This is a genomic window from Streptomyces sp. NPDC045678 (assembly GCF_056432085.1).
The window spans coordinates 1-55,647 of the sequence record NZ_JBWKJS010000006.1 but is presented as its reverse complement, the minus strand read 5'-3'; the positions used below and the strand labels follow the sequence as shown (position 1 = coordinate 55,647).

Genomic DNA, 55,647 nt, shown 5'->3' with positions numbered 1-55,647 from the left:
CATCTCGATCAGTGCGCGCGTCGGGCAGGAGGCCCTGGACATCGAGCGCACGCCGCTCTTCGTCGCCGAGGGCATCTTCGCGGCGGACATCGTGGAGCGGTGCCGGGAGCTCGGTGTGCTGGCCGACGCGATCTGTCTGCGGGGGCGGCCCGCGACCACGTTCCGGCGGCGGCTGCTGCGGGATCTGCGGGAGGGGCGCAAGTCCGTGCCGTTCCTGCTGCGGCGCGGCTGGCGGCTCATGCGGGCGGAGCGCGCCATCGTGGCGCGGCAGACCGCGCTGGGTGCGCACCCCTGCGCGAAGGACGAGGCGTTGGGGCGGGTCGCGGCGGCAGCGGCCGGCCGGTGCGTGCAGGCGCGGGCCCGGGCCTCCTCGTAGCGGAGCCGGAGCAGCCCGGGAAAAGCAGAGGGACCGGAAAGACCCCCCGGCCTTCCGGTCCTCCACTTGTTTCCCCCGTGCGGTCCCCCGTGCAACCGCCGCAACCCCCCGGAGCGACGGTCCCCCGTGTTCCCCCTGCCCCTCAGGCGACCAACTCGCCGAAGGACTCCTCCTCGTCACGGCCGAAGCTGAGGACCTCGTCCTCGCGCAGCCGGCGGAGCGACCGCCAGATGCTGGACTTCACCGTGCCGACGCTGATGTCGAGGATGTCCGCGATCTCGGGGTCCGTACGACCCTCGTAGTAGCGGAGCACGAGCATCGTGCGCTGCAGTTCGGGGAGGCGGGCCAGGGCCTGCCAGAGAACCGCGCGCAGCTCCGTGCCGCGCATCGCGTCCGTGTCGCCCACCGTCTCCGGCAGTTCCTCGGTCGGGTATTCGTTCAGCTTGCGGCGGCGCCACGCGCTGATGTGCAGATTCGTCATGGTGCGGCGGAGGTAGCCCCCGACCGCGGCCTTGTCGCTGATCCGGTCCCACGCCCGGTACGTCGAGAAGAGGGCGCTCTGCAGCAGGTCCTCGGCCTCGAACCGGTCGCCGGTCAGGTGGTAGGCGGTTGCGTACAGGGAGGCGCGGCGTTCCTGTACGTAGGCGGTGAACTCCGCCTCCGACAGTGACTTCCGCTCCCCCGAGCCCTCCCCGTACGCGGCTCCCCCGTGAGCCCTGTCAACCACCGTCATGAACCCGGTGTGCTGACGCCCGGCGCCGCGAGCGCACCCCCGCCCGCTCACGGCACCGGACTTCTCAGACCCCCGTCCGACGTCGTGGAGACGCGTGACAACTGCGCTCGAGCTGGTGCTGTGCAGCGTATTCATCTTGCGCCCCCCGTCGGTGGAGTCCGGCTTCTTCCGTGTGACCAGAACTCTGCCGCAGTGACTTCATGGCGGTGTCCGTCGACTGTCACAGGCCTGTCACAGGGGTCGGGGAGGTCTTCCACCTGTGAAGGTCACGTGTGGGTGCGGGCATCTACCTGCCCATTACGAGCCCGGGGAGGCTCCAGCAGTCGAACTGGGGCCGTGGCATGGGACAGAATGACGTCCGTGCCTTCCCTGTTGCTGATCGAGGACGACGACGCCATCCGGACGGCCCTGGAGCTTTCGCTGACGCGCCAGGGGCATCGGGTGGCCACTGCTGCCACCGGCGAGGACGGTCTGAAGCTGCTCGGCGAGCAGCGGCCCGACCTGATCGTGCTGGATGTGATGCTGCCGGGCATCGACGGCTTCGAGGTGTGCCGTCGCATCCGGCGCACCGACCAGCTGCCGATCATCCTGCTGACCGCGCGCAGCGACGACATCGACGTGGTCGTGGGCCTGGAGTCCGGGGCCGACGACTATGTGGTCAAGCCCGTGCAGGGCCGGGTCCTGGACGCCCGGATCCGGGCCGTGCTGCGGCGCGGTGAGCGCGAGGCGAACGACGCGGCGACGTTCGGTTCGCTGGTCATCGACCGGGCCGCGATGACCGTCACGAAGAACGGCGAGGACCTGCAGCTCACACCCACCGAGTTGCGGCTGCTCCTGGAGCTGAGCCGCAGGCCGGGACAGGCCCTGTCGCGGCAGCAGTTGCTGCGTCTGGTGTGGGAGCACGACTACCTCGGCGACTCGCGGCTCGTGGACGCGTGTGTGCAGCGGCTGCGCGCCAAGGTCGAGGACGTGCCCTCGTCGCCGACCCTGATCCGTACGGTGCGTGGCGTCGGATACCGGCTGGACACGCCTCAGTGACCAAACCGCACGACAAGCTCCGCGGCTGGGCCGCGGCGCGCAAGGCGATACTGGCGGGTCTGCGCTTCACGAGTCTGCGGCTGCGGCTCGTCGTGGTGTTCGGGCTCGTGGCGCTCACCGCGGCGGTCTCCGCGTCCGGCATCGCGTACTGGCTCAACCGCGAGGCGGTCCTGACGCGCGCGCAGGACGCGGCGCTCAAGGACTTCAGGCAGCAGATGCAGAACCGTGCGGGCGCGCTGCCCGCCGACGTCTCGCAGGCCGAACTGCAGGCGACCGCCGAGCAGATGGCGAGCAGCGGCCAGCGCTACAGCGTGCTCCTGGTCGCGGAGAAGAAGGGCGGCGGCCAGCTCGTCGGCTACTCCGACCTGGACGCCTTCACGCTCGCCAAGGTGCCTGCCGCGCTGCAGCAGGCGGTGAACAAGAAGCAGCCGCTGACCTCCGGCAACAAGAGCCCGTACCACCTGTACTGGCAGCGGACCGCCGACCACGGCACCCCGCATCTGGTGGGCGGTGCCAAGGTGATCGGTGGCGGTCCGACCGGTTACCTGCTCAAGTCCCTGGAGCCGGAGGCGAAGGACCTCAGTTCGCTGGGCTGGTCCCTGGCCATCGCCACGGGTCTCGCGCTGATCGGCTCGGCGCTGCTCGCGCAGGCCGCCGCGACGACCGTGCTGAAGCCCGTGCACCGTCTCGGTGTGGCGGCGCGGCGCCTCGGCGAGGGGAAGCTGGAGACGCGGCTGCGGGTGTCGGGCACCGATGAGCTCGCCGACCTGTCCCGCACGTTCAACAGGACCGCCGAGAACCTGGAGAAGAAGGTCGCCGACATGAGCGCCCGCGACGAGGCGTCCCGGCGCTTCGTCGCCGACATGTCGCACGAGCTGCGCACCCCGCTGACCGCGATCACCGCGGTGACGGAGGTCCTGGAGGAGGAGCTCGACGCGGAGACGGGGTCCGTGGACCCGATGATCGAGCCGGCCGTACGCCTCGTGGTGAGCGAGACCCGCCGCCTGAACGACCTCGTGGAGAACCTCATGGAGGTCACCCGCTTCGACGCGGGGACCGCGCGCCTGGTCCTGGACGACGTCGACATCGCCGACCAGATCACCGCGTGCATCGACGCGCGCGCCTGGCTGGACGCGGTCGAGCTGGACGCCGAGCGCGGCATCATGGTCCGCCTCGACCCGCGCCGCCTCGACGTGATCCTGGCGAACCTCATCGGCAACGCCCTCAAGCACGGCGGCTCCCCGGTGGAGGTGTCGGTGCGCCTGGAGGACGCGAAGCTGGTCATCGCCGTACGCGACCATGGTCCCGGTATCCCGGAGGACGTGCTGCCGCACGTCTTCGACCGCTTCTACAAGGCGAGCGCGTCCCGGCCGCGGTCCGAGGGCAGCGGCCTCGGACTGTCCATCGCGCTGGAGAACGCGCACATCCACGGCGGCGAGATCACCGCCGCGAACTCGCCGGAGGGCGGCGCGGTCTTCACGCTGTGGCTGCCGCGCGAGGGTGAGCGGGCCGAGGGCGACCCGGGCGACGAGGACGGGCGTACGGAAGGGGGCCAGGCGTGAACGGGCGTCGTATCCGTGCCGTGGCCGCCGTCGTGGGGCTCGCCGCCGTGCTCGCCGGGTGCGGGATCAGAACGACCGAGGTGCCGACGGACTACGGCGCGGCGCCTTCGCGGGTGCCGTGTGTGATGTCGGGCTCCACCCTCGCGTCGCAGTCGGGCAGCGGGGTGCCGGTGGAGGTCTTCCTGGTGTGCGCGGCGCAGCTGGTGACCGTCGACCGCGATGTGCAGCTGCCCACGGACAAGGCGACCACCGACCGGGTGCGCATCGCGCAGGCCCTCCTCGACGAGCTGGCGACGCCTCCCTCGGACGCGGAGAAGCAGGCGGGCTTCGCCACGGACGTGCGGAGCGGCACCACCGTCTCCGGGCCGCGCAAGGGCGACCCGGCCGAGGCGCTGCGGCTGAGCGCTCCGCCGGAGAACCTGTCGACGTTCGCGCTCGCGCAGATCGTGTGCACGCTGGCCGACAACGCGTCGTCGGGCGACGGCACGGTGGTCATGGGCGGCCCCGGAAACAGCCCCCTGCGGCGCTACGAGTGCACTCCGGAGGTGCGGTCCCGGCCGGGGACCGTGGCGCCGCCTGTGCAAACCGTCGGGTAACCCGCGGACGGGTACGCGGAACCGATCCTGCCGCCCCCGGCGTCTTGGGGGGCGTGCTTCAAGGCTCGGGCGGCCACGGTGCCGCCATCCGCTTCCGTGCGGCGGGGGGACTCCTCCTCGTCGCACATCTTCTGCTCGTCGGGTGGATCACGCTGCGCCCGCTCGACGTCCCCTGGGTGAGCGCCGCGAACATGGAGCCGCTCGCCGGGATCAAGGCGGATCTGGCGCTGGGCGGCATGCAGGCGGCCCGCCGGATCGGCGAGAGTGTGCTGCTGCTCGCCCCGCTCGGTGTGCTGCTTCCGCTGGCCGGCGGCCGGCTCGTGGTCTCGCCGTGGGGTTCGCTGGTGCGCACGGTCGCCGCCGGGGCGATGCTGTCGCTCGGCATCGAGCTGCTGCAGACCGGGGTGCCCGGTCAGGTCGTCGACATCGACTCGCTGCTCCTGAACACCTTCGGGGTGGCGCTCGCGCATGTCGCCGTCGTGCCCGCGGCCAGGGCGCGGCTCCGTCGCGGAGGTGACGGAAAGACGTGCGTGGCCCTCCCCCGGGAGGAGACGTCTCAGGGTCCGACCCCGACGATTCCCAGGGTCGGTATCGCACCGTAGAGCGATGCTTTGACCTGGTTCGTGAACGTACTGTCGAGGTATCGGGGTACACGGAGAAGCCCCGCACCGACGGTTCACGAAGGAGCCCGACATGACCGCCCTTGCCCGCCCCACCCACGGCCGGATGATCGGCGGAGTGTGCGCAGCCCTCGCCAAGCGCTTCGGCACGTCCGCGACGACCATGCGCGTGATCTTCGTGGTCTCGTGCCTGCTGCCCGGCCCGCAGTTCCTGCTCTACATCGCGCTGTGGTTCCTGCTGCCCTCGGAGAGCAAGGCCCGTCAGGCCTGGTGACCGCGGCCACGGCCGGACGACCGCGACACGACGATGGGGCGCCCCTCCGCGGAGGGGCGCCCCATCGGGCGTTCGGACGGGGTCCGGTCAGCCGAGCGGCAGGCCGTTGAGGCCGGTGCCGCCGAGGGGCAGGCCGCCGAGCAGGCCGGAGACCGGCGAGGTCGGGCCGCCCGGCTTGGGGCTCGTGACGTTGCCGAGGACGGGCTCGGTGGCGTTCAGGCCGCTGCCGAGGGCGTTCTGCCCGGCGGAGAGGGACTCGGTGGCGCCGGCGGCCGGGACCACGGAGGAGACGGGACCGAGCGCGGCGGCGGGGTCGGCGGGGGCGGCGTTCGCGGCACCGGCGCCCGCGGCGGCGAAAGCGGCGCCGAGAGCGGCGACACCGAGGGACTTGGCGGCAGACTGCTTCATCTTCAATGCGTCCTTGCGTCTTTGCTTACGGATGTGGGGAGGGGGGTTTGAGCGGTTCAACGACCGTAAGCAGCCCGGATCACGGGGCGGGCGCAAAAAGGAGAGCGGCCGGGGTGTGGGAACCCCGGCCGCTCACGCGTCGTCCGACACGGACGCCATTCCGTCAGCTCTCGACAGAAGCGCTGGTCGAGACGGTCTGGCGGAACAGCCATTCGGACTTCAGCTCGGCATAGCCGGGCTTGATCACGTCATTGATCATGGCCAGCCGTTCGTCGAAAGGAATGAATGCTGATTTCATCGCATTGACTGTGAACCACTGCATGTCGTCGAGCGAGTAGCCGAACGTGCCGACCAGGTGCTCGAATTCGCGGCTCATGCTGGTGCCGGACATCAGGCGGTTGTCGGTGTTCACGGTCGCCCGGAAGTGCAGCTTGCGCAGCAGGCCGATGGGGTGCTCCGCGTAGGAAGTGGCGGCGCCCGTCTGCAGGTTCGAGGTGGGGCAGAGCTCCAGCGGGATGCGCTTGTCCCGTACGTACGACGCGAGGCGGCCGAGCCGGACGGTGCCGTCGTCGGCGATCTCGATGTCGTCGATGATGCGCACGCCGTGGCCGAGGCGGTCGGCGCCGCACCACTGCAGGGCCTGCCAGATCGACGGCAGACCGAAGGCCTCGCCCGCGTGGATCGTGAAGTGGTTGTTCTCGCGCTTCAGGAACTCGAAGGCGTCGAGGTGGCGGGTGGGAGGGAACCCGGCCTCGGCGCCCGCGATGTCGAAGCCGACGACGCCCGAGTCGCGGTAGCGGTTGGCGAGTTCGGCGATCTCCAGGGCGCGGGCGGCGTGCCGCATCGCGGTGAGAAGGGCGCCCACGCGGATGCGGTGGCCGTTCTCCTTCGCGCGGCGCTCGCCCTCGCGGAAGCCCTCGTTGACGGCCTCGACGACCTCTTCGAGGGTGAGGCCCTGCTCCAGGTGCTGCTCGGGGGCGTACCGGATCTCGGCGTAGACGACGCCGTCCTCGGCGAGGTCCTCGGCGCACTCGGCGGCCACGCGCTGGAGGGCGTCCTTCGTCTGCATCACCGCGCAGGTGTGGGCGAAGGTCTCCAGGTACCGCTCCAGGGAGCCGGAGTCGGCCGCCTCGCGGAACCAGATCCCGAGCTTGTCGGGGTCGGTCTCGGGCAGGCCCGCGTACCCGTTCTCGCGGGCGAGGTCGACGATCGTGCCGGGGCGCAGGCCGCCGTCGAGGTGGTCGTGGAGGAGCACCTTGGGGGCGCGGCGGATCTGTTCGGCGCTGGGCGTTTCACGGTCCGTGTGACCGGTCGTGTGTGTCTGGCTCGTCATTTCGGCACTCTAGCGCCTACGCGCGTAGAACTCACTGGTCGATACGTAACAGTGACCCTGCGGACGGGTGGCGTACACCATGGCTTCTGACACTGTTCTGTCATGGCACAGGAAGGGACCGCGGGGCCGGCGGGCGCGGCCAGGCTCGGGCGTGTGATCGGGACGGCACCTTCGTCGGTCGGCGGAGCGGTGCTCCTGCTCCCCGGCGGCGCCGAGACCTCGAGCCGCAAGCCGTCGCCGCTGGCGGGGGCCGGGGTGCGTGCGCTGGGCCGCAGACTGACCCAGGACGGCCGGGAGGCGGGGCTCGTCACGCACGTCGTGCACTACCGCTGCCGGGGGTGGAACGGCACGCAGGCGGAGCTGGCCCGCGACACGACCTGGGCGGTGGACGAAATCGTACGTCTCTACGGCGACGTCCCCGTCTGTCTGGCCGGAGTGGACATGGGCGGCCGGGCGGCGCTCCGCGCGGGCGGGCACGCGGCCGTCAACTCGGTCCTCGCGTTGGCGCCTTGGCTGCCCGAGGACGACGTGGCGGCGCCGCCCGAGCCGGTGAAGCAGCTCGCGGGGCGGCGGGTGCTCATCGTGCACGGCACGAACGACGAGCGGACCGACCCCGAGCTGTCGTTCCGGCTCGCGGAGCGGGCGAAGAAGGCGAACCGGGACGTGTGCCGGTTCGAGGTGCACTCGGACGGGCACCGGCTGCACCAGCATCAGGCCGAAGTCCTCGCGCTGGCATCGGACTTCGTGATGGGGACGTTGTTCGGGGCGGACTTCGCCCGCCCCTTGGAGGACGCGTTGGCGGCTCCGCCGCCGCTGGGGTTGCGTATGCCTCTTGCCTCCGGCTTCGGGCGGTCGTTCAGATGGTGACCCCGCGACGGGGCTTCGCCGATCACGGGCTTCGCCGAGTTCGTCCTCAAACTTCCCCAAGCTCCTGAAGAGCGGGGAGGGACCCCCGGGACGGGCTGATGTCCGTCTGCGGGCCCGACCCCATCTGTGGCAGCAGCCTTCCCTTTCTGCTCAGCAGGAACTCCTTGAACGCCGCCACCGGTGGCGTGTCCGGGTGGCCGTCCAGCCAGGCCACGCCGATCTCGCGCACCGCCCGCTGACCCGTCACCGTCAGCTCCACCACCCCCGGGCGCGGCACCGCAGGCGGCGGGAGCAGGGCCACGCCCAGGCCCGCCGCGACCAGGCCGCGCAGGGTCTCCGCCTCCTCGCCCTCGAAGGCGACGCGGGGCTTGAAGCCCGCTTCGCGGCAGAGGTCGTCCGTGATGCGGCGCAGGCCGTACCCGGGCTCCAGCGTCACGAAGGCCTCCTCGGCGGTCTCGGCGAGGCGGACCCGCTTGCGGGAGGCGAGGCGGTGGTCGTCGGGGACGACCAGGCGCAGGCGCTGCTCGTCGAGGCGGCGGGCGACCAGGTCGGGGGCGTCGGGCACGGGCGAGGTGAGGCAGAGGTCGAGCTCGCCGGCGCGCAGCCGTTCCAGCATCGCCTCGCCGTAGTTCTGGACGAGGCTGAAGCGGATGCGCGGGTGGTCGGCGCGGAAGGCGCGGATCAGGCCCGGTACCGTCTCCGAGCCCATCGTGTGCAGGAAGCCGAAGGCGACCTTGCCGGAGGCCGGGTCGGCGTCGGCGCGCACCGACTCGGCGGCGCGCTCCACCTCGCCGAGGGCCCGCTCGACCGAGGTGAGGAAGGTGCGGCCCGCCGGGGTGAGCGAGACCGTGCGGCCGCGGCGCGCGAACAGGTCGACGCCGAGGTCCCGTTCGAGCCGGACCAGGGCGCGGGAGAGCGTCGACTGAGGGATCCGCAGCTGCTCGGCGGCGCGCGTGACGTGCTCGGTGCGGGCGACGCCGGCGAAGTACGCGAGGCGGGGCGCGAGCAGCGTCACGATGTCCTGCGCGTCACTGTTGTGTGACACGTGCGGCTGTGACCTGCGCTGATGCTGCATGGGAACGATTATGGGGTTTCCATGCATTGGACGCATCAAAAAACCAGTCGTACGTTTCTGGACATGCCTGCTGCCAGTAGCGGGGCGTCCGTCACCCATGCGGTCGCCCCTGCCCCGTCGTCCCCTGCCGCCGATACCCGACTGACTCCGGGCGGACCCGGCTACCGCCGGATGAGCTTCGCGCTCTTCCTCGCCGGCGTCGCCACCTTCGCCCTCCTCTACTCCACGCAGTCCCTCCTCCCCCTCGTCTCCGCCGACTTCGGCGTGAGCGCGAGCACGGCCAGCTGGACGGTGTCGGGGGCCACGGGCGCACTGGCCCTGTTCGTCCTTCCGCTGAGCGCCCTCAGCGAGCGCTACGGGCGGCGCGCGATGATGACCGCCTCGCTGACCGTGGCCGTCGCCGTCGGGCTCCTCGTCCCCTTCTCGCCCTCGGTGGAGGTGCTGATCGCCCTGCGCGCCGTGCAGGGCGCGGCCCTCGCCGGGCTCCCCGCGTCCGCGATGGCGTTCCTCGCCGAGGAGGTGCGGCCCAAGGCTCTGGTCGCCGCGATCGGTCTGTTCGTGGCGGGCAACTCCATCGGCGGGATGAGCGGGCGCATCGTCACCGGCTGGGTCGCGCAGGCCTGGGGCTGGCGCGCGGCCGTCGGCGTGGTCGGTGTCGTCGCCGTGCTGTGCGCGGTCGCCTTCCGCGTACTGCTGCCCGCGCCCCGGCACTTCGCCCCGGGCCCGCTCAGCCCGAGGTCGCTCGCGCGCACGGTGCGCACGCATCTGTCGAACCCGCTCCTGTGCAGGCTGTACGCGATCGGGGCGCTCTTCATGACCGTGTTCGGCGCGGTCTACACGGTGATCGGGTACCGCCTCACCGCGGCGCCGTTCTCGCTGCCGCAGGGTGTCATCGGCTCGATCTTCCTGGTCTACCTCGTCGGCACGGTCTCGTCGGCCGCGGCCGGGCGGCTCGTGGCGCGGCTCGGGCGGCGCGGCGCGCTGTACCTGGCGGTGAGCACGACGGCGGGCGGGCTGCTGCTCTCCCTCTCCCCGTCGCTGGTCCTCGTGCTGCTCGGGCTCGTGCTGATCACGGCGGGGTTCTTCGCGGGGCACGCGGTCGCGTCCTCGTCGGTGAGCCGCACGGCGACGACCGGGCGCGCGCAGGCGTCCGCGCTCTACCAGTCCGCGTACTACCTGGGCTCCAGCGCGGGCGGCACGCTCGGCGCGGTCGCCTTCCACGCGGGCGGCTGGGCCGGGACGGTCGGACTCGGCCTCCTCGCGGTGCTCGGCGTCGTGTCGGTCACGGTGTGGGGGTCGCACGCCGCGCGGGTGAGCGAACGGCGCACCCTCGTCGCCGGCTCCTGCTGAGTCCGACCCGCTCCCGCCGACTCTCGCCTGCTCCTGCCGAATCTCGCCTGTCCTGCCGAATCCGGCCCGCCCCTACTGATTCACCTGCGGGTTTGCCCACTCCGGGGGCCGTTGTCAGTGGGCTGCGGTAGCTTCCGATGTGTTGGGCCCCACATTGGGCCCTCTCGCAACGCAGGGGTGGGTTGGGATGAGCGACATCGCAGGGACGACGGCCGACCTGGACGTCACGCTGGAGAAACACCGGGTCGAACTGACCGGGTACTGCTATCGGATGCTCGGCTCGTCCTTCGAGGCCGAGGACGCCGTGCAGGACACGATGGTGCGGGCCTGGCGCAGCTTCGAGAAGTTCGAGGGCCGCTCCAGCGTCCGGTCCTGGCTGTACCGCATCGCGACGAACGTCTGCCTGGACATGCTGAACGCGGGCAACCGCCGCGCCCGCCCCATGGACCTGACCGCCGCGGCGCCGCTGGCGCAGGCGGCGCTCAACCCGCGCCCGGACAACACCTGGCTCGAGCCGATCCCGGACGCCCGTGTCCTGCCGACCGTCGGCGACCCCGCGGAGGCGGCGGTCGCCAAGGAGTCGGTGCGCCTCGCGTTCGTCGCCGCGCTGCAAAATCTGCCGCCCAAGCAGCGCGCGGTGCTGATCCTGCGCGAGGTCCTCGCCTGGAAGGCCAGCGAGGTCGCCGAGCTGATCGACACCTCCGTCGCCTCGGTGAACAGCGCGCTGCAGCGGGCCCGTGCCACTCTCGCCGAGCGGCCGGAGGACGACACGGCCGTCTCCGACCCGCTCGACGAGGAGCAGCAGAAGCTCCTCGAGCGGTACGTCGCCGCCTTCGAGGGCTACGACATGACGGCGCTGACCGCGCTGCTCGCCGAGGACGCCGTCATGACGATGCCGCCGTTCGACCTGTGGCTGCGCGGCACGGCGGACATCACGGGCTTCATGACCACCATCGGCGCGTCGTGTGCCAACAGCCGCCTGGTCCCGGTGAACGTGAACGGCACGCCGGGCTTCGCGCACTACAAGCCGGACCCCGACAACGGCGGGTTCGCGCCCTGGGCGATCCAGGTCATCGAGATCTCAGAGGGCCGGATCACCGGCTTCCACTGTTTCCTGGACACGCCCCGATGGTTCCCGCTGTTCGGCATGCCCCTCCATCTCGACGACTAGGCCGAGGAGTTCGACGAGGCCCACGAGGCCGAGCAGGGCCAGCAGGGCGGGGGTGGGGTTCCTGAGGCGGATCCGGCCCCCGGCTCTGCGGGCGGCGAGGTGCAGTCGGGCGACGGCGTCCACGGTCGGCAGGTCGGCGGTCGTGACGGCGGCGACGTCGCAGATCACGTCGCCGCCGTCCGGTCCGTGCCGGGCCGCGGCGACGCGCTCGCTCAGGTGCGGTACGTCGGCGGGGCCCAGCGGTCCCGCGATGCGGATGAGGGTTTCTTCGTCAGCAGCCACGCAAGGGTGACTGGGCGGACCGCCCGAACTCATCGGTACCGCGGATCGACGCTGGTCAGACAGGTGCGGCCGCACCCGCCCAGGGCTCCGCCCCGGACCCCGCTCCTCAAACGCCGGAGGGGCTGTTTCCCCCACCCACCCGCCCTCCAACAGCCCGGGCGGGCACCCCGTCCGAGGCCGGGGACACCCCTCCAGGGGCGCGGGGAACTGCGCATCTTTTAGGGGCGCGGGGAACTGCGCGAGCAACCACCGCCCACCCGCAGACGCCCCGCGCCCGGGGCAGACCGTGCTCCTAGCCGATGCGGTCGAGCACGATCGGGGTCGGGGTGAACGCCGTGCCCCGCGGGGCGATGTCGAAGGAGCCGTCCAGGGACTGGAGCGCGTACGCGAAGCGGTCCGGCGTGTCCGTGTGCAGCGTCAGCAACGGCGCCCCCGCCTCGACGGAGTCCCCCGGCTTGGCGTGGAGTTCGACGCCCGCGCCCGCCTGGACCACGTCCTCCTTGCGCGCACGCCCCGCGCCGAGACGCCACGCGGCGACGCCGACGTCGTACGCGTCGAGGCGGGTCAGGACGCCGGAGGAGGGCGCCTTGACCACGTGCGTCTCGCGCGCCACCGGCAGCGCCGCGTCCGGGTCGCCGCCCTGCGCCGCGATCATGCGGCGCCACACGTCCATCGCCGAACCGTCGGCGAGGGCCTTCGCGGGGTCCGCGTCCTTCAGGCCCGCCGCGTCCAGCATCTCCCGGGCCAGCGCGAGGGTGAGCTCGACGACGTCGGCCGGGCCGCCGCCCGCGAGGACCTCCACCGACTCGCGGACCTCGAGCGCGTTGCCGGCCGTCAGACCGAGCGGGGTCGACATGTCCGTGAGGAGCGCCGCCGTGCGGACGCCGCTGTCCGTGCCCAGCTCCACCATCGTGGCGGCCAGCTCGCGCGCGTCGTCCAGGTTCTTCATGAAGGCGCCGGTGCCGACCTTCACGTCGAGGACGAGGGAGCCGGTGCCCTCCGCGATCTTCTTGGACATGATGGAGGAGGCGATCAGCGGGATCGCCTCCACCGTGCCGGTCACGTCCCGGAGGGCGTAGAGCTTCTTGTCGGCCGGGGCCAGGCCGTCGCCCGCCGCGCAGATGACCGAGCCGACGCCGTCGAGGACGTTCAGCATCTCCTCGTTGGAGAGCAGGGCGCGCCAGCCGGGGATGGCCTCCAGCTTGTCGAGCGTGCCGCCGGTGTGGCCGAGGCCGCGGCCCGAGAGCTGCGGGACGGCCGCGCCGCACGCGGCGACCAGCGGGGCGAGCGGCAGCGTGATCTTGTCGCCGACGCCGCCGGTGGAGTGCTTGTCGGCGGTGGGGCGGGAGAGCGAGGAGAAGTCCATGCGCTCGCCGGACGCGATCATCGCGGCGGTCCAGCGGGCGATCTCCTTGCGGTTCATGCCATTCAGGAGGATCGCCATCGCGAGGGACGACATCTGCTCGTCGGCGACCGTGCCGCGTGTGTACGCGTCGATGACCCAGTCGATCTGCTCGTCGCTGAGTTCGCCCCGGTCGCGCTTGGTACGGATGACGGAGATGACGTCCATGGCAGTCCTTCCAGCAGTACAACGGCGTACGTACGTAGATATGCCGCGACTCTACGCGCATAGAGCCGCGAGATGAAGGCGGCCCCGCTCCCGAGATCGTCAAGGGGGCGGGGCCGTCCGTCAGTTGAGGTGCTGCGGTCCGAACGCGTCGGGGAGCATGTCGCCGAGCGTCCGCACGCCCGACGGCGTCTCCATGACGAGTTCGGCGCCGCCGAACTCGTAGAGCAGCTGGCGGCAGCGGCCGCACGGCATCAGGATCTCGCCCTTGCCGTCCACGCACGTGAAGTGCGTCAGGCGGCCGCCGCCGGTCAGCTGGAGCTGCGAGACCAGGCCGCACTCGGCGCACAGGCCGAGGCCGTAGGAGGCGTTCTCCACGTTGCAGCCGGCGACCGTTCTGCCGTCGTCGACCAGGGCCGCGGCGCCGACCGGAAAGCCCGAGTAGGGCGCGTACGCGCGGGACATCGCCTCGCGCGCGGCCTCCCGCAGGGAATCCCAGTCGGTGTCCGCGGCCGTGGTCGTCACTTGCCCTGCCCCTTCCGGTACGGCATTCCGTCCGCCTTCGGCATCCGGAGCCGCTGGGCGGAGAGCGAGAGGACCAGCAGGGTCACCACGTACGGAGTGGCGGTGACGACCTGGTTGGGCACCTCGTCGGTCAAGCCGTACCACAGGAACATCAGCGCGGAGACGGCCGCGGTGATCACCGCGGGGACGTACCGCTTGCGCCAGGCGAGGTAGACCGCGCCGATGACCAGCAGGATCGCGATGAGCAGCAGGAGCGCGTGGACGTTCGTGCCGCCACCCCGGAGCTTCAGGCTGTCGGTGTAACCGAACAGGCCCGCGCCGAGCGCGAGTCCGCCCGGCATCCAGTTGCCGAAGATCATCGCGGCGAGGCCGATGTAGCCGCGGCCGCCGGTCTGGCCCTCCAGGTAGATGTTGGAGGCGACCAGGGAGAGGAACGCGCCGCCGAGTCCGGCGAGGCCGCCGGAGATGACCACGGCCAGGTACTTGTACTTGTAGACGTTGACGCCGAGCGACTCGGCCGCGATCGGGTTCTCGCCGCAGGAGCGCAGCCGCAGGCCGAACGAGGTGCGCCACAGGATCCACCAGCTCAGCGGGACCATGGCGACCGCGATCACGGTCAGCGGGGAGAGGTCGGTGATGAGGCCGCCGACGAGGCCCGCGAGGTCCGAGACCAGGAACCAGTGCTTGTCGTTGAGGTCCTGGAGCCAGTCGGAGAGGCCGGGCACGGAGAAGTTTCCGAGCGACTCGACGGGCGGCGACTGCTTCGACGTACCGCCCTCCTCGCCTTCGAACGCGAAGGTGGCGAGGTAGCGGGTGGCGCCCAGGGCGAGGATGTTGAGGGCCACACCGGAGACGATGTGGTTGACGTTGAACGTGATCGTGACGATCGCGTGCAGCAGCCCGCCGAGCGCGCCGCCGACGATGCCGAAGAGGACGCCCACCCAGGGGCCCCACTGGAAGCCGGCCCAGGCGCCGAACCAGGTGCCGAGGATCAGCATGCCCTCAAGGCCGATGTTGACGACGCCCGCGCGCTCGGCCCAGAGGCCGCCGAGACCGGCGAGGCCGATCGGCACGGCGAGCTTGAGGGCCGTCGACATCTGTCCGGTGGACGTGATGCCGTCGGCGCCGGTGATCATGCGGACCACGGAGGTCAGCACGAGGACGCCCGCGATGATCAGCAGGAGGACGGGGAGCGAGACGCGGCGGCGGCCCGATGCGGGCTGTGCGGCCGGGGCCTTGGCGACGGTTGCCGAGCTCATCGGGCAGCCACCTCCTTCACGGAGTCGTTGTTGCCGTTCGCCCGGGCGGCGGCGGCCAGTTCCTCACCGACGCGGCGCTGCTGGCGGCGCAGACCCCAGCGGCGCACCTCCTCGTAGGAGACGACGACCGCGATCACGATGAGGCCCTGCATGATCACCGCGATCTCCTTGTCGTACGCCTCGGGCTGCGCGTAGTCGAGGGCGGGCGACGCCTTGTCGAGGAAGGCCCAGAGCAGCGACGCGAAGGCGATGCCGACGGGGTTGTTGCGGCCGAGGAGGGCGATGCCGATGGCGGTGAAGCCGAGGCCCGCGGGGAAGGAGAGGCTGTACGTGTGGGTGTCGCCGAGCAGGATCGGCAGGCCCGCGAGGCCCGAGACCGCGCCGGAGATCAGCATCGCGCTGAGCACCATGCGCTTGGCGTTGACACCGCTGGCCGCGGCGGCCGACTCGGAGGCGCCGGTGGCGCGCAGGTCGAAGCCGAACCGGGTGCGGTTGAGGACGAGCCAGTACAGGATGCCCGCGAGCACCGAGATGATCACGAAGCCGTAGATCTCGCCGCCCGCCACCTCGATGCCGGGGAACCAGCCGGACTTCTCCATGACGCCGGTGGTCTGGTTGTTGCCGACCGGGACGCCGAAGTTCTCGGTGAGGGTGAGGTAGGCGATGACGCTCGTCGCGATGGCGTTGAGCATGATCGTGGCGACGACCTCGCTGACACCGCGCGTGGTCTTGAGGACGCCCGCGATGCCGGCCCAGAAGGCGCCGGTGAGCATGGCGACGGCCATGAGCATCGGGATCTGCAGGAAGGACGGCAGCGCGAGGTGCGTGCCGACGACGGCGGTCACCATCGCGGCGAGCCGGTACTGGCCGTCGACCCCGATGTTGAACAGGTTCATGCGGAAGCCGATGGCCACCGCGAGCGCCGCCAGGTAGTACATGCCGGCCTGGTTGAGGATCAGCACCTGGACGTCGGAGAAGGTGGCCTGCTCCAGCATCAGGCTGTACGGCTCGATCGGGCTCTTGCCCGAGGCGAGCAGCACGACCGAGGTCAGCGCCACGGCCGCGATCAGCGCGATGACCGGACCGGCCACCGCGAGGAGCACGCGCTCCTTGTCGAACTTCTTCATCGGGCCTCGTCCTCCGGGGCGTCTTCTTCCACGTGCTCCAAGTGACCCGAGGCGGCACCGGTCATCGCCGAACCGAGCTCCTCCGGGGTGATGGTGGCCGGGTCGGCGTCCGCCACGAGCCGCCCGTTGTAGATCACGCGGAGGGTGTCGGAGAGGCCGATCAGCTCGTCCAGGTCGGCGGAGATGAGGAGCACCGCGAGGCCTTCGCGGCGGGCCTCGCGGATCTGGTCCCAGATCTGCGCCTGCGCGCCGACGTCCACACCGCGGGTGGGGTGGGCGGCGATCAGGAAGCGCGGCTTGTGGCTCATCTCGCGGCCGACGATCAGCTTCTGCTGGTTGCCGCCGGAGAGGGAGGCGGCCGTCACGTCGATGCCGGGCGTACGGACGTCGTACTCCTCGACGATGCGGCGCGTGTCGGCCTGGGCGCTCTTGAGGTCGAGCCAGAAGCCGAGCTTGCTGCCCGCGTTGGGCTTCTCGGTGACGTGGCCGAGGATGCGGTTCTCCCACAGCGGGGACTCCAGGAGGAGTCCGTGGCGGTGGCGGTCCTCGGGGATGTAGCCGATGCCGTCCTCGCGGCGCTTGCGGGTCGCCGTGCCGGTGATGTCCTCTCCGGCCATGCGGATCACGCCGGAGTCGGCGTGCTTGAGGCCGATGAGCGCGTCGATCAGCTCGGTCTGGCCGTTGCCCTCGACGCCCGCGATGCCGAGGACCTCGCCCTCGTGGATCGTGAAGGAGATGTCGTCGAGCAGGGCCCGCTGCGACTCGCCGCCCGCGAGCAGCTTGAGGCTCTCGACCTGGATCATCGGGCGGTCGGTGACCGTCGACTCCGCCGTCTCGGGCGTGGGGAGCTCGCTGCCGACCATCAGCTCGGCGAGCTGGCGGGGCGTCGTCTCGGACGGGATCGCCGTGCCGACGGTCGTGCCGCGCCGGATGACGGTGATGTCGTCGGCGACGGAAAGGACCTCGCCCAGCTTGTGCGAGATGAAGATGACGGAGAGGCCCTCGGACTTGAGCTCGCGCAGGTTGTCGAAGAGCGCGTCGACCTCCTGCGGCACGAGCACGGCCGTCGGCTCGTCGAGGATCAGCGTGGTGGCGCCGCGGTAGAGGACCTTGAGGATCTCCACGCGCTGCCGGTCGGCGACGCCGAGGTCCTCCACGTACGCGTCCGGGCGCACGCCGAGGCCGTACCGCTCGGAGATCTCGGCGATCCGGCGGCGGGCGGCGGCGCCGATGCCGTGCAGCTTCTCGCTGCCGAGGACGATGTTCTCCAGGACGGTGAGCTGGTCGGCGAGCATGAAGTGCTGGTGCACCATGCCGATGCCGCGGGCGATGGCGTCCGCGGGGCTGCCGAAGGCGACCTGCTCGCCGTCGACGGTGATGGTGCCCTCGTCCGGCTTCTGCATGCCGTAGAGGATCTTCATCAGCGTCGACTTGCCCGCGCCGTTCTCGCCGACGAGGGCGTGCACGGTGCCCTTGCGGACGGTCAGGTGGATGTCGTGGTTGGCCACGACACCGGGGAACCGCTTGGTGATGCCGACGAGTTCGACGGCGACGGGCGGAGGGTTGGTGGACGCGTCGATGGCGCACTCTCCTCGGGGGCCTGAAGGAAAGGGGCCGCCTACGCGCGCAGTGCCCCTGCTGGTACTGGGAATCCCCCGGCGCGAAATCCCTTCGCGCCAGGGGGTCTTGAGCTGTTGCTCGCGCGAACGGGGCGCGGGTGAACCATCGTCCCCCACACCCCGTTGCACGTGAATCACGCTGCCGTTACGGCAGTCCGGCCGTTACGGCAGTCGGCAAGGCGGCTGCGCCTTACGGAGCGGTCTTGACCTTGATCTTGCCGCCCTTGATGCCCTCTTCGGCCTTCTTCAGGGCCTCCTGGACATCCTTCATCTTCATGAACTCGGGGTTCGAGTCGGCGAGCGCGACACCGCCGGACTTGAGGTCGGCGCGGACGACGCCGCCCTTGGCGTTGCCGTCCTCGACGGCCTTCGCCAGGTTGTACACCGAGCCCGCGACGTCCTTGGTCGCCGACGTCAGGATGTACTTCTTGTACTTGGCGAGGGCGTCCTGCTTGTACTGGTCGGAGTCGACACCGATCGCCCAGACCTTCTTGGCGGCGGCGGCCTCGATGACACCCTGACCGGAGAGGCCCGCGGCGTGGTAGACCACGTCGGCGCCCTTCTCGATCTGGCCCTGCGCGGCGGTCTTGCCCTTGTCGGGGCTGGAGAAGCCGCCGTCCTCGGCCTTCTCGGTCAGGTACTGCTTGACGACCTTGACCTTGGGGTTGGTGTCCTTGACGCCCTGCGCGAAGCCGGCCTCGAACTTGTGGATCAGCGGGACGTCCACGCCGCCGACGAAGCCGACGGTCTTGGACTTGGTGGCCTTGGCGGCGACGACGCCCGCGAGGTAGGACGCCTCCTGCTCGCTGAAGACCAGGTCGGAGACGTTGTCGGCCTTGACGGTCTCGTCGTCGACGATGCCGAAGGTGGTCTTCGGGAACTTCTCCGCGACCTCCTTGATGGCGGGCGCGTACGCGTAGCCGACGCCGATCACCGGGTTGTAGCCCTGCTTGGCCAGCTGCGTCAGGCGCTGCGTCTTGTCGGCGTCCGACTCGCCGTCGACCGGCTCGACGGCCTTCTCGCCGGTCTTGAACTCCTTGGCGGCCTTCTTCATGCCGACGGTCGCGGCGTCGTTGAAGGACTGGTCGCCGGCGCCGCCGACGTCGTAGGCGATGGCGACGCCCTTGTTCTTGTCGTCCTTGCTCGCGGCGGCGTCGCTGGACGTGCCACCACAGGCGGAGACGGTTACGGCAAGAGCGGCGGTCGCGGCGCCCGCGACAGCTATTCGAGACACCCGGCGCATAGAGACGAACTCCTTAGTACAAGCAAGCACAAGCACGTTCGAGCGCCTCACCCGGCGCTGATTTCGCCGCAGCGTAACGCGCGTAGACCTGACATAAGAACCCTTCTGTCCGGTCCGTTATCGAGCTGTGGCCACCGGGTGTCGGGGGCCCGAACGACGGGTGGGCGCCCCCTTCGTGGGGGGCGCCCAGTCGCCACACGCAGTACTACGTAAAACGTCCCGGACCGTGCGCTACGGAACGATCTTGACCTTGACCTTGCCGCTGACGATGTCCTTCTCGGCCTTCTCCACGGCGGCGACGACGTCCTTCATCGCCGTGTACTTCGGGTTCGAGTCGGAGAACCCGACGCGGCCCGACTTCAGGTCGTACCGCTGCTCGCCCGTCATCGGCTTGCCCTCGACGACCGACTCCGTCAGGTCGTACACCGCGCCGCCGACGTCCTTGAACGCGGAGCCGAGGATGTAGTCCTTGTACTTGGCGAGGGCCTTCTGGTTGTACTGGTCCGAGTCGACGCCGATGGCCCACTTCTTCTGCGAGCCCGCCTCCTGGATGACGCCCTGCCCGGAGAGGCCCGCCGCGTGGTAGATCACGTCTGCGCCGGACTCGATCTGTCCGCTCGCCGCGTTCTGCCCCTTGTCGGGGCTGGAGAATCCACCCTCCTCGGGCTTCTCGGTCAGATACCGCTTCTCGATTTTGATCTTGGGGTCGACGGATTTCACGCCCTGCACGAATCCGGCCTCGAATTTGTGGATGAGCGGAATGTCCACGCCCCCCACGAATCCGACGTGCTTGGCCTTGCTCGCCTTGGCGGCGGCGACGCCCGCCAGATAGGAGCCCTGCTCCTCGTGGAAGACGAGGTCGGCGACGTTGTCGGCCTTCACCGTGTTGTCGTCGATGATCCCGAAGGTGGTCTTGGGGAACTTCTCGGCGGCGGCCTCGACCGCGGGGGCGTAGACGAAGCCGACCCCGATGACCGGGTCGTACCCCTGCTTGGCGAGCTGTTCGAGGCGCTGGATCTTGTCGGCGCTGGACTCGCCGTCACCCGGCTCCATGTCCACGCCACCGATCTTGAACTCGTCGCGGGCCTTCTTGTAACCCGCGTACGCGGCGTCGTTGAAGGACTGGTCGCCCTGTCCGCCGATGTCGTACGCCAGTCCGATGCCCTTGCCCTTGTACGACGAGCCCGCGGAGCCGTTCTCCTTGCCCTCGTCCTCCTGCGAGGCCTCGTTGCTCGTCTTGCCGCAGCCGGCCGCCGCGAGGGCGAGGACGGCGACTGCGGCGGTGATGTGAGTGGCGCGAGATTTCCGGGATGTACGGGATTTACGGGATGTCGAAGAGAGACGACGCACAGGAAGCACCCCTTGATCGCCAACGCGCCGCATACGGCGCTGATTTCGGCGCACATTAACGCGCGTAGAAAGGCGAGGGAACGGTTTTTCGCGGTGCCGTTACCTCTTCGTGCTTTTGGTCCGTACGTCGCCCACGTCGTGCCTCTAGCGCATCGCGTCCAACAGCGCGGCGGCGGTGAACAGTTCGACGCCCGCGGTGATCGCCGTCTCGTCGACGTCGAAGTCGCCCTGGTGGAGATCGCGGACGGTGCGTTCCCCCGGGTGGCGCACGCCGAGCCGGGCCATGGCGCCGGGCACGTGCTCCAGGTACCAGGAGAAGTCCTCGCCGCCGAGGCTCTGCTCGGTGTCCTCGACGGAGTGCGGGCCGCGCCGCTCGATCATCGCGTCGCGCAGCAGGTCGCTGATGGTGGCGTCGTTGACGACGGGCGGCACGCCGCGGATGTAGTTGATCTCGGACTTCGCGCGGTAGAGGTCGGCGACCTCCTGGACGGCGCCGTGCACCAGGTCGGGCGCGTCCCGCCAGGCCCTGAGGTCGAGGCAGCGCACGGTGCCGGAGAGCTCGGCGTGCTGCGGGATGACGTTCGGGGCGTGCCCCGTCTCGATGCGGCCCCAGGTGACGACGAGCCCGGAGCGGGCGTCGGCCCGGCGGGAGACCAGGGCGGGGACGTCGGTGGCGACCTTGGCGGCGGCGGTGACGAGGTCCGTGGTGAGGTGGGGGCGCGCGGTGTGCCCGCCGGGTCCGTCGAGCGAGACCTCCAGGCGGTCGCAGGCGGAGGTGATGGGGCCGTGCCGCAGGCCGATGCGGCCCGCGTCGACCCGGGGGTCGCAGTGCACGGCGATGATCCTGCCGACGCCTTCGAGGGCGCCGGACTCGATGGCGTCGGTGGCGCCGCCGGGCAGGACCTCCTCGGCGGGCTGGAAGATCAACCGGACCGGAAAGGGCAGCTGCCCCTTCTCCGCCAGCTCGGCGAGGACGAGTCCGGCGCCGAGGACGACGGTGGTGTGCACGTCGTGGCCGCAGGCGTGGGCGCGGTCGGGGACGGTCGAGCGGTACGGGACGCCGAGCTTGGTGTCCGGGATGGGCAGCGCGTCGATGTCGGCGCGCAGGGCGAGCACGGGGCGCGCGGAGGTCCGGCCGATGTCACAGATGAGCCCCGTGCCGGAGGCGAGCACACGGGGCTCGAGGCCCGCCTCCTCCAGGCGGGCCTTGAGGGCCGCGGTGGTACGGAACTCCTGGTGGCCGAGCTCGGGGTGCATGTGCAGGTCGCGACGGAAAGCGACCAGTTCGGCACGGAGCGCTTCGGGCAGCGTGCCGGGAAGCGGTGCCGCGGGTGCGGACTCCGCTTCGGACACGCCGTCGGACACCTCTTCGGACACACTGGACATCAGTTGGTTCACCCTCTGAAGGGTAAGGCGATGCAACGGCCAACTAACCCACGATCAACAAAAGTTCAGCCCGATAGGGGAAGAATTACTGGCCTCGTGGCGCATGGCCGCCGATCGGGATGGGTAGATTCTTACGCCGCCTCGGGGGATGCGTAAGTCGTCCGGCGCCTGTAGTGGGCGGGGGCGACCGCTGTCAGCAGGGGCGGCCACGCGATCAGCGGTATACAGCAGAACACGAGTAGGGTGGTTTGCGCTGTTCCGCCCGTCACACCCGTTTCGCTCCCCGGGTCGGCGGCCTGTGCGCAGCAGGCCCGGCCCAGGATTTCGAAGAGCCCGGCCGCGCCGAGCCGGGCCGGCACGACGGCGACGAGCGGCCGGACCCGCCGCCCGCCGAGCACGGGTACCCAGGCGGGGACGACCTCACCCCACTCGCGCACCAGTCCGAGCGTGAGCAGGGCCAGCCCCTCGGACACGAGGCTGAGCATCAGGATGTACACGCCGGGGGCGGCGCGCTACCCGGACGGGGCTCCGCCGGGACGGGTGTCTCCGCGCAGCCGCAGCTCGAACCAGAGCAGCTTGCCGTTCTGGCCGAAGACGTCGTCACCGAGCTGGAGCATCATGCGACGCGGGTGCGCGTCGCCCAGATCATCAACATCCCCGGCCTCCTCCAAACCAGCGCGCACGCACGAGCCCTCTTCGAGCAGACCGTCCCCCAGCTCAAGCCGCACCAGATCGAGCACCGGGTCTCCCACCGGGTGAAGCGCCAGACCGTACTCCACGGCGACCGGCCCACGCCCTATGCGGCGATCATCCACGAGGCGGCACTTCGGATGCGCTTCGGCGACCGGACGACAGCACGGGATCAACTGAGCCACCTCATCGACATGAGCGACCTCGACCACGTCACCCTGACTGTCGTCTCCTTCGAAAGCGCCCCTTTCCACACTTCAGGCCAGGGCATCGACTACTTCTACGGCCCGGTACGGCAACTCGACACAGTCCAGATCGACACTGACCACGGTGGATATCCGCCGTCAAGAACGCACGGCTCTAACTGACGGTTTCAGAATGAAGTCGGTTGGCCAGCCCGGTGGTTCGGGTCCCGGGTCCGGTGTCACTCCGGGACCGTCTGCCTGAGGCCCTCCGCGAGGGAGCTGACGGCCGGCCCGGTGCGTCTGCCCAGCTGGGCTACGACCCCTTCCCGCCGCTCGCCTTCGCGAGTTCGCGGGAGATGGCGTGCTCGTCCTGTCCGCGCACGGCCTGCTCCAGACTGTGGTCGTCGCGCTGCAAGAACCGCTCGCCCTTGGCGAAGTCGTCCTCGCTCAGCACCTGGCCGCACCACTCCCCTCGCCCCGCCACGTGGTCGTCGAACGGCACGGCCGCGCCTTCGCCGAGGACGATCCACTGGTCGGCGTCCCAGCGCAGGGCGAGGACGTAGGTGTGACCGGTCTCCAGCCGGGGCGCCTCCGGGGCGGTGCCCTTGATCCGTTTGCCGTTGCGGTACACCGACCAGCCCGGGGCGGTCATGTCGAACTCGGTGCCCAGCTCATGCCGAGGGGTGGCAGCGGACCACAGCACCTTCTCCTTCCGGAACGTCACCGCCCGGTCGACGGTGTACCGCACCGCCCCCTTGGCGACCACCTGTTTGTTGCTCTCCCGCTCGGAGACCGGCACCGCCACCACCACGTGGTCCGCGCCCGCTTTCCAGTCCGCCGCGGTCCGGGAGGCGTAGGGGTCGTCGGCCGCGCCGCAGCCCACCACAGTACGCAGCCCCTCCCGGCCGATCAGCACACCCGCGGTGATACCGACCGCGGCCAACACAGCCACAGCGGGTCTGCCAGACAACAGGGGACGGACCGTGAACCTCAACTCAAGACTCCCGTTCTCGAACAGCATCGGGCCATTCAGTGCCTACGCATGCATTGACCACATTCCTGACCGGTTGGTTCCGAGCGAGCTGCCACGAGGGGCGACCTGTGCAGACCACCTGACGGCATCGAGCGGGCTCGGCAAGGGCCTTGGCGAACAGCCCGTGTGCGGACCGCAGCAGGGCGGAGCGGCCCCGAGCACGCAGGCGCCGCGTGGTGCGCAGTTGCGCCAAGATGTCGTACACGCCGGACGGCACACACATGCCACTCCCCGTTTCAGCCGCTTCCCGACGGAACCATCCGCCTCCGCGAAAGCGACGACCCGGACGTCACCCTCACCCAGCCAAAGCCGCGGTGCTCGTCGTCGAAGTCGACGTGCAGCCACTCGCAGCGGGCCTCGCGCGCGCCACGACGGCGTCGAGGACGAAGGCGTGCACGCCGCCGTCCCAGGCGACGTTGACGAACCCGACGCGTTCCCCACCCTCGTCCCGCGCACAGACCCACCCGAGGCGGTGCCGGTGCAGCTGCTCACGCCACCCGATGTCCAGCACCGGGTGCCCGAAGCCCTCGGCGTGCAGGGCGTTGACCTCGGGGTCCGCGAAGTCGTCCCGCCATGCGTACGTGATTATCGGGAGATCGACTCCGCCCAGGCCTCGGCCGTGGTGACCTCCGCCCATTGGGGGAACAGTTTTTCCGTGAGGGTGCAATGGACCTCCGGATCCAGGTCCAGACAGGCGTCCGAGAGGATCGTGAAGGGCAGGTCCATGTCGTTCGCGCGGCATGCGGTGTGCAGGACTACGCCGCTGGTGGCGATGCCTGTGAGGATCAGATGGTCTACGTCGTGGGCCCTGAGCACCAGCTCCATGTCGCTGCCCGAGAACGCGCTGGCCCGCCGCTTGGTCACCACGGTCTCGCCGGGCAGGGGCGCCACGTCTGGGTGGATCTCGCTGCCGTGGGCGCCCTCGGTGAACAGGCCCGCCTGCACGACGTTGCGGACGATCGCGGTGGGCAGGGTGGCGTCCGGCACGTCCGGGCGCAACCCCATCACCACGTAGATCACCGGTAGGTCCGCCGTCCGTGCGGCGTCGATCGCCGTGCGCAGCCTCGGCAGATAGCCGGAGCCGTCGTCCGCGAGCTCCACGACGTCCCGCTGGACGTCCATCACCAGGAGTGCGCTGTTCGCCATGCAGCCATCCTTCCCTGGGGGCGGTGACAGCGGTCACAGAAATCCCTTCCTCAAGTGCGTGACCTGAGCCCGGCCCCGCGCCTGAGAGTGGGTGTCCATTCGGAACCACTCCGGGAGCAACGATGCCCGAAGAGATGCGCGGCGGCAGCCAGTCGGCATCATCCACCGTCGCGCGCGAGCTTTCCGCGGCCGCGCTCGATCAGCTGCTTCGCGCCGCTGAGCAGGCAGGTCTGCACCGTGGGCGCATGGCCAGGAAGGCCGGCCCCGAACTGGCCGACGAGATGTGGGGGAACGTCCTCCAGGGCCTGCACTCCAGGCTCGCGAACCACGGGCCCGTGGACGCACTCGACTCCTACCTCAACCGTTGCGTCACCAACCAGCTGAGCAAGTTGCGCACCACGATCGAGGTCCTCGTGGGTGACGATGCACTGGTCGCCCTGCGTGCGCACCAGGGCGACCAACAGGCTGACGAAGCTCTCCGGCTCAACCATGAGTTGATCGAGGTGGTCCAGGGCATCCGCGCGCTGGAGATCCTCACGCCGCGGGAGATGGATGTCTTCGTGCTCGGTCAGATCCTCGGCGAGGACAACAAGGTCATCGCCGAGTGGCTCGATCCGCCGTCCACGGCCCGGGCCGTCGGCACGCTGAAGTGGCGGGCCAACCGGAAGATCAACAGAGCGTGGCGCGGAGGCAGGCTCGCGCACCTCGGATTCGACCCGCCGAAGCAGCAGTGACACTGATGCGGGATGCACTGGAGCGTCCCGCTGCCACACGGTACGGCCACGGCCCGTGTGGGGGCGGGATGAGCTCGCCGCTCACCCATTCAATGTCCCGAGAAAGGCCGTTGCTGATCGGTCTCGTCCGGGGGACGGGGCCGCCACGACATGAAGCGGCGGGGGCGGATCGCCACCTCCCCCGCCGCGAAGGAGCATCAGTGCGAAATTGCATCGTCATCGTATTGGCTGGGTTGTCAGCCACCTGGAACGTGGTCATCTCATGGATCATGAAGGTCGTCACGCCGGATTCCGCCGTGAGCCTGCCCCGCGTCACCCTCGCACCCGAGGCCGATGAAGCACGGCGGGCCGCGTTGCCCGGCCAAGTCGTCCGCCTGTAGTAGCTCTCGACGTTCGGCCCGTCCGGCATGGCTCCGGGGGATCTTTCGCCGTATCGGCCGAGCGTGACGGAAGAAGGGCCCCCGGCGAACGGGGGCCCTTCTTCCATCCGGAAGGAGAATGATGATGGTGAACGGCTTCGTCTCCGAGCTCCTCGCGGCGGGCGTCTCGATGACGTTCGTCTTCCCGCTGTTGCTGATCCTGGCCCTGGTCCTGCTGATCCGGGCCGTCGCCTCGGCTGCGGCCAGAGTCATCGAGTCCCTGCACCCCGGCACCTCCACGGACGCCGTCGCGATGCAGGCCAATCGCATCGCCCATCGACAGTGGAAACTGCGACGGCGCGACGGCAACCGTCGTGACCGTGCGGCACGCCGCACGCTCGTACGGGCCGGTGTGCGGGCCCGCTTCACAGAGCGACGCACTGCGCGCCGTACGGATGGGCCCGTGGTGCTGCCCAGGGTCATCCTGCCCGGTGAGGACCCGATGCGGCTGCCCCCGACCGGCACCTCAACGTCTGGTTTCTGATGCTCCCTTGGGCATACTGGCCGACCATGACGGATGACCTCACCACAGCGACCTGGCAGCCCGGCGCCGCCGGGGTTTTGCGGCTGCCCTCCGGGCGGCTCGTGCGGGGGCGGGGGCTGCGGCATCCGCTGCCCGACGGGGACGTGCCCGAGTTCGGTGTGTATCTGCTCGGGAAGCGACCGCCGGAAGTGGATTGGGAGGCGCGGTGGTTGCCTTGGCCGGACTTTCGGCTGCCCGGTGATCGGGAACTCGCGCGGGACGTGCTGCGCGAGGTGTGGGCGCGGTCGGCGGGCGAGCGCGTCGAGGTCGCCTGCGGGGGCGGGCGTGGGCGGACCGGGACCGCCCTCGCCTGTGTCGCCGTGCTCGACGGGGTGCCGGCGGCCGAGGCCGTGTCGTACGTGCGGGAGCACTACGACCGGCATGCGGTCGAGACTCCCTGGCAGCGGCGGTACGTCCGGAGGTTCACGCCCTAGGCGTCACGCTGGTGCCGTGTGGCGTACTGATGTCAGGCGGTGTACGTCCCGCGCCGTGCCCGTCACGCCGGACAGGAAGCCCTGGGCGCGCGGGGACGCCGTCTCCGTGAGCCAGGCCGGGTCGATGTCGCAGACCGCCACCTTGACCTCCGTGCCCGCGAGGGCCAGGGGCAGGGTGTGGACGACGGTCGAGGGGAAGCTCAGGATCGTACGGCCGATGGGGCCGCGGCGGGCGATGAGTTCCAGGGGCAGGTCCGGGCGGACGACTTGGAGGCCCGTCTCGACCGCGAGCCGGTGGAGTTTCTCCGAGCTCTCGCGGCGGTGGGCGAAGTAGCGGGTCGCGCCGTGGGTGCGGGAGAGGGCGCGGACCGCTTCGACGTAGCGGTCGGGGTCGACCACGCCCGTCTCCACGAGGGACGTGCCGACCAGGTCCGAACCGCGCGTGATGCGGGGTGGGCCGAAGCGCTCCCTGGTCCAGGCGAAGGCGTTGACCGAGACCCGTACGCCGTCCGGCGCGCTGTCGATCGGCATGGCGGAGAAGACCTCCACGGTGCGCGAGCCGCCCGGCGTGAGGCGGCGCCGTGCCGAGGCCGAGACCGGCGCGAAGACCAGGTCGCGGGGGCCCGGCCGGCCGCCCTTGCGGTGCCAGCGCTGGAGGCGCTCGCCGCGGGCCAGCTGGGCGATGAACTCCATCGTGGCCGTGCCGTCGTCGACGACGACCAGGGAGCGGGCCCGGGTGATGGTGAGGAGGAGCTGTACGTAGCGGGAGAACGGGTCGCCGATGACGACCCGGTCGGCCCGCCGCAGGGCGCCCGCGAGGCCGCCCACCGTGTGGAAGGGCGCCGACGCGCCGCCGCGCGCCTCCTCCCAGCGGACCTCGACGCCCTCGTCGCGGGCCAGCTGCGCCATGCGGCGCAACTGGCCGCGCGTCATGGGGTCGTTCGGGGAGAGGACGACGACGGTGAGGCCCCCGGCCGGGCCGGTCGCGGCCGCGGCGTGCGCCCACTCCAGGACGTTCAGCAGCTGGACCGGGCTCTCCACGAAGGCGAGCGTGGAGTCCGCGCCTTCCGGGGCGGCTGTGGTGTCGGCGGCTCGGCCGACCTGGGGGCTCATCGTCGTGTGTCCGTCTCCCGTTAATGCGGGCCGCGTGTTCAGACCGCGACCGGCTCGGCGTCCGCGGCGGTCTCGGCCTCGGCCACGACGCCCGCGACGCGGCGCAGCTTCTTCATCGGGCCGAGCTCGGACTCGTAGACCTTCTTGACGCCGTCGCCGAGGGACGCCTCGATGGTGCGGATGTCGCGGACGAGGCGGGTCAGGCCCTGCGGCTCGACGGAGGCGGCCTGGTCGGAGCCCCACATGGCGCGGTCGAGGGTGATGTGGCGCTCGACGAAGGTGGCGCCGAGGGCGACGGCGGCGAGCGTCGTCTGCAGGCCCGTCTCGTGGCCGGAGTAGCCGATCGGGACGTTCGGGTACTCGGCCTGGAGGGTGTTGATCACGCGGAGGTTGAGCTCCTCCGCCTGCGCCGGGTACGTCGACGTGGCGTGGCACATCAGGATGTTGTCGGAGCCGAGCACCTCCACCGCGTGGCGGATCTGCTTCGGGGTCGACATGCCCGTGGAGAGGATGATCGTGCGGCCCGTGGCGCGCAGGGCGCGGAGCAGCTCGTCGTCGGTGAGCGAGGCGGAGGCGACCTTGTGGGCGGGCAGGTCGAACTTCTCCAGGAAGGCGACGGCCTCGGTGTCCCACGGGGAGGCGAACCAGTCGATGCCGCGCTTGGCGCAGTGCTCGCTGATGGCCTGGTACTCGGACTCGCCGAACTCCACGCGGTGGCGGTAGTCGATGTACGTCATGCGGCCCCAGGGGGTGTCGCGCTCGATGTCCCACTGGTCGCGCGGGGTGCAGATCTCCGGGGTGCGCTTCTGGAACTTCACCGCGTCGCAGCCCGCCTCGGCAGCCACGTCGATCAGCTTGAACGCGTTCTCCAGGTCGCCGTTGTGGTTGATGCCGATCTCGCCGGTGATGTACACGGGCTGACCGGGACCGGCCGTCTTCGAACCGAAGCGGCGGAGGCGGGAGTTGGCGCCGATGGAGGTGATGTTGCTCATGGCAGGAAATTCCTTAACTGTGGAGGGAGTCGAGAGAGGGGCCGAGGATCCAGGTGGCGATCTCTCGGATCGCGCCCTCACCACCGGGGACGGTGGTGACCGCGCGTGCGGCGCCGCGTACGACGTCGTGGGCGCTCGCGACCGCCACGGGCCAGCCCACGAGGGCGAAGCACGGGAGGTCATTGACGTCGTTGCCGACGTAGAGCACGCGCTCGGGAGCGATGCCCTGTTCCTCGCACCACTGCTTCAGTGCGAGGTCTTTCCGGTCGATGCCGTGCAGCACGGGGAGCTTCAGCTTCCTGGCGCGCGCGGCGACGACCGGGTTCTGTTCCGTGGACAGGATCAGCATGTTCAGGCCGCTCCTGCGGAGGGCCGCGATGCCGAGTCCGTCGCCGCGGTGCACGGAGACGAACTCCCGTCCTTCGGAGTCGATCAGCACCCTGTCGTCGGTCTGGGTGCCGTCGAAGTCGAGGACGACCGCGTCGATGTCGGCGGCGGTCGGGAGGGCGGCGTCGCCTTCGGGGAGGTCCGCGTCGAAGAGCGGGGCGAGCGCGCGGGCCCGGGCGAGGTCGTGCGGGTCGTCGACCTCCAGGACGCGGGCCGGGTCGGTGCGGACGGGTTCGGTGCGGCCGAAGAAGCGGTGCTTCTCGGCGCGGAAGCCCGCCGCGTCCATGGCGTAGGCGGCGCCGGTCTCCAGGAGGTCCTGGGGTCGGTCCTGGCGGCGCGGGCGGAACGACTTGTCGTGGTTGACGCCGTAACCGCCGCCGGTCCGCGTGGAGTTGGCGAGCGTGGCGGTGCCGCCCACGGCGCCGGTGCGGCGTGCGTCCAGGGTGCCCTCGTCCGCGGCGTCGTCCGCCGCGTCGCGCCAGATGAACCCGTGGAAGGGCGCCACCGTGACGGCGGTGTCGGCGCCGTGCTCGGCGACCGCGGAGGCCACGCCGTCGACGTCCTCGCGGGTGAGGAAGGGGCTGGTGCACTGCACGAGGAGGACGACGTCCACGGTCGCGCCGTGCAGCGCCTCGTGGGCGTCCATGGCGTGCAGCACGGCGGCCTCGCTGGTCGCGGTGTCCCCGGCGATCGCGGCGGGGCGCAGGACCACTTCGGCGCCGGCGTGCCGGGCGGCCTCGGCGATCACGTGGTCGTCGGTGGAGACGACGACGTCGGTGACGAGCCGGGCGGCCAGGCAGGCGCGGATGGCGCGGGCCACCAGCGGCACGCCGCCGACCGGGGCGAGGTTCTTGGCGGGCACGCCCTTGGAGCCGCCGCGGGCGGGGATGACGGCGAGCACGCGGCGGGCCTGCGTACCTGCTGGGCCGGGGTGGGACATGGGGGCTCCTTGGAAGGGGTGAGGGCTCACAGCTCGCCCATCCGGCGGATGACGGGCGCCACGCGCTGCACTCCGTGGCGGTACGCGCCGCGGGCGGCACGGCGCACGATCTGCCGTACGGGGCCGGGGTCCTTGTCGCCCGTGGGGGCGCCCGGCAGCGGTGCGCCGTCGGGGCCGAGGTGGTGGCGGGCGAGGATGCCGGGCAGGTAGCCGCCGGCCGTGGAGGGGCTGTAGTACGGCGCGAGGGGCGGGAGGCCGCCCGCGGCCGCGGTATCGAGGAGGTCGGCGACCCGCTCCCGGGCCGCGTCGAAGGCGTTCTCGTACGCTCCGTCGGCGGCGACGCCCTGCCGTGCCAGCCACCTCTCGTCGGGCACGGGCAGGTGACCCGCGTCCAGCTGGTCCCAGGAGGCGAGGCATCCGGAGCCGGTGAAGTGGTGGTTGCCGAGCGCCTCGCGCACCCCGAGGTCGGTGAGGACGGCGGTGGGGATGCGGCGGTGCAGGGATTCGAGCGCGGCCGTGGAGCTGACGGTGACCAGGAGGTCGGTGCGGTCGAGGACCTCGCCCATGTGTCCGTACACGAGGCGGCAGTTGGGCGGCAGGCCGTCGTCGAGGCGCTGCGACAGCTTCTGGTAGGGCAGCTCCTCGATGTGCGTGGTGTGCTCGCCGGGCTTGCTGCGCAGTTTGAGCAGGACCTCGCGGTCGGGGTGCCGGCGGGCGTGCTCGGCGAGGCGGCGCAGCAGGTAGGTGCGGTGCGCCGCGGTCTCGGGGACGGAGGGCTGGGCGGCGAAGACGACGGTGTAGGGGTCGCTCCGGTCGCCGGCCTCCCGCTTCTCGTACGGGGCTCCGCCGAGGAACGGCAGCGCGGCCTCCGTCACCGCCGACGCGTCGGCGCCCACTCCTTCGTACACCGCGCGGAAGCGCTCCGCGTCCTGCCGGGAGTTGGCGAGGACGACGTCGGCGCCGTGCCGCAGGAGGAGGCCGTCGGCGAGCTTCTCGTAGACGACGCCGACGTAGCCGGTGACGACGACGGAGCGGCGCGCCGGGCCGCCCGTGAGGCGGGCGTCCTGCGTGACGCGGGCGAGTCCGTGCAGGACCGCCTGGACCGCACCGCCCACCAGGGCGAGCACGATCACGTCGGGTGCGTCCCGCTCCATCTCGCGCAGGAACTCGACGGCGGTGACCTCCCGCAGCGCGTCCGCGCGCACGCCGACTTCCTCGAGCTGCCGGGGGGTGGGAGTGGCCCGGCCGCGGAGCAGGAAGCCGCTGAGCCGACTGTCCGATACGATGCGGTTCGCGGTGAGAGCGCCCCATTTCCATCGCGTATCGGAGTCGGCGAGCACGGCGACCCGCAGCGGGTTTCGATGACTTCCTTGCACGTCCCAGACGCTAGGAAGGCATTTCGATTCGCGGCCCAACTCAGGTGCAACAAACGGTTAACAGCACGCCGACGGTCGGCGAATCGGCCCGGGAAAAGCCGCCTCCGCGGCCCGGTTAACCATTCCGCCACACGTCGTTCACCCGGCATACCGCTGCGGGTCGACCCGAATGACGGGCCGACACCTAACGTCACCCACGTGGTTAAGCTCTCCGTCATCGTGCCGTTCTACAACGTGCAGCAATACGCGCCCGACACTCTGAGGAGTCTGCGTGCGAACGCACGTGACGACTTCGAATTCATTCTCGTCGACGACTGCTCGCGCGACGAGACTCCGGACATCCTGGAGCGTGCGGCGCGCGAGCTTCCCGGCGCCGTCCACCTCCGCCATGAGACGAACGGGGGTCTCGCGACCGCCCGCAACACGGGCCTCGACGCGGCCCGCGGCGAGTACCTGACCTTCCTGGACGGCGACGACTGGCTCGCGCCCGGGTACTTCGCTCAACTCGTCGACGCCATCGAGGGGTTGGGCTGCGACTTCGTGCGCACCGACCATGTGCAGTGCACCGCGCGGGCCCGTACCGTGCACCGTGTCCCGCACGGCAGGCGCGGCGTCGTGATGAACCCGCGCGAGGTGATACTGCCCGCCGACCGCTCGACCTCCGTCGACTACGCGTACGCGTGGGCGGGCATCTACCACCGCCGGCTCGCCGACGCGGGGCTGCTCCACTTCACCGACGGTCTGCGCACCGCCGAGGACAGGCCGTGGATCTGGCGGCTGCACCGCGAGGCGGAATCCTTCGCCGCGGTCGGTCTTCTCGGTGTGTTCTACCGGCGCGGGGTCGCGTCCTCACTGACCCAGATCGGTGACGTACGCCAGCTCGATTTCATCAAGGCATTCGACCAGGTCGTACAGGAAACAGCGGCGGACCGGGACGCGGACGAACTCCTGCCGAAGGCCGTCCGCACGTACTGCGCGATCATCTCCCACCATTTGGGATCCATCGAAAGGTTCGAGCCACCCGTGGCGCGGAAATTGAAGTCAATGAGTGCGGCCGCCCTGAAGCGGATGCCGCAGGGCGTTCTCGACGACGCGCTCGACTCCATGGACCTCCAGCGGGCGACGCGGCTGCGCAGGCTGCGGCGGCGCCCGGTGTCGGCGGAGGTGGCCGCGTAATGGCGTCCTCCCGTACGACGCAGATCTTCCTCGCGTCCACGCTGTACGGCGCCGCGACGCTCGCCGCCGCCCTGGACGCCGACCGCTTCGGACCCGCGGACCGGCGGATCCTCCTGGTCAGCAACAACGCGGCGACGCCCGAGACGACGACGCCCCTCGACGGGATGCCGGGCTTCGAGCGGCTGCGCGGCCGGTTCGACGAGGTGCGCTCCTGGAACGAGGCCGTCTCCCCTTTCCATCCGGGCGGCTGGGCCCCGCGCGGCGACGACGTCGTGCTCTGGGAGCGCTACTTCCGGATGCTGTGGGACCTCGGTGACGACGAGATCGAGCTGGCCGTCGAGTCCATCCAGGTCAACCCGGCGCTCGCGCTCGCGCAGATCTTCACGGGCGTCCCCGTGGACGTCTACGCCGACGGCCTGATGAGCTACGGCCCCACCCGCAACAAGATCGACCCGCTGGTCGGCACCCGCGTGCGGCGCCTGCTCCACCTGGACCTGGTGCCGGGGCTCACCCCGCTCCTGCTCACCGAGTTCGGCGTCGCCCCCGAGGTCGTACCGACCGAGGCGTTCCTGAAGGTCCTCGCCGAACTCGCGGAGGACGAGCAGGAGTTGCCGGAGTTGCCGGAGTTCCCGGAGGGCGAGGCGCCCGTCCTCGTCCTCGGCCAGTACCTCTCCGCGCTCTCCATCCTCACCGCCGAGGAAGAGGAGGAGCTGCACATCCGCATGGTGCGCGGCGCCGCCTCGCTCGGCCACACGCACGTGGTGTTCAAGCCCCACCCCACGGCGCCGGCCCGCTGGTCGCGCGCCCTGGAGAAGGAGGCACGGACGATCGGCGTCGAGCTGACCGTGCTCGACACGCCGGTCCTCGCCGAGGTGCTCTACCAGCGGATGCGGCCCGCGCTCGTCGTCGGCTGCTTCTCCACGGCGCTGCTCACGGCGTCCGCGCTGTACGGCCTGCCCGCCGCCCGCACCGGCACGGAACTCCTCCTGGAGCGTCTCGCGCCCTACCAGAACAGCAACCGCGTCCCCGTCACGATCGTCGACGCGCTGCTGCCCGAGCTCACCGACGGCACGGCGGTCACCGCGCAGGAGGCCGGTCTCGGCACCGGCGAGCTGACGAACCTCCTCAAGGCCGTCGGCTTCGCGATGCAGCCACAGATCTATCCGCGGCTGCGTCCCGAAGCCGAGCGCTACCTCGCCCGGAGCCTGGACGCCACCACCTGGCGCTACTTCAAGCGGCGCCGCCTCACCGCCCTCGCGCTGCCCGGGGCCGTCCCCTCGCAGCTCGCCTTCATCCCGCGCAACGCGGCCGTCCGGCGCGTCGCGCGCCGCGCGCGCTCCGTGCAGCGCTCGCTCAAGCGGACCGCACTCGGATGACCGCTCCCGGACCCACGCTCCCGACGTACATACCGGGCGCGGAACACGGCACGGAACGCGGCGACCATGAGCACGTCTCCCGTACGGTCCCGGCCGCCGGGCCCACCCGCGGCAAGCCGCGGCTGCGCGCCCTCGACGGACTGCGGCTCGTCGCCGCGCTCATGGTCGCCGCGTACCACTACGGCGGCCGCGACGGAGAGATCTCCGAAGCCTGGGGCAGCTCCCCCAAGACGCAGTTCCCGACGGCGAGCGAATGGTTCGCGTACGGCTGTCTCGGCGTGCAGATCTTCTTCGTGATCAGTGGCTTCGTCATCTGCATGAGCGGCTGGGGCAGGCCCATGCGCTCGTTCTTCGCGTCCCGCGCCTCCCGTCTGCTGCCGTCGTACTGGGCGGCGATCGTCCTGGTGACCGCGGTCTTCGCGCTGCCCGCCGTGACGTACGCGGCGGTCTCGCCCAGCGACGCGCTGGTCAACCTCACCATGCTGCAGCAGCCGCTGGGCGTGGACCGGGTGCTCGGTGTGTGCTGGACGCTCTGGGCCGAGCTGCGCTTCTACGCGCTGTTCGCCCTGTGTGTGGTCATGCCGGGCGCGACCCGCGCGCGGGTGGTGCTGTTCTGCGCGGTGTGGACGCTGGCGGCGGCCGTGTCGGAGGCCGCGAACGAGCCGCTCCTCGACCTGGTCCTGATGCCCGAGTACGCCCCCTTCTTCGTCGGCGGCATCGGCATCTACCTGATCCACCGCGACCGCCGCGACCTCACGGCGTGGGGCATCACGGGCGTGAGCTGGCTGATCGGCCAGCACTACGCCGTCGACCGGCTCTGGCACGCGCCGAACCCGGACTTCTTCTCCTACCGCTCCTCCGTCGTGATCATGGCGGTGATCACGGCCGGTTTCGTGGCGGTGCTGCTGATCGCGCTCGGGCACCTGGACTGGGCGAACTGGCGCTGGCTGACCGTGGCCGGCGCGCTGACGTACCCCTTCTACCTGGTGCACGAGCACCTGGGCTGGGTGACGGTCGAGGCGCTGCACCGGCACCTCGGCCTGCCGTCCTACGCGACGTTCGGCCTGACCATCGTCGCCATGCTGATCCTCGCGTGGCTCCTGAACCGTTACGTCGAGGAACGGCTGACGCCGCTGATCCGCAACGGACTCAACCGGAGCCTCGCTCCCGCTGCCCGGAAGTAGCGGGCGTCCCCCCGGAAGTGGCGAGCGTCGCGCCGATCCCCGTCACGATCGCCGCGAGCCCTTCCTCGAAGCCGCGGTCGTGCGAGCGGAACATCACCTCGCCCGCCGCCGCGGCCAGCGGGTACGCGGCGAGGCGCTCGGCGCGCGCCGCGAGGTCGTAGCCGCTCGCGCCGTGGGCGGGCCCGGGGCCCGTCGCCTGCTCCTCGATGACGTACCCGATCGTGTAGTTGTACACGGTGAACCAGGCGCGCGCGGCCGCGTCCGGTGCGAAGCCCGCCCCGGCGAGGACCCGCAGATGGGCCTCCATCGGGGCCGCGTACGACAGGTCCGTGTAGTGCGTACCGCTGAAGACCTTCGCGCCGTCGCGGTGGCGCAGCAGATGCTCGCGCAGGCCCCGCATCGCGGCCGTGAGCGCGACCCGCCAGTCGGCGTCCGGCGTGGACAGGAAGTCCTCGCTCATCCGCCGCATCATCTCGGTCGCCATCTCGTCGAGCAGCGCCTGCTTGTCCTTGAAGTGCCAGTACAGGGCGGGTGCCTTCACGTCGAGGCGCTGGGCGATGGCGCGCAGCGTCAGCCCTTCGAGCCCCGTCTCGTTCAGCAGGTCGAGCGCGGTGCGCGCCACTCGGGTCCGGTCCAGCTTCGTCGTCGCCACCTTGACAATTTAACACCGTTAAGCGCAGGCTTCGGCTCATGGAACTTAACGACGTTAAGGAAACCGGCGTACTCATCGTGGGCGCGGGCCCCACCGGCCTCGCCCTCGCCTGCGATCTGGCACGCCGCGACGTGCCCGCCCTCGTCGTCGAGCGCGCCCCCGCCCTGTTCCCCGGCTCGCGCGGCAAGGGGCTGCAGCCCCGCACCATGGAGGTCTTCGACGACCTCGGCGTCATCGGCGCGGTCCTCGCGTCGGGCGGCCCCATGCCCGTGGGCATGGTGTGGCGGGGCGGGGAACGGCAGGGCGAGTACCGGATGTTCGACGAACCGGAGCCGACGGAGACCGCGCCGTACACCACACCGTGGATGCTCCCCCAGTGGCGCACGCAGGAGATCCTCCTGGCCCGCCTGCGGGAGCTGGGCGGCGACGTGGTGTTCGGCGCGGAGGTCACCGGCTCCGCCCAGGACACCGACGGGGTGACCGACCGCCTCTCGACGGGGACCTCGGTGCGCGCGGCGTACGCCGTGGCGGCGGACGGCGGGCGCTCCTTCCTGCGCCGGGAGCTGGGCATCACCATGTCCGGCGAGAGCGTGGACCCGAACCCCGTCCTGGTGGCGGACGTCCGCATCCCCGCGCTCGACCGCGACAACTGGCACATGTTCCCGGCGGCCGACGACAGCGGCCTGTACACGGCGATCTGCCCGCTGGCCGGCACGCACGACTTCCAGCTGACCGCCCAGTTCCCCGCCGGGACGACGCCCGACCTCTCCCTCCGGGGCGTACGCGACCTCGTCGCCGCCCGGACGCACCTCACCCCGGACGACGTGACCGAACTCCGCTGGTCCTCCGACTTCCGGCCGCGCGCGGCGCTGGCGGACCGCTTCCGCGAGGGCCGCGTCTTCCTTGCCGGGGACGCGGCGCACATCCACTCGCCGGCGGGCGGCCAGGGCCTGAACACGAGCGTCCAGGACGCGTACAACCTGGGCTGGAAGCTCGGCGCGGTGCTCCGGCACGGGGCGCCGGACTCCCTCCTCGACACGTACGAGGAGGAGCGGCTGCCCAACGCCGCGCAGATGCTGGGCCTGTCCACCCGCATCCACCGCGGCGAGGCGCGCCGCGGGGCGGCCACGCGCCAGCTCGGCATCGGCTACCGCGAGAGTTCACTGACGCGGGAGACGCGCGAGGACGTGCCGGGGGACGCGCTGCGGGCGGGCGACCGGGCGCCGGACGGCCCGTACGGGGCGGGAACCCTCTTCGACGCGTTCCGGGGCCCGCACCACACGCTGCTTGCGGTGGGCACGGACACGGAACTCCCGTCACTGGACGAGAAGTTGATCCGCTTCCACTCGATCCCGGCGTACGAGCCGTACGGGAAGGGCTTGTTCCTGGTCCGTCCGGACGGCTACGTCGGCTGGGCCGGGACGGACGCGCGGACCGGCCTCACCGCGTACCTGGCGCGCTGCGGGATCCCGTCGCCCCTCATCCCGTCACCCCTTGACCTCAAGTCTCCTTGAGGTTCTACGTTCAAGGGCATGACAGCATTCGCGTACTCGCACAGTGACCAGGACCTCGCCAACCAGCCCGTCGGCTACTGGAGTTCCGCCGCGGGCGCGGCCGTCGTCCACCACATCCGCACGATGCTCGCCGAGATGGGCCTGACCCAGCCCCAGTGGTGGGTCCTCAGCCAGCTGCTCCAGGCCCCCGAGGGCAGACCCCGGGACGAGGTCGTGGCCGTCCTGAAGGGCTATCTGGAGGTCGGCGAGGGTGCCCTGGTGCACAACATCGACGCCCTGCGCGACCGCGGTCTCGTCAGTGACGTCCCCGGGGACGACCGCATCGCCCTCACCGAAGAGGGCCGCGCCCTCCAGGCCCGCGTGGCCGAGCGCCAGAAGGCCGTCCGCGCACAGATCCACGAGGGCATCACGGACGAGGACTACGTCCGCACGCTGAAGGTCCTCCAGCGCATGATCCACAACGTGGGGGGCTCGGCCTGGCACCACTGACATGGGGGGTTCGGCCGGGCACCACCGAAGTCGCCGCCGCGGTCACACGCTGGAGAGCGACAGCTTCACCGCGAAGCCGAGGAACAGCGCGCCCGCCGCCGACGTGGCCCCGGCCGAGAGGCGCTTGCGGCGGCGGAACGCGGCGGAGAGCCGCGTACCGCTGAAGATCAGGGCGGTGAGGTAGAGGACGCTCGCGATCTGGGCGAAGGCGCCGAGTACGACGAAGGACAGGGCGGGGTAGGCGTAGCCCGGGTCGACGAACTGGACGAAGAAGGCGATGAAGAACAGGATCGCCTTCGGGTTGAGCAGGCTGATCACCAGCGCCCTGCGGAACGGCCGCTCCCCCGCCGCCGCGTCCCCCTGTTCCGGGCCCGCCGCGCTCTCCGCGGTCCGGTCCCGCCGGGCCTGCCACATGCTCCACGCCGCCCGCATCATGCCGACCGCCAGCCACGTCAGATACCCGGCACCGGCGTACTTCACGATCCCGAAGAGCAGCGCGTTGGCCTGCAGCAGCGAGGCGACACCGGCCGCCGACAGCGTCATCAGGACGGCGTCGCCGCACCAGACGCCCGCGGCCGCCGTATAGCCGGTGCGGACGCCGCGGCGGGCGGCGACGGAGAGCACGTACAGCGAGTTCGGCCCCGGCAGCAGAATGATCAGGACGAGACCCGCGAGATAGGTCGGAAGATCGGTGACACCCAGCATGGCCGGAGTGTCGCACGGGTGTGCGGCATGGGGACATCCGTGTCCGCTTGCCGGACACGGGAGGAGAAGTCCGGCCGGTCGGATCCGTCAGAACGCGTCCGTCGGCACGTAGGCCCCCCACACCTCCCGCAGCGCGTCGCACACCTCGCCCACGGTGGCCCGTGCCCGCAGCGCCTCCTTCATGGGATAGAGGACGTTCGCCCCCTCCTTCGTCCCTTCCTTCGTCCCTTCCTTCGCCACCTCCTGGAGTGCCGCGAGTGCCGAGCCCACCGCTGCACCGTCCCGCTCCGCGCGCAGGCGGGCGAGGCGGGCGGCCTGCTGGGTCTCGATCGCGGGATCGACGCGCAGCGGCTCGTACGGTTCCTCTTCGTCGAGGCGGAAGCGGTTGACGCCGACCACGACGCGGTCGCCGCTGTCGGTCTCCTGCGCGATGCGGTAGGCGTTGCGTTCGATCTCGCCCTTCTGGAAGCCCTGCTCGATCGCGTGCACGGCGCCGCCGAGGTCCTCGACGCGCCGCATCAGGTCGAGGGCCGCGCCCTCCACGTCGTCGGTCATCCTCTCCACGACGTACGACCCGGCGAAGGGGTCCACCGTCGCCGTCACGTCCGTCTCGTACGCGAGGACCTGCTGGGTGCGCAGGGCGAGCCGGGCCGACTTGTCGGTGGGGAGCGCGAGCGCCTCGTCGAAGGAGTTGGTGTGCAGCGACTGGGTGCCGCCGAGGACCGCGCCGAGGCCCTGGACGGCGACGCGGACCAGGTTCACCTCGGGCTGCTGGGCGGTGAGCTGGACGCCCGCCGTCTGCGTGTGGAAGCGCAGCATCAGCGACTTGGGGTCGCGCGCGCCGAACTCCTCCCGCATCACGCGGGCCCAGATGCGCCGGGCGGCGCGGAACTTGGCGACCTCTTCCAGGATCGTCGTACGCGCCACGAAGAAGAAGGACAGGCGCGGTGCGAAGTCGTCCACGTCCATGCCGGCCGCGACCGCCGTACGGACGTACTCGATGCCGTCGGCCAGCGTGAACGCGATCTCCTGCGCGGGCGAGGCACCCGCCTCCGCCATGTGGTAGCCGGAGATCGAGATGGTGTTCCACTTCGGCAGCTCGGCGCGGCAGTACCGGAAGGTGTCCGCGACCAGGCGCAGGGACGGCTGGGGCGGGAAGATGTACGTGCCGCGCGCGATGTACTCCTTGAGCACGTCGTTCTGGATCGTGCCGGTCAGCCGGTCGGCGGCGATCCCCTGTTCCTCGGCGACCAGTTGGTAGAGGAGGAGCAGCAGCGCGGCCGGCGCGTTGATCGTCATCGAGGTGGAGACCTCGTCCAGCGGGATCCCGCCGAACAGGACCCGCATGTCGTCGATCGAGTCGACGGCGACGCCCACCTTGCCGACCTCGCCGCTCGCGATCGGGGCGTCGGAGTCGTGCCCCATCTGGGTGGGCAGGTCGAAGGCGACGGACAGGCCGGTGGTGCCGTGTTCGATCAGCTGCCGGTAGCGGGCGTTGGACTCGGCGGCGGTGCCGAAGCCCGCGTACTGGCGCATGGTCCAGGGGCGGCCGGTGTACATCGTGGGGTAGACCCCGCGCGTGAAGGGGTACGCGCCGGGGGCGCCGAGCTTCTCGGCCGGGTCCCAGCCCGCCAGGTCCTCCGGGCCGTACACGGGTTCGACGGGCAGTCCTGATTCCGACGTGTGGGTCATGCGTCCAGCTTGCGCCCGCACCCGCGACGCGTCACTCGCGGCAAACCGGGAAACACTCCAGAAGTGTGGTGCGTGGTGTCCGCGAAGTCGTCTACGAACACGGGGGCGTGATGGGCAGGAGCGCGATATCGGCGGGGGCGGTGGCGGCACTGGTCCTGGTGGCGGGGTGCAAGGCGGTCGCGGTGGACGCGGAAGGGGGGCCGAGCGGTGACGGCGGGAAGCCGGGGAGGACGGCGGTGCCGACGCGGACGCCGGCCGAGGCGCCTCCACGGACCCCGGCGCGGTCGCCCACCAGAACACCCGGAACACCGGCGCGGGATCCCGCGCCGCACACCCCCGCGCCCGCCCCCGAACCGGGGAGGACGCTCATGGAGCGGGGGGACGCGGGCGAACAGGTGCGGGAGCTCCAGGCCAGGCTGCGGCAGATCGCCTGGTTCGGCGAGAGCCCGACCGGGACGTACGGGCCCGTCACCGTCGCCTCCGTCAAGGGCTTCCAGGCCAAACGCGGCCTGGCCACCACGGGCGTCACGGACACCGTCACCTGGCGGAAGCTGCTCGGCATGACGCGCGAACCGACGCGGTCCGAGCTGTACGCGGGCGGTGGCATGCCGCCCGCGAAGCCCGACAAGCGCTGCACGACCGGGCGGGTCCTGTGCATCGCCAAGAGCAGCCGCACCCTGACGTGGATGATCGACGGCAAGGCGATGTCGACGATGGACGTGCGGTTCGGGTCGCAGTACACGCCGACCCGTGAGGGCACGTTCAGCGTCTACTGGAAATCCCGGCACCACGTCTCGACGCTCTACGACACGCCGATGCCGTACGCGATGTTCTTCAGCGGCGGCCAGGCCGTGCACTTCTCGGCGGACTTCGCGGCCAGGGGGTACGCGGGCGGGTCGCACGGCTGCGTGAACGTCAGGGACGAGGGGAAGATCGCGAGCCTGTTCGCGCAGGTGCGGAAGGGCGACCGGGTCGTCATCTACAAGTGACCCCGCCGGATACGGCCGAATACGGCTGATCCCGGCCGATCACGGGAAAAGCGGCGTGGGCGGGATCGGGGGAACGTATCCCGCCCACGCCGGTGGCACGGAGCCGAAGGTACGGGGGGAACCCCCGGCTCGTGCGCGGGCCGATGACCAGTCGGCTCACTTCTTACTGCGTCGAGCCCTCGAAAAACGTCACACCTTTGCCGGAGGGCCCTGGTCAGGCCGCGCGGGAGAAGGTGACGGCAGGCGTCAGGGGGGAGGCGTCGGGAGAAGGCTTCAGGAGAGGTGGGGCAGGGCGCTGCGCGATGCCGTGGGGCCGGGGTACGGGACGGACGGGGAGGTGACTGGCGGCACGTCTCCGCCGTCGCCGCCCGAGCCGCCGTCCTCCTCGCCGCCGTTCCCGGCGTCGCCGTCGTCCCCGCCGTGGCCGCCCTCGCCGCCGCCCTGCCCGCCGCCCTGGTCACCGCCGCCGGGCCGGCCGCCGCCGACGCCACCGCCGCCGAGGACCCGGCCGCAGAACTCCTCCACCCGCTCCGGGCCCTTGGCCGCCTCCTCCAGGCGGCGGCGCTTCTTGCCCTGGAGATCGCCGCTGCGGTAGGCGCGGCAGGCGACGACCACCTTGCGGTACCACGTGCGCGCCTCGTCACGGCGGGGCGGCTTCGGCCTGTCGCCGCTCGGCTGCTGCGGGACGCCGGTGTGCTCGTCGTCCGCCTCGGCCTCCGACGGCGGGCTGCTCACCGGCTCCTGCGACGACGTCGGGGTGTCGTCGGGGGCCGTGGTCTCGTCGGGCGAGAGGTCCTCGGACGGTTCGCGCGGCTCGCCGGGCGGGGAGGGCGGCGACTCCTCCGGGGTGGTGTCGGGCGACGCGGACGCGGCGGGTCCCTGGCTGCTGTGCTCGCCGAACGGCGAGGGCAGCACGCCCGTCCCCGCGGCGACCGCGACGCCGCCCAGCATGCAGCCCGCGAGGGCCGCGGCCACGCCGAAGCGCACGGGTCTTCCCCAGCGGGTGGGGCGCGGACGGTTGCCCGCACTCCCCAGACGTACGGTCTCGCCCGCGGCGGCCTCGTGCGCGGGCGTCGCGTAGGGCGCGGTCCTGGCGCTGCCGCCGCGCACGGCGCCCGCCGCGCCCGCCGCGTCCGCACGCTCCGCGCGCGCGGCACGGAAGGCGGCCAACGCGGCGGCCTCACCCGGGAGTTCACCGGCGACACCGTCGGACGGACCGGACGCGGACGGACCGGACGGCGAAGAGGAAGCCATCCCCTGCTCGCCCGCGCGGTCCAGCGCCGAGAGCGCCCGCGCGAGCCGCTCGGCCCGCGCGTGGGCCTCCGCTTCCGCCTCCGTGCGAGCCTCCGCGCCGGCGGAGGAATCGATGCCTTCGAGGGGCTCCCCGCGCAGCAGACGCTCCGCCGCGTCGCGGTCCAGCCACTTGTGGTGCTCGTCGGCCATCACATGTCCTTCTGCGTCCGCGTACGCGATTGCGTCACACCGGCGGACGTCACCGCGCACCCGCGCGGTTCTCTCTGTGGCGGTACGGCGCCCAGCGCCTCCTTGGGATCGGCCCCCTCGGGACCGAGAAGTTCGGCGAGCCGCTTCAGGCCCCGGTGCGCCGCCGTGCGGACGGCTCCGGGGCGCTTGCCGAGGGTCCGCGCCGCGGTCTTCGCGTCGAGGCCGACGACGACGCGGAGCACGACGGCCTCCGCCTGGTCCTGCGGGAGCTGGGCTATCAGGGCGAGCGCCTCACTGGTGGCGAGGGACTCCAGCGCCTCGCCCGCGGTGTCCGCCTCGCCCGGCTTCCCGGTCAGCTCCGACTCGTCGCCGCCCACGGCGGGACGGCGGCCCCGCATCCGTATGTGATCGAGGGCGCGGTTGCGCGCTATGCGCGCCGCCCAGCCCCGGAACCGGTCCGCGTCACCGCTGAACCGGTCGAGATCGCGCGCTATCTGCAGCCAGGCCTCGGAAGCGACGTCCTCGGCGTCCGGGTCGGCGACCAGCGTGCGTACGTACCCCAACAGCCGCGGGTGCACGGCGCGGTACACAGTCCGGAACGCGGTCTCGTCCCCGTCCTGTGCCGCAAGCACCGCGGCGGTCAGCTCCGCGTCGTCCCCCAGCACTCTCTCAATCCTGCCACTCGGAGATCTGCGCCCGGCCCCGGCGCGAACCAGCACGCTACGGGCTCGGACAGGCCTACGTCCATGTTTGTACAACGTGCAACTAGCGGGTGACAGAACGCGGTGTGACAGAAAACGCACGCGCGGCGCTGAAGAGAGTACGGGCCGCACGCGGTTCGTACCGTGTACCGGCCGGGGCCTCTCCTGTGGGGGGTGGCGGCCCCGGCCGGTTCCGCGGTGGACCTCAACTGCCCAGCGCCCGGACTCCTCCCCCGGCGCCCTCGCCCCTGCTCTTCTCCTCGCCCTTCCCGTCGCCGCGGCCCTTCGCGCCGCCCGGCAGGAGCAGCGCCGCGCCCGCGAGGACGAACAGGCTCAGGGAGACCACGTTCAGGACCTTGTCCACGCCCGTGTACATGTCCAGGTGCTGAAGGTGGTAGATCAGGTGCGGGACGCTGAAGACCAGCCAGGCAAGCCCCGCGAGCTGTACGGCGAGGACGTTCTCCACCCGCAGTGCCGCCACCGCGCTCAGCGCGGCGAGGGCCAGGTACATGGCCCCGACGTCCTTGACCAGATGCTCGTTGAACGGGCCGAGCACGGGCAGCCAGTGATGACCGAAGCCGGGGAACGTGTCGTACCAGTTACGGGGGGCGAAGTAGGCCCACCCGCCCACCGCCGCGCCCGAGACCGCGAGCAGCGCCAGGAGCAGACGTCGAAATGAAGTGCTCATGTCCTAGGGGTCCTCTCGCCGACCGCATCAGATCCAGTGACGCTCAACCGCCCGCACCCCCGCTTCGAACCGGCTCTGTGCGTTGAGCCGTTCCATCAGCTGGGCGACCGTGCGCCGCACCGTCCGGTCGGAGGTCTCCAGGTGCCGCGAGATGGCCCGGTCGGTCAGCCCCTGCATCAGCATGGCGAGGATCTGCCGTTCGGTCTCGGTGGGGTGCAGGTCCTGCGGCGTGACGGGCTCCGCGCGTTCCCACAGCCGGCCGGCCATGGTGCGCAGCGCCGTGACGACGCCGGGGGTGTCGGTGTGCGCCCAGGCGGGGTCCCCGGACGACCTCGTGGTGAGCAGGGCGCCCTCGGTGGTGAGGAGCAGGGCGCCCGGGGGGAGCCTGTCGTGCTCCCTCACCTCGGCGCCGCCCTGCCGCCACCCGGTGTGCGGCGAGTCCGACGACGGGGTGCGCGCCATGGGGAGGACGATCCGCAGCGAGGAGGGCCGTTCGTCGTCGCCCAGGAGCCGCAGGACCGGGTCGTCGAGGAGGGGACGGTTCCAGTAGCAGAAGATGTCCTGCCCGGGTTCTTCGATCAGCCGACGGGCGATCCGCGTCGTGTCGCCCTGGTCCGGCAGGGAATCGAGGATGATTTCTGAGATCTTCACCTTGTGGCCCCTTCGGCCGGTTGCGTTCCCGGACTTGTGCGTGTGCTGGACGGCGGCGGCAGGGCGGTGTCGGCACTCTCCGGATCCGGGGTCGGCACGGCTCCGAGCAGGTGCAGTTCGGCCAGCAGCCCTTCCGGTTCCCCTGGAGAGAGGTTGAGGCGTCCTCCGGAGGACTCGATGAGCTTGCGGGCTATGGACAGGCCGATGCCGCCCGGCTTGGAGGGCGCTCCGCCGGTTCCGCCGCGCGGCGCCTCCGCCGGCTTCCGGCCGGTCAGACCCGGCCCCTGGTCGCGCACTTGGACGGTGAGCAGCTTGTTGTCGGTCAGGACGTTGATCCTGATGACGCTGTTCTCCGGGGAGTACTTGAGCGCGTTGTCGAGCAGGACGTGCAGGGCCTGCTCGACGGCGCCGGAGCGGCTCAGCGCCCAGGCCTGCCGCGGCATGCTCACCTTCAGCTGGACGGAGTTCTGCTCCGCCACGGAGGCCCAGCCGCGGACGCACTCCTCCACCACTTCGCAGACGTTGACCACCTGGGCCGTGTGGTCGGACGGCATGGACCGCGCGTGTTCCAGCATGTCGGTCAGCGTCCGGTGGAGCCGGTCCACGTCGGAGAGGATGCGGGCCTGCCGCTCGACGGCCGAGTCGGGGAGATAGGGCCTCAGGTTCTCCACGCGCAGGCGCAGCGCCACCATCGGGTTGCGCAACTGGTGGGCCACGTCGGCCAGGAAGGTCCGGTGCCGCTCCAGGGTGGACTGGACCGTGCCGGCCAGTTCGTTCGTCCGGTGCCTGAGTTGGTTCAGCTCATGACCGGCGGCGAGCGGTTCGACCCGCGCGTGGAACTCCCCCTGCGACAGGGCGCGCAGCGTCTCGCCCAGTTTCCTGGACGCGGCGTGCGTGCGGTGCCGCACGGCGACGACGGGCAGGACGCACAGCGCCAGGCAGAACGGCCAGGCGACCAGGAGCACCCCCCACACCGTCAGCACGTCGTTCCGCGGGCCGTCGGAGGTCTGTGTGGCCCACAGCACCGAGCGGCCGGACTCCTCCGGCCACCACGTCGCCCACACCGAAGGACCCGAGCCGCGCGCACGCAGCCGTTCCGGCGGTACGACCTCGACGTCAGGCCCCTTCACGGGCCTGGCGAGCCGCTTCTTCAACTCCTTGGTCACCGAGGGTGACTGCGCGGTGGAGCCCAGCACCTTTCCGTCGGGCGTGCGGAGGTGGAGATCGGCGTCGGACTCCGCGCCGAGCTCCTCGAGCCGCTGCCGGATGCGGGCCGCGGGAGCATCTCCTAAGCGCCCCGACAACTCGCCCTGGGCTTTCACCATGACCTGCATCAACCGTGATTCCGCCTCCTGGTCGGCCGCCTTCTCGTACAGAACCCCGGCAAGAGCCAGGGAGAAGGTCATGACCGCGCAGGAGAGCGCGGTGGCCACCGCGACGTGCAAAGTACGTATGTGCACTGAAATTGGCTCTCGGACTCAGTGCTTCGACTCAAAGCTGAAGCCCACGCCTCGATGTGTTCTGATCCATCCGGGATCGCCCAACTTGCGCCGAACGGCGGCTACATGTGTGTCCAAAGTACGTGAGGCGCCGACCCAGGATGTCGACCAGACGGCCTCGGAGAGTTGCTCGCGGGTGAATACACGGCCCGGGGACGCGGAGAGCAGACTCAGCAGCTCGAATTCTTTACGCGTAAGGGGAAGTTCGCGGCCGTCGACCGTCACGGAACGCGACCACTGGTCAATGGTGAGAGGGCCGTGCGAAATATGTGTGCGCGTCTTCACGGCATTGCTCTGTGGTTCATTCTGCGGCAATTGCTGCGGCTCGCTCCGGCGGATGACCGCCGTCATTCGGGCCAGCAACTCCTGTAGGTGGTAAGGCTTGACTATGTAGTCGTCGGCACCGAGACGCAGACAGAGGACTTTGTCCATCTGATCGGAGCGTGCCGTGACGGCGATGAGCGGTACGGAATGGTTGGCGCGCAGGCGCTGACACACTTCGAGGCCGTCGACGTCGGGCAGATTGAGGTCGAGCAGGATGATGTCCCAGTTCGGCACCGCCTCCACCGCTGACCTGCCGTCACTCGCGTGTTCGACGTCCCACCCCCGTTGCTCGAGACTCTCGATCAAGGCCTCGGCGACATGCGGATCGTCTTCAACGAGCAGTGCCTTCACAGCTCCCCCTGGCGGTAAGTGGCATCTTGACGGCGGCGACCTGCTTGTGCCGTCCATCGTTTGAGATCGCGCAGTCATCTTAGGTCGCGGATGGCTGTTCTACAGGCCCGTTTAGGGGAGATCACATTCACTCGGCCACTTACTGTGACGACTTACCGTGACGACTATCCGATGCGGGCGTTGTCCGCCCTCGGGCGTCTACAGCCGATACGTCGGTCCGCCCCGGCGGCGCGGCCGGTGAACCGCTCGCCGCACAGTGCGCATAGTCGCACAACTCACCCTGGCTGATACGGTGTTCACAGGGGGAAGGGATTGCCGCTTCGTCGTCATCGACGCCGGATTATGGGCGCCGAGCCTATAATCGGCGTGATCCTGTGGAGGGGAACGGATGACGGGGAAGGATCCGCGTCGGAACAGAGCGGAAGGGCGGCTGACGCTATGGGTGCTGTGCGGCTTACTGGCCGGGGTGCTCTTCGGTCTGGTCGACCCGGCGAACGCCGCGCGGATGCGTTTTCTGTCGGACGCCTATATATCCCTGATGACGCTTCTGGTCACCCCCATCATCTTCGTGACCGTACTCAGCGGCATCGCTTCGATCGGCAGTAGCCGAGGACTCGGGCAGCTCTCCCTCAAGGCTTTCGTCTACTTCGAGTTGGCGACCACCGTCGCGCTCGTGGGCGGTCTCGTCGTCGGAGACCTGCTGGGTCTGCTCCCGCTGGGGAGCTCCCACCCGATCGACCCGGAAGAGCTGGGACCGCTCCGCCACCAGGCCGAGCTGAACTGGAGCAACGGACTGGGGCTCGACAGTGTCGTCCCGAGCAGCCTAATTTCTGCTTTCCTCCGGGGCAATCCCCTCCATGTGCTCGTCGTGGCCGTTCTCTTCGGCGTGGCCCTCCTGCGGTCCGGTGAGCGCGGCGCTCCGCTGGTCGATCTGGTCGACCGGGTGGGGTACGTGCTCTTCCAGGCGGTGCGGATCCTGGCGGCGGGCGCGCCCCTGGCGGCGTTCGGCGGTGCCGCCTACACCATCAGCAGGTTCGGGCTCGTGCCGCTGCGCGGACTCCTCTTCCTGGTCATCGCCTTCTATCTCGCCTGCGCCGTCGTGCTGTTCGGCGGGCTCGCCCTGGTGGCCCGGCTCAACGGCTTCTCCCTGCTGCGGCTGATCCGGTTCCTCCGCCACGAGCTGCTGATCGTGCTCGGCACCTCGTCGTCGGAGCCCGCGTTCCCGCGCGTACTGCGCAAGCTCGAACTGGCCGGTGTGCCCCGGGAGACCGGGGCGCCCCTGCTGGCGAGCGGCTACTCGCTGCATCTGGTGGGCACGTGTCTCTACTTGACCCTGTCGGCGACGTACATCGCGCAGATGACGGGGGACGGGCTGACCTTCGGTGAGCAGATGGTCTTCCTGGCCCTTGCCCTGGTCGTCTCCAAGACCGCGGTGGGCGTGACGGGTTCGGGACTGCTCACCCTGGTGGCCATCGTGTCCATCACGCACACGCCGTCGCTGGGCGGGATCGCGCTGCTGGTCGGCATCGACCGGGTCATGTCGGAGGCGCGCGCCGTCACCAACCTCGTCTGCAACGCCGTGGCCACCCTGGTGATAGCCAACTGGGTGGGCCAGTTGGACGTCGCCCGGCTCAATCACGTGCTGTCCGCCTCCCGCCCCGCCGACCCCGACCGCTCGGAGGACGACCCCAAGGTCGTCGACATCCGGTTCGTGGACTGAAAAGGCGGCCGCCCGGTGAAGGGCGGCCGCCGGGGGCGGGGAGTGGTGGGGGCGTCAGCGCGCCGGGGCGCTGAAGGCGATGTCGGTTCCCGCGCCCTGCTCGATCGCCCTGGCGCGGAGGAGGTCACAGGTGAACGCGTCCTCGATCGGGACGCCCACGGATTTGAAGAGCGTCGTCTCCCGCCCGGAGCGCCGCCCCGGGTGCCTCCCCGACAGCGGTTCCGACAGCTCGACGAGCGTCGGCGCGGGCGGAAGCACACCCTCCGCGATGGGGATCGCCACGTCACCGGCTTCGCGCAGCACGGCCGCGGCGGACTCGACGAACAGGGTCGAACGGGCGACGAGCCCGGAGGGCAGCTCCCGCCGCCGGCTTCCGTACGCGCCGACCGCGCTGATGTGCACCCCTTCCTTCGCCACGGCCTCGTCGGGGAAGAGCGGATCGGGAGAGGACGTGACCGTGCAGATCACGTCCGCGTCGCGCACCGCGTCCTCGGCCCGGGAACAGACGGTGACGTCGAGGCCGGGGCCGGAGGTGCGGGCCCATTCGGCGAGGCGGTGGGCCCGCCCGGCGTCGCGGCTGTGCAGGCGCACCTCGCGCCAGGCGCGGAGGGGGGCCAGCCCCTCGAGGTGGCTGCGCGCCTGGGCGCCGGCTCCGATGACGGCCAGGGTGGCGGCGTCCTCGCGCGCCAGTACGTCGGTGGCCAGGGAGGTGACCGCCGCCGTGCGGATCTCGGTCAGTGCCTGCGCGTCGACGACTGCGGTGGGGGTTCCGGTCCGCGCGTCGAAGACGGCGACCAAACCCTGCACGGTGGGCAGCCCCAGCACCGGGGCCCGGTCGAACAGCGTGATGAGCTTGACCGCCAGGGTCGACCCGTAGACCGCCGGCATCAGCAGGAGGTCACCGTCCTCGGTGCCGACGGCGCTCCGCGGGAACTCATCGCTTCCGGCACTCTGCCGGGCGAACAGGGTGCCGATGGCGGACGTCAGGTCCGGCACGGGCAGCACGCGCCGCACGGTCTGCGCGTCCAGGAGTCTCAGCACGTGCGGCCTCCTCGGGGAGTCGGGCCGGGGCCCGCGGGGTGTCGGTGGGTGGGGACTGCCTCAGTGGGTGCAGGCCGCACGGAGCGATTCCTCAAGGAGGTCGCAGAGCAGGTCGACCTGGCGGACGGAGAGGCCGGGGTGGCAGGGCAGGTTGACCTGCTCGTGGAACCAGACCCGCTCGGCCGTGGGGCACTCTCCGTAGCGATGACCGCGTGCGCGCCACTCGGGCAGCAGGTGCAGGGGGAAGTAGCGCAGCGGGACCTGGACGCCCCGGTGGTCGAGTTCGTGCAGGAGCCGGTGGCGGTTGATCCCGTCCGTGCCCTCCCGGACGAAGAACGTGAACAGGTGCTGGGAGTGGATGACGCCGTCGGGCGCCTCGGGCGCCTCGACGAGACCGCGGAACCCGCCGAGCGTCTCCCGCAGGCGGGCGGCGATGGCGCGCCGGCGCTCCACCATGCCGGGCAGGGCGCGGAGTTGGCTCGTGCCCATGGCGGCGGCCGCCTCGGGGAGCGTCGCGTTGGTGCCGTGTTTGCGCAGCGCGACGAGGTCGTGGGTGTAGGCGTTGCCGGGGTAGAGGCCGCCGGGCAGGTTCTCCTTGGAGTCGCCGAAGGTGTGGCGCCGGGGCAGGAAGCTGCCGTCGACCTCGTTGCCGCGGAGCCGGTCGACGCGCTCCGCCCACTCCGGGTCGGAGAACGTCAGCATGCCGCCCTCGCCGAGGGTGGTGATGTTCTTGCTCGAGTGGAAGCTGAAGCAGCCGATGTCGGCGAGGGCGCCGGGGCGCGCTCCGTGGTAGACGCTGCCCAGCGCGTGGGCGGAGTCCTCGATGACGAGAGCGTCGTGGGCCCGCGCGATGTCCATGATCTCGTGCATGTCCGCGGGGTGGCCGCCGTAGTGCACCAGGATGACGGCGCGGGTCTTCGGGCCGATCAGCCGTTCCAGGCACCTCGGGTCCATGTTGAGGGTGTCCTGCCTGACGTCGCAGAACGTCACCTCGACGTCGGGGTACTGGAGGAGCGGCTGGATGGACGCCTGGTAGGTCTGCGGGGTGACGATCACCTCGTCGCCGGGGCGCAGGCCGAGCAGGTGGATGGCCAGCTCCAGGGTGACGGTCCCGCTCGTCGTGCTCATCGCGAACGGCGCGCCGACGTAGTCCCGGAAGTTCCGCTCGAACTCCTCCCGGCGGCCCCCGCCCGACAGCGTCTCGCCGGAGCGGAGCACGCGGGTCACCGCCGCGATCTCACGGTCTCCCACGACGCTGCCGACCGGCAGATAGGGGACGACGTACTCCTTGCCGGGCTTGCGGAAGGCACCCAGCTTGGGTATGTCTCCGATGGTCATGGCGTCTCCAAAGGGTGTGGTTGAGCGGGGGTCCGGCCACCTGGGCGGGCCGGGCGCCGCGCAGGACCCGGAGGCCTCGCGGACCGTCAGACGCGGGAGGCGTGGGACGGCCCCGGGCGAGGGGTGGGCGCCGGCGCGCGCAACCGCTCCGCGGTCACGACGAGGGCGGAGCACAGGTCGTGCAGCCGCTGCCGTGCGAGGGCGCCGCGCAGGACCCGTCGGCCGTCCGCGCTCCGTTCGAAGTCGGCGGGTACGGTCGCCAGCTGTTCCGGCAGGGCGATGCCCCGCAGCGCGCGCACCACGGTCCGCAGCGCGTCACAGACCTGCACGGCGGAGAGGTTGGCCCCGTGCGCCACGAGCGCGGTGGGCTTGGCGGCGAGCGGGGAGACGTCCAGGTGGTCCAGGGCGTTCTTCACCACTCCACTGAAGGAGCCGTGGTACATCGGTGACGCGATCACGAACGCGTCGGCCTCGCCCGCCAGTTGAGTGAACTTGCGGGCGTAGGGGTCGGCGTAGGAGTCCGTGTCACCGTGCCGGCTCGGATCGACGATCGGCAGCGGCTGCGACGCGAGGTCCCACACCGAGGGGTCCGCACCGAGGTCGGCCAGCATCCTGCTCGCGGCCTCGACCGTGGCCGTGGTGTGGGATCCGCTGGTGGGACTTCCGCTCACCAGCAGGACCACGGGGCGCTGCGTCTGACTCAACGGTTCAAGCCTTTCCGTGTGCCGCTGGATGGAGTTCCGAGAGACCGGGGCGGCCGGTGCGACGTGGTGAGGATGGCCGAATCACGTCGCGAGCAAAAGATCTGTGGCCACTCACGGACGGCTCGTGTCACAAACCGGCGGCGCGCTCAGAGCTTCGTACGGGACGACGTGCCCACGCCCTTGAGCCACCCCCGGCGCGCGGCGAGGGCCCCTGCCTCGAACCGGCTCTGGGCGTTGAGCTCCTGCATCACCCTGGTGACGGCGCGGCTCACGGTCCGCTTGGAGACCCCGAGCGAGGCGGCGATCTGCTCGTCGGTGTAGCCGCGGGCGAGCAGCAGGAGCACGTCCAGCGCCTGGCGGTCGTCGGGGGCGTGGCCGCAGGAGCGCCGCGGGCTGGCGTTCTCCCACAGGTCGTGGAAGAGGTAGTGGAGCATTCCGGTGGTCTCGGCGCACTCGGACTCCGTGACGGCTCCGTCGACCCCGTTGCCGGAGTCGGCGGACTGGACGACGACCGAGGTCCTGCTGTCCAGCAGGGCGAACGTGACCTGGGTCTTCTCGGTGGTGCGGATCAGGACACCCGATCCGGCCTGCCACGAGAGGTAGGACTCGAGGTGCGGTGAGGACAGCGCCTCCTCGTCCCAGACGGCGCGCACGCGCACCCAGCGCTGCAGCAGGCTCGTCAGGGCCAGCTTGTCCTGGCGGATCGTCAGGGGGCTCAGTGCCTGGGGCCCGTACACGAGGGACACGTCGTGGCGTGCCGAGTCGAGGGCGACGTGGAACGGGAGGCGGGTCCGGGTGCTGATCGGCGGATGAACGGCCTGGGTACGGGGAAGGGCCCGTACGGGGGACATGGCGGTGATGGTCATGGCTGTGCTCCTTACGCTCCACTGCACGGTGAAGAGACAAGAGGCCTGCGTGGCACGTGAAGTGCCGCCGCCCGATGAGGGATTGGGCGAGCACTCAGGCTAGGAGCACTGAGTTAAATCGATGCACGTGCATGTATGAGGAACGTCAGGTCTGTGTGAGTTCTTGTCCACGATCACGACCGGCCCCTCCCCCGGCGGACCTCCGGGGTGACCCGTCGATCTACCTCAACTGCCCCTGAAACGCGGCCAGTCAAGCCGGGCGACCCTCGCGCGAAGAGTGTCCTCCATAGGCATCACCTATGGAAAGCATGCGTTTCTACTGTTGGTGCACTCGCGATGCGTGGGCATAGCATCCGGCCCCATGACTCTGGTGACTCGTACAACGAGCACGTCGACGGCCCGTACGGTCTGGGGCTCGACGGTAGGCAAGAAGGCGGTCATGGCCGTGAGCGGTCTGCTGATGATCGCTTACCTCGTGGTGCACATGGTGGCCAACGTAAAGATCTACTTCGGCGCGGCCGGCTTCGACGCCTACGGGCACTGGTTGCGAGTCATGGGAGAGCCGGTCCTCCACCGTGAGTGGGGTCTGTGGATCGCGCGCGTGGTCCTCCTCGCCTCCGTGGTGGCGCACGGCGTCTCGGCGTACCAGCTGAGCCGCCGCGACATCAAGGCGCGCCCCACCCAGTACGTCCACAAGAAGCCGCGCACCAGCTACGCCACGCGCACCATGCGCTGGGGCGGGGTCATCCTCGGCCTCTTCATCGTCTGGCACATCCTGGACATCACGACCGGCACCGTGCACCCGGGCTTCGAGGAGGGCAAGCCGTACAACAACGTCGTGGACACGTTCTCCACCTGGTACGGCAACGCCATCTACATCACCGCGATGCTCGCCATGGGGATGCACGTCCGGCACGGACTGTGGAGTGCCGCGCAGACGCTGGGCGTCGGCAGCCGGGTCCGCGACCGCTCCCTGAAGGCCGTCGCCAACGGGCTCGCGCTCGTGCTGACGGTCGGCTTCATTTCTGTCCCCGTAGGTGTCATGACCGGAGTGGTGAGCTAGATGAGCGCCTTTGCTGAGTATGTGACCGGTGAGCCGGTCGTCGATGGCAAGGCTCCGGCCGGGCCGATCGCGGAGCGGTGGGACACCCGGCGTTTCGAGGCGAAGCTGGTGAATCCGGCCAACCGGCGCAAGCACACGGTGATCGTGGTCGGGACGGGTCTGGCGGGCGGTTCCGCGGGCGCGACGCTGGCCGAACAGGGCTACCACGTGGTGCAGTTCTGCTACCAGGACTCCCCGCGCCGGGCGCATTCGATCGCCGCGCAGGGCGGTATCAACGCGGCGAAGAACTACCGCAACGACGGTGACTCGGTGCACCGGCTGTTCTACGACACCGTCAAGGGCGGCGACTTCCGGGCGCGGGAGTCCAATGTGCACCGTCTGGCGCAGCTCTCGGTGGAGATCATCGACCAGTGTGTGGCGCAGGGCGTGCCCTTCGCCCGCGAGTACGGCGGCCTGCTGGACACCCGCTCGTTCGGCGGTGTGCAGGTCTCGCGCACGTTTTACGCGCGGGGGCAGACGGGGCAGCAGCTGCTGCTGGGCGCCTATCAGGCGCTGAGCCGGCAGATCGCGGCGGGCAATGTGGAGATGCACCCGCGCACCGAGATGCTCGATCTGATCGTGGTGGACGGGCGGGCGCGCGGCATCGTGGCCCGTGACCTGATCACCGGGAAGATCGACACCTACTTCGCGGACGCCGTGGTTTTGGCCTCGGGCGGCTACGGCAACGTCTTCTACCTCTCCACCAACGCGATGAACTCCAATGCCACCGCGGTGTGGCGGGCCCACCGGCGCGGCGCGTACTTCGCCAACCCCTGCTTCACGCAGATCCACCCCACCTGCATCCCGCGCACCGGGGATCATCAGTCGAAGCTGACGCTGATGAGTGAGTCGCTGCGCAACGACGGCCGGATCTGGGTGCCCAGGGCCAAGGGCGATGACCGTCCGGCCAACCAGATCCCCGAGGACGAGCGGGACTACTACCTGGAGCGCATCTACCCCGCCTTCGGCAACCTGGTGCCCCGCGACATCGCCTCGCGGGCCGCGAAGAACGTGTGCGACGAGGGGCGCGGGGTGGGCCCGGGCGGCCAGGGCGTCTACCTCGACTTCGCCGACGCCATTGAGCGCATGGGCAAGAAGAAGGTCAAGGAGAAGTACGGCAACCTCTTCGACATGTACGAGCGGATCACCGCGGAGAACCCGTACGAGGTGCCGATGCGGATCTATCCGGCCGTGCACTACACGATGGGCGGGCTGTGGGTGGACTACGACCTGCAGACCACCGTGCCGGGCCTGTTCGCGATCGGGGAGGCCAACTTCTCCGACCACGGCGCCAACCGGCTGGGCGCCAGCGCGCTGATGCAGGGCCTGGCCGACGGCTACTTCGTGCTGCCCTCCACCATCAACGACTACCTCGCCCGCAACCCTGACACCGATCCGGTCTCCGCCGAGCATCCCGTGGTGCGCGAGGTGCTGGACGAAACGTCACAGCGGATCGCGCGGCTGCTGGCCGTGGACGGGGACCGCACCCCGGACTCCTTCCACCGCGAGGTGGGCGAGGTGATGTGGGAGTTCTGCGGCATGGCCCGCACCGAGTCCGGGCTGCGCAAGGCGCTGGAGCGCATCCCGCAGATCCGCGAGGAGTTCTGGCGCCGCATCAAGGTGCCCGGCAGCGGGGAGGAGTTCAACCAGTCGCTGGAGAAGGCCAACCGCATCATCGACTACCTCGAGCTCGCCGAGCTGATGTGCCT

At 70.7% G+C, this 55,647-nt stretch carries 56 protein-coding genes and 1 pseudogene (1 of these 57 only partly in view); 23 read left to right on the top strand and 34 right to left on the bottom strand.

All coding sequences use genetic code 11. From position 1 onward, the window contains the following. Nucleotides 1-376, top strand: partial view of a uridine kinase family protein gene (locus AC07DO_RS21470; protein ID WP_479061717.1) — the 3' portion only. It extends 266 nt beyond the left edge of the window; 376 of the gene's 642 nt are visible here — the last part of the coding sequence; its start codon lies beyond the left edge, outside the window; the stop codon is at nt 374-376. A 142-nt stretch (nt 377-518) separates the two neighbouring features. Here the strand turns inward: AC07DO_RS21470 and AC07DO_RS21465 are convergent, their stop codons facing one another. Further along, on the bottom strand, nt 519-1,244 hold the full coding sequence (locus AC07DO_RS21465) for a SigE family RNA polymerase sigma factor (RefSeq protein WP_479061716.1): 726 nt from the start codon (nt 1,242-1,244) through the stop codon (nt 519-521). A 225-nt stretch (nt 1,245-1,469) separates the two neighbouring features. On the opposite strand from AC07DO_RS21465, the gene afsQ1 reads away from it, so the two are divergent. The 5 genes from afsQ1 (at nt 1,470) to AC07DO_RS21440 (ending at nt 5,199) form a co-directional block, all read left to right on the top strand. Next, on the top strand, nt 1,470-2,147 hold the full coding sequence (gene afsQ1, locus AC07DO_RS21460; protein ID WP_030779097.1) for a two-component system response regulator AfsQ1: 678 nt from the start codon (nt 1,470-1,472) through the stop codon (nt 2,145-2,147). Continuing rightward, a complete protein-coding gene (locus AC07DO_RS21455) occupies nt 2,144-3,709 on the top strand; it encodes an ATP-binding protein (protein WP_479061714.1) in 1,566 nt (521 codons plus the stop codon). Before afsQ1 ends, AC07DO_RS21455 begins: the two co-directional genes overlap by 4 nt. Beyond that, a complete protein-coding gene (locus AC07DO_RS21450) occupies nt 3,706-4,305 on the top strand; it encodes a hypothetical protein (RefSeq protein ID WP_479061712.1) in 600 nt (199 codons plus the stop codon). Before AC07DO_RS21455 ends, AC07DO_RS21450 begins: the two co-directional genes overlap by 4 nt. A gap of 53 nt (nt 4,306-4,358) precedes the next feature. Continuing rightward, nucleotides 4,359-4,907: a VanZ family protein gene (locus AC07DO_RS21445; RefSeq protein ID WP_479061710.1), complete on the top strand. Its 549-nt coding sequence runs from the start codon at nt 4,359-4,361 to the stop codon at nt 4,905-4,907. A gap of 91 nt (nt 4,908-4,998) precedes the next feature. After that, the gene (locus AC07DO_RS21440) at nt 4,999-5,199 is read left to right on the top strand and encodes a PspC domain-containing protein (protein WP_479061708.1); all 201 of its coding nucleotides are present in this window, start codon (nt 4,999-5,001) and stop codon (nt 5,197-5,199) included. Nucleotides 5,200-5,286: 87 nt separating this feature from the next. On the opposite strand, the gene AC07DO_RS21435 is transcribed toward AC07DO_RS21440, so the two are convergent. Further along, on the bottom strand, nt 5,287-5,607 hold the full coding sequence (locus AC07DO_RS21435; protein WP_479061706.1) for an ATP-binding protein: 321 nt from the start codon (nt 5,605-5,607) through the stop codon (nt 5,287-5,289). 163 nt (nt 5,608-5,770) lie between these two features. After that, nucleotides 5,771-6,940: an adenosine deaminase gene (locus AC07DO_RS21430; protein ID WP_479061704.1), complete on the bottom strand. Its 1,170-nt coding sequence runs from the start codon at nt 6,938-6,940 to the stop codon at nt 5,771-5,773. 102 nt (nt 6,941-7,042) lie between these two features. Between AC07DO_RS21430 and AC07DO_RS21425 the strand changes: the two genes are divergently transcribed. After that, entirely contained in the window at nt 7,043-7,807 is a 765-nt protein-coding gene (locus AC07DO_RS21425) for an alpha/beta hydrolase (RefSeq protein WP_479061702.1), read from the top strand. Between the two features lie 46 nt (nt 7,808-7,853). Here the strand turns inward: AC07DO_RS21425 and AC07DO_RS21420 are convergent, their stop codons facing one another. Beyond that, on the bottom strand, nt 7,854-8,882 hold the full coding sequence (locus AC07DO_RS21420; RefSeq protein WP_479061700.1) for a LysR family transcriptional regulator: 1,029 nt from the start codon (nt 8,880-8,882) through the stop codon (nt 7,854-7,856). A gap of 63 nt (nt 8,883-8,945) precedes the next feature. On the opposite strand from AC07DO_RS21420, the gene AC07DO_RS21415 reads away from it, so the two are divergent. Beyond that, nucleotides 8,946-10,232 (top strand): MFS transporter, encoded by a 1,287-nt coding sequence (locus tag AC07DO_RS21415; protein WP_479061698.1) that lies wholly within the window; start codon nt 8,946-8,948, stop codon nt 10,230-10,232. A 187-nt stretch (nt 10,233-10,419) separates the two neighbouring features. Next, a complete protein-coding gene (locus AC07DO_RS21410; protein ID WP_479061696.1) occupies nt 10,420-11,403 on the top strand; it encodes a sigma-70 family RNA polymerase sigma factor in 984 nt (327 codons plus the stop codon). On the opposite strand, the gene AC07DO_RS21405 is transcribed toward AC07DO_RS21410, so the two are convergent. The 10 genes from AC07DO_RS21405 to AC07DO_RS21360 form a co-directional block, all read right to left on the bottom strand. After that, the gene (locus AC07DO_RS21405) at nt 11,314-11,685 is read right to left on the bottom strand and encodes an STAS domain-containing protein (RefSeq protein ID WP_479061695.1); all 372 of its coding nucleotides are present in this window, start codon (nt 11,683-11,685) and stop codon (nt 11,314-11,316) included. The two genes, AC07DO_RS21410 and AC07DO_RS21405, sit on opposite strands and share 90 nt — an antisense overlap. A gap of 292 nt (nt 11,686-11,977) precedes the next feature. Next, nucleotides 11,978-13,255, bottom strand: coding sequence for a thymidine phosphorylase (locus AC07DO_RS21400; protein ID WP_479061693.1), 1,278 nt, complete (start codon nt 13,253-13,255; stop codon nt 11,978-11,980). Between the two features lie 120 nt (nt 13,256-13,375). Then, a complete protein-coding gene (locus AC07DO_RS21395; RefSeq protein ID WP_479061691.1) occupies nt 13,376-13,777 on the bottom strand; it encodes a cytidine deaminase in 402 nt (133 codons plus the stop codon). Next, nucleotides 13,774-15,036 (bottom strand): ABC transporter permease, encoded by a 1,263-nt coding sequence (locus tag AC07DO_RS21390; RefSeq protein WP_479061689.1) that lies wholly within the window; start codon nt 15,034-15,036, stop codon nt 13,774-13,776. The genes AC07DO_RS21395 and AC07DO_RS21390 overlap by 4 nt, the downstream gene beginning before the upstream one ends. Beyond that, nucleotides 15,033-16,163 carry an ABC transporter permease gene (locus AC07DO_RS21385; protein WP_479061688.1) on the bottom strand — a complete coding sequence of 377 codons (1,131 nt, stop codon included), beginning with the start codon at nt 16,161-16,163 and terminating at the stop codon, nt 15,033-15,035. The genes AC07DO_RS21390 and AC07DO_RS21385 overlap by 4 nt, the downstream gene beginning before the upstream one ends. After that, nucleotides 16,160-17,743, bottom strand: coding sequence for an ABC transporter ATP-binding protein (locus tag AC07DO_RS21380; RefSeq protein ID WP_479062454.1), 1,584 nt, complete (start codon nt 17,741-17,743; stop codon nt 16,160-16,162). The genes AC07DO_RS21385 and AC07DO_RS21380 overlap by 4 nt, the downstream gene beginning before the upstream one ends. Before the next feature lie 229 nt (nt 17,744-17,972). Beyond that, nucleotides 17,973-19,025, bottom strand: coding sequence for a BMP family lipoprotein (locus AC07DO_RS21375; RefSeq protein WP_479061686.1), 1,053 nt, complete (start codon nt 19,023-19,025; stop codon nt 17,973-17,975). 231 nt (nt 19,026-19,256) lie between these two features. After that, nucleotides 19,257-20,312: a BMP family lipoprotein gene (locus AC07DO_RS21370; RefSeq protein ID WP_479062453.1), complete on the bottom strand. Its 1,056-nt coding sequence runs from the start codon at nt 20,310-20,312 to the stop codon at nt 19,257-19,259. Nucleotides 20,313-20,519: 207 nt separating this feature from the next. After that, nucleotides 20,520-21,761: a M20 family metallopeptidase gene (locus AC07DO_RS21365; protein ID WP_479061684.1), complete on the bottom strand. Its 1,242-nt coding sequence runs from the start codon at nt 21,759-21,761 to the stop codon at nt 20,520-20,522. Nucleotides 21,762-21,892: 131 nt separating this feature from the next. Next, a complete protein-coding gene (locus AC07DO_RS21360) occupies nt 21,893-22,234 on the bottom strand; it encodes a hypothetical protein (protein WP_479061682.1) in 342 nt (113 codons plus the stop codon). 156 nt (nt 22,235-22,390) lie between these two features. Between AC07DO_RS21360 and AC07DO_RS21355 the strand changes: the two genes are divergently transcribed. Then, on the top strand, nt 22,391-22,819 hold the full coding sequence (locus AC07DO_RS21355; protein WP_479061680.1) for a DUF5753 domain-containing protein: 429 nt from the start codon (nt 22,391-22,393) through the stop codon (nt 22,817-22,819). A 130-nt stretch (nt 22,820-22,949) separates the two neighbouring features. Here AC07DO_RS21355 and AC07DO_RS21350 read toward each other — a convergent pair whose 3' ends face one another. The 3 genes and pseudogenes from AC07DO_RS21350 to AC07DO_RS21340 form a co-directional block, all read right to left on the bottom strand. Continuing rightward, complete coding sequence (locus AC07DO_RS21350) at nt 22,950-23,552, bottom strand: hypothetical protein (protein ID WP_479061679.1); 603 nt, start codon at nt 23,550-23,552, stop codon at nt 22,950-22,952. Between the two features lie 353 nt (nt 23,553-23,905). After that, nucleotides 23,906-24,306: pseudogene (locus AC07DO_RS21345) on the bottom strand (GNAT family N-acetyltransferase). After that, nucleotides 24,255-24,815 carry a cysteine hydrolase family protein gene (locus AC07DO_RS21340; protein WP_479061677.1) on the bottom strand — a complete coding sequence of 187 codons (561 nt, stop codon included), beginning with the start codon at nt 24,813-24,815 and terminating at the stop codon, nt 24,255-24,257. The pseudogene AC07DO_RS21345 and the gene AC07DO_RS21340 overlap by 52 nt, the downstream one beginning before the upstream one ends. Nucleotides 24,816-25,060: 245 nt before the next feature. On the opposite strand from AC07DO_RS21340, the gene AC07DO_RS21335 reads away from it, so the two are divergent. From AC07DO_RS21335 to AC07DO_RS21320, 4 genes are all read left to right on the top strand, one after another. Continuing rightward, nucleotides 25,061-25,549: an RNA polymerase sigma factor gene (locus AC07DO_RS21335; protein ID WP_479061675.1), complete on the top strand. Its 489-nt coding sequence runs from the start codon at nt 25,061-25,063 to the stop codon at nt 25,547-25,549. Nucleotides 25,550-25,749: 200 nt separating this feature from the next. Next, a complete protein-coding gene (locus AC07DO_RS21330) occupies nt 25,750-25,929 on the top strand; it encodes a hypothetical protein (RefSeq protein WP_479061673.1) in 180 nt (59 codons plus the stop codon). A gap of 118 nt (nt 25,930-26,047) precedes the next feature. Continuing rightward, entirely contained in the window at nt 26,048-26,452 is a 405-nt protein-coding gene (locus AC07DO_RS21325; RefSeq protein WP_479061671.1) for a hypothetical protein, read from the top strand. A gap of 26 nt (nt 26,453-26,478) precedes the next feature. Continuing rightward, nucleotides 26,479-26,925, top strand: a complete 447-nt coding sequence (locus AC07DO_RS21320) for a protein-tyrosine phosphatase family protein (protein ID WP_479061669.1) — start codon at nt 26,479-26,481, stop codon at nt 26,923-26,925. A gap of 3 nt (nt 26,926-26,928) precedes the next feature. Here AC07DO_RS21320 and AC07DO_RS21315 read toward each other — a convergent pair whose 3' ends face one another. From AC07DO_RS21315 to AC07DO_RS21300, 4 genes are read right to left on the bottom strand one after another with little or no spacing between them, the layout of a single operon-like run. Next, the gene (locus AC07DO_RS21315; protein WP_479061667.1) at nt 26,929-28,038 is read right to left on the bottom strand and encodes a hypothetical protein; all 1,110 of its coding nucleotides are present in this window, start codon (nt 28,036-28,038) and stop codon (nt 26,929-26,931) included. Nucleotides 28,039-28,076: 38 nt separating this feature from the next. Beyond that, complete coding sequence (locus AC07DO_RS21310) at nt 28,077-29,030, bottom strand: N-acetylneuraminate synthase family protein (RefSeq protein WP_479061665.1); 954 nt, start codon at nt 29,028-29,030, stop codon at nt 28,077-28,079. A 13-nt stretch (nt 29,031-29,043) separates the two neighbouring features. Further along, nucleotides 29,044-30,357, bottom strand: coding sequence for a cytidylyltransferase domain-containing protein (locus AC07DO_RS21305; protein ID WP_479061663.1), 1,314 nt, complete (start codon nt 30,355-30,357; stop codon nt 29,044-29,046). Nucleotides 30,358-30,383: 26 nt separating this feature from the next. Continuing rightward, the gene (locus tag AC07DO_RS21300; protein ID WP_479061661.1) at nt 30,384-31,733 is read right to left on the bottom strand and encodes a DUF6716 putative glycosyltransferase; all 1,350 of its coding nucleotides are present in this window, start codon (nt 31,731-31,733) and stop codon (nt 30,384-30,386) included. A 198-nt stretch (nt 31,734-31,931) separates the two neighbouring features. On the opposite strand from AC07DO_RS21300, the gene AC07DO_RS21295 reads away from it, so the two are divergent. Genes AC07DO_RS21295 through AC07DO_RS21285 form a run of 3 tightly spaced genes read left to right on the top strand, consistent with a single transcriptional unit; the run spans nt 31,932 to nt 35,469 of the window. Then, complete coding sequence (locus AC07DO_RS21295; protein ID WP_479061660.1) at nt 31,932-32,909, top strand: glycosyltransferase family 2 protein; 978 nt, start codon at nt 31,932-31,934, stop codon at nt 32,907-32,909. Continuing rightward, on the top strand, nt 32,909-34,285 hold the full coding sequence (locus tag AC07DO_RS21290; protein ID WP_479061659.1) for a polysialyltransferase family glycosyltransferase: 1,377 nt from the start codon (nt 32,909-32,911) through the stop codon (nt 34,283-34,285). The genes AC07DO_RS21295 and AC07DO_RS21290 overlap by 1 nt, the downstream gene beginning before the upstream one ends. Beyond that, nucleotides 34,282-35,469 (top strand): acyltransferase family protein, encoded by a 1,188-nt coding sequence (locus tag AC07DO_RS21285; protein ID WP_479061657.1) that lies wholly within the window; start codon nt 34,282-34,284, stop codon nt 35,467-35,469. Before AC07DO_RS21290 ends, AC07DO_RS21285 begins: the two co-directional genes overlap by 4 nt. On the opposite strand, the gene AC07DO_RS21280 is transcribed toward AC07DO_RS21285, so the two are convergent. Then, nucleotides 35,435-36,130 carry a TetR/AcrR family transcriptional regulator C-terminal domain-containing protein gene (locus AC07DO_RS21280; protein ID WP_479062451.1) on the bottom strand — a complete coding sequence of 232 codons (696 nt, stop codon included), beginning with the start codon at nt 36,128-36,130 and terminating at the stop codon, nt 35,435-35,437. The two genes, AC07DO_RS21285 and AC07DO_RS21280, sit on opposite strands and share 35 nt — an antisense overlap. A gap of 29 nt (nt 36,131-36,159) precedes the next feature. On the opposite strand from AC07DO_RS21280, the gene AC07DO_RS21275 reads away from it, so the two are divergent. Further along, nucleotides 36,160-37,635, top strand: coding sequence for an FAD-dependent monooxygenase (locus AC07DO_RS21275; RefSeq protein ID WP_479061656.1), 1,476 nt, complete (start codon nt 36,160-36,162; stop codon nt 37,633-37,635). 18 nt (nt 37,636-37,653) lie between these two features. Continuing rightward, complete coding sequence (locus tag AC07DO_RS21270; RefSeq protein WP_479061654.1) at nt 37,654-38,124, top strand: MarR family winged helix-turn-helix transcriptional regulator; 471 nt, start codon at nt 37,654-37,656, stop codon at nt 38,122-38,124. Between the two features lie 42 nt (nt 38,125-38,166). On the opposite strand, the gene leuE is transcribed toward AC07DO_RS21270, so the two are convergent. Together leuE and AC07DO_RS21260 are read right to left on the bottom strand one after the other, a co-directional pair. Beyond that, nucleotides 38,167-38,829: a leucine efflux protein LeuE gene (gene leuE, locus AC07DO_RS21265; RefSeq protein ID WP_479061652.1), complete on the bottom strand. Its 663-nt coding sequence runs from the start codon at nt 38,827-38,829 to the stop codon at nt 38,167-38,169. Between the two features lie 87 nt (nt 38,830-38,916). Beyond that, nucleotides 38,917-40,521: an acyl-CoA mutase large subunit family protein gene (locus tag AC07DO_RS21260; protein WP_479061650.1), complete on the bottom strand. Its 1,605-nt coding sequence runs from the start codon at nt 40,519-40,521 to the stop codon at nt 38,917-38,919. 110 nt (nt 40,522-40,631) lie between these two features. Between AC07DO_RS21260 and AC07DO_RS21255 the strand changes: the two genes are divergently transcribed. Next, nucleotides 40,632-41,510 carry a L,D-transpeptidase family protein gene (locus AC07DO_RS21255; RefSeq protein WP_479062449.1) on the top strand — a complete coding sequence of 293 codons (879 nt, stop codon included), beginning with the start codon at nt 40,632-40,634 and terminating at the stop codon, nt 41,508-41,510. 273 nt (nt 41,511-41,783) lie between these two features. On the opposite strand, the gene AC07DO_RS21250 is transcribed toward AC07DO_RS21255, so the two are convergent. The 6 genes from AC07DO_RS21250 to AC07DO_RS21225 form a co-directional block, all read right to left on the bottom strand. Next, a complete protein-coding gene (locus tag AC07DO_RS21250; protein WP_479061649.1) occupies nt 41,784-42,953 on the bottom strand; it encodes a hypothetical protein in 1,170 nt (389 codons plus the stop codon). Beyond that, a complete protein-coding gene (locus AC07DO_RS21245) occupies nt 42,953-43,618 on the bottom strand; it encodes an RNA polymerase sigma factor (protein WP_479061647.1) in 666 nt (221 codons plus the stop codon). Before AC07DO_RS21245 ends, AC07DO_RS21250 begins: the two co-directional genes overlap by 1 nt. 241 nt (nt 43,619-43,859) lie before the next feature. Beyond that, the gene (locus AC07DO_RS21240) at nt 43,860-44,342 is read right to left on the bottom strand and encodes a hypothetical protein (protein ID WP_479061646.1); all 483 of its coding nucleotides are present in this window, start codon (nt 44,340-44,342) and stop codon (nt 43,860-43,862) included. A 27-nt stretch (nt 44,343-44,369) separates the two neighbouring features. Further along, nucleotides 44,370-44,993, bottom strand: a complete 624-nt coding sequence (locus tag AC07DO_RS21235; protein WP_479061644.1) for a helix-turn-helix transcriptional regulator — start codon at nt 44,991-44,993, stop codon at nt 44,370-44,372. Further along, nucleotides 44,990-46,453, bottom strand: coding sequence for a sensor histidine kinase (locus tag AC07DO_RS21230; RefSeq protein WP_479061642.1), 1,464 nt, complete (start codon nt 46,451-46,453; stop codon nt 44,990-44,992). The genes AC07DO_RS21235 and AC07DO_RS21230 overlap by 4 nt, the downstream gene beginning before the upstream one ends. Before the next feature lie 18 nt (nt 46,454-46,471). After that, a complete protein-coding gene (locus AC07DO_RS21225) occupies nt 46,472-47,167 on the bottom strand; it encodes a response regulator transcription factor (RefSeq protein WP_479061640.1) in 696 nt (231 codons plus the stop codon). A gap of 388 nt (nt 47,168-47,555) precedes the next feature. Between AC07DO_RS21225 and AC07DO_RS21220 the strand changes: the two genes are divergently transcribed. Continuing rightward, complete coding sequence (locus AC07DO_RS21220) at nt 47,556-48,887, top strand: cation:dicarboxylate symporter family transporter (protein ID WP_479061639.1); 1,332 nt, start codon at nt 47,556-47,558, stop codon at nt 48,885-48,887. Between the two features lie 54 nt (nt 48,888-48,941). On the opposite strand, the gene AC07DO_RS21215 is transcribed toward AC07DO_RS21220, so the two are convergent. The 4 genes from AC07DO_RS21215 to AC07DO_RS21200 form a co-directional block, all read right to left on the bottom strand. Next, the gene (locus AC07DO_RS21215) at nt 48,942-49,928 is read right to left on the bottom strand and encodes an ornithine cyclodeaminase family protein (protein WP_479061637.1); all 987 of its coding nucleotides are present in this window, start codon (nt 49,926-49,928) and stop codon (nt 48,942-48,944) included. 60 nt (nt 49,929-49,988) lie between these two features. Then, nucleotides 49,989-51,266 carry a DegT/DnrJ/EryC1/StrS aminotransferase family protein gene (locus tag AC07DO_RS21210; protein WP_479061636.1) on the bottom strand — a complete coding sequence of 426 codons (1,278 nt, stop codon included), beginning with the start codon at nt 51,264-51,266 and terminating at the stop codon, nt 49,989-49,991. Between the two features lie 86 nt (nt 51,267-51,352). Further along, nucleotides 51,353-51,970 carry an NADPH-dependent FMN reductase gene (locus AC07DO_RS21205; RefSeq protein WP_479061634.1) on the bottom strand — a complete coding sequence of 206 codons (618 nt, stop codon included), beginning with the start codon at nt 51,968-51,970 and terminating at the stop codon, nt 51,353-51,355. A 146-nt stretch (nt 51,971-52,116) separates the two neighbouring features. Next, the gene (locus AC07DO_RS21200; protein WP_479061633.1) at nt 52,117-52,836 is read right to left on the bottom strand and encodes a response regulator transcription factor; all 720 of its coding nucleotides are present in this window, start codon (nt 52,834-52,836) and stop codon (nt 52,117-52,119) included. A gap of 361 nt (nt 52,837-53,197) precedes the next feature. Between AC07DO_RS21200 and AC07DO_RS21195 the strand changes: the two genes are divergently transcribed. Further along, the gene (locus tag AC07DO_RS21195; RefSeq protein WP_479061632.1) at nt 53,198-53,899 is read left to right on the top strand and encodes a succinate dehydrogenase; all 702 of its coding nucleotides are present in this window, start codon (nt 53,198-53,200) and stop codon (nt 53,897-53,899) included. Further along, nucleotides 53,900-55,647 (top strand): fumarate reductase/succinate dehydrogenase flavoprotein subunit (locus tag AC07DO_RS21190; protein ID WP_479061631.1); only part of this gene is annotated, 1,748 nt, incomplete at its 3' end.

Coding starts and splice junctions, on each gene's coding strand:
- AC07DO_RS21435 (WP_479061706.1), bottom strand. CDS start 5,607: ATGAAGCAGTCTGCCGCCAAGTCCCTCGGTGTCGCCGCTCTCGGCGCC.
- AC07DO_RS21400 (WP_479061693.1), bottom strand. CDS start 13,255: ATGGACGTCATCTCCGTCATCCGTACCAAGCGCGACCGGGGCGAACTC.
- AC07DO_RS21200 (WP_479061633.1), bottom strand. CDS start 52,836: ATGACCATCACCGCCATGTCCCCCGTACGGGCCCTTCCCCGTACCCAG.
- AC07DO_RS21410 (WP_479061696.1), top strand. CDS start 10,420: ATGAGCGACATCGCAGGGACGACGGCCGACCTGGACGTCACGCTGGAG.
- AC07DO_RS21335 (WP_479061675.1), top strand. CDS start 25,061: ATGGCCAGGAAGGCCGGCCCCGAACTGGCCGACGAGATGTGGGGGAAC.
- AC07DO_RS21320 (WP_479061669.1), top strand. CDS start 26,479: ATGACGGATGACCTCACCACAGCGACCTGGCAGCCCGGCGCCGCCGGG.
- AC07DO_RS21310 (WP_479061665.1), bottom strand. CDS start 29,030: ATGAGCAACATCACCTCCATCGGCGCCAACTCCCGCCTCCGCCGCTTC.
- AC07DO_RS21420 (WP_479061700.1), bottom strand. CDS start 8,882: ATGCAGCATCAGCGCAGGTCACAGCCGCACGTGTCACACAACAGTGAC.
- leuE (WP_479061652.1), bottom strand. CDS start 38,829: ATGCTGGGTGTCACCGATCTTCCGACCTATCTCGCGGGTCTCGTCCTG.
- AC07DO_RS21390 (WP_479061689.1), bottom strand. CDS start 15,036: ATGAGCTCGGCAACCGTCGCCAAGGCCCCGGCCGCACAGCCCGCATCG.
- AC07DO_RS21315 (WP_479061667.1), bottom strand. CDS start 28,038: ATGAGCCCCCAGGTCGGCCGAGCCGCCGACACCACAGCCGCCCCGGAA.
- AC07DO_RS21275 (WP_479061656.1), top strand. CDS start 36,160: ATGGAACTTAACGACGTTAAGGAAACCGGCGTACTCATCGTGGGCGCG.
- AC07DO_RS21430 (WP_479061704.1), bottom strand. CDS start 6,940: ATGACGAGCCAGACACACACGACCGGTCACACGGACCGTGAAACGCCC.
- AC07DO_RS21220 (WP_479061639.1), top strand. CDS start 47,556: ATGACGGGGAAGGATCCGCGTCGGAACAGAGCGGAAGGGCGGCTGACG.
- AC07DO_RS21325 (WP_479061671.1), top strand. CDS start 26,048: ATGATGATGGTGAACGGCTTCGTCTCCGAGCTCCTCGCGGCGGGCGTC.
- AC07DO_RS21255 (WP_479062449.1), top strand. CDS start 40,632: ATGGGCAGGAGCGCGATATCGGCGGGGGCGGTGGCGGCACTGGTCCTG.
- AC07DO_RS21440 (WP_479061708.1), top strand. CDS start 4,999: ATGACCGCCCTTGCCCGCCCCACCCACGGCCGGATGATCGGCGGAGTG.
- AC07DO_RS21340 (WP_479061677.1), bottom strand. CDS start 24,815: ATGGCGAACAGCGCACTCCTGGTGATGGACGTCCAGCGGGACGTCGTG.
- AC07DO_RS21290 (WP_479061659.1), top strand. CDS start 32,909: ATGGCGTCCTCCCGTACGACGCAGATCTTCCTCGCGTCCACGCTGTAC.
- AC07DO_RS21465 (WP_479061716.1), bottom strand. CDS start 1,244: ATGAATACGCTGCACAGCACCAGCTCGAGCGCAGTTGTCACGCGTCTC.
- AC07DO_RS21385 (WP_479061688.1), bottom strand. CDS start 16,163: ATGAAGAAGTTCGACAAGGAGCGCGTGCTCCTCGCGGTGGCCGGTCCG.
- AC07DO_RS21305 (WP_479061663.1), bottom strand. CDS start 30,357: ATGTCCCACCCCGGCCCAGCAGGTACGCAGGCCCGCCGCGTGCTCGCC.
- AC07DO_RS21270 (WP_479061654.1), top strand. CDS start 37,654: ATGACAGCATTCGCGTACTCGCACAGTGACCAGGACCTCGCCAACCAG.
- AC07DO_RS21240 (WP_479061646.1), bottom strand. CDS start 44,342: ATGAGCACTTCATTTCGACGTCTGCTCCTGGCGCTGCTCGCGGTCTCG.
- AC07DO_RS21260 (WP_479061650.1), bottom strand. CDS start 40,521: ATGACCCACACGTCGGAATCAGGACTGCCCGTCGAACCCGTGTACGGC.
- AC07DO_RS21415 (WP_479061698.1), top strand. CDS start 8,946: ATGCCTGCTGCCAGTAGCGGGGCGTCCGTCACCCATGCGGTCGCCCCT.
- AC07DO_RS21375 (WP_479061686.1), bottom strand. CDS start 19,025: ATGCGCCGGGTGTCTCGAATAGCTGTCGCGGGCGCCGCGACCGCCGCT.
- AC07DO_RS21250 (WP_479061649.1), bottom strand. CDS start 42,953: ATGGCCGACGAGCACCACAAGTGGCTGGACCGCGACGCGGCGGAGCGT.
- AC07DO_RS21425 (WP_479061702.1), top strand. CDS start 7,043: ATGGCACAGGAAGGGACCGCGGGGCCGGCGGGCGCGGCCAGGCTCGGG.
- AC07DO_RS21285 (WP_479061657.1), top strand. CDS start 34,282: ATGACCGCTCCCGGACCCACGCTCCCGACGTACATACCGGGCGCGGAA.
- AC07DO_RS21195 (WP_479061632.1), top strand. CDS start 53,198: ATGACTCTGGTGACTCGTACAACGAGCACGTCGACGGCCCGTACGGTC.
- AC07DO_RS21210 (WP_479061636.1), bottom strand. CDS start 51,266: ATGACCATCGGAGACATACCCAAGCTGGGTGCCTTCCGCAAGCCCGGC.
- AC07DO_RS21365 (WP_479061684.1), bottom strand. CDS start 21,761: ATGTCCAGTGTGTCCGAAGAGGTGTCCGACGGCGTGTCCGAAGCGGAG.